This window comes from Streptomyces massasporeus, from assembly GCF_014648995.1.
Taxonomy (GTDB): domain Bacteria; phylum Actinomycetota; class Actinomycetes; order Streptomycetales; family Streptomycetaceae; genus Streptomyces; species Streptomyces massasporeus.
Map to the genome: position 1 here is coordinate 1 of NZ_BMSE01000032.1, position 57,291 is coordinate 57,291.

Genomic DNA, 57,291 nt, shown 5'->3' on the forward strand with positions numbered 1-57,291 from the left:
GCAGCTTCTGACCGACACCGGCGATGTCGAAGTCCGTCGCGGCGAGCATCAGGTTGCCGTTGGAGAGGTTCACCCGCGCCACCAGCGCGTCGTTCAGGCGCGTGTCGATGATGCGGTGCCAGGGCACCTCGCCCTGCCCCTCCGGGGTGAAGGGCGTGGCCTCGGCAGCGGCCGCCGAGCGGGCCACGGATCCCTTGGTTTTCCCGCCGGTGGCGCGAGCTTTCTGCGCCGCCCGCCAGGCCGCGACTTCGGCGGACGGCTCGGCCTCGGCCTGAGAATTTGGCGCTTTGACCGACCCGGCCGGCGTCGCGGGAGCCTCTACCTTGGTCGGTTTCGTCCACGGACTCTCCGGCTCCGGCAGCTCAGGCTTCGATGTAGCCGCCAGGCCGGGCGCTGCGGCGATCACCACGGCGGCCGTGGTGATCGCCGCGACGAGAGCGGTTCTGTGTGTTCTCCGAGCACGCCGAAACGACGTACTTCCAGCACGTAAATGCATCAGCTTCCCCCCACAGGAAGTCAGACAGACAGTCAGAACCGGTGACCCACACGGCCACCTCAGCCACACAAGCTGTCACAAGAAGCACACAAACCGTCCGGCTGCGCCCTGCAACACCCGCCTCATGCGGGCCGGAATCAGCCCGACCACTTCCACCGGGCGAACGTGGACATATCCGATTAACCCGCCAGCCCTAAAGGAGGGAATTGTCTGTTCCGTTATCGATTTCCGGGGTCACACTGACCGAAATCCTTCGACTAGGCCTCAATCGGCGCATCGCGCACGGCCAGCGATCGCTTTTCGGCCAGGTTCAGACCTGGCAGGGATAGACACAGTGAGCGCTTACCAGCCCTTGAACGCGAAACCACACCGTCACGACTTGTCTCAGAGGAAGCGACCGATACACAGGACCGGTGTGGCCACAGCTTCACTCCATGCACACTTACGCCGTCCGGCATATTCCGCCGCTGCCCACGCCCTGCGAAGGACTCCCCCGCGATGAGTGAACCGGGCAGAGTTCTGCCCTTTTGCCGCACCCGCCGCACCTCCGACCGACCTGCCGGTGGCGTCCAATACACCGGCCGGCTCCTGTGCTGGAGCCTCGCCACCGGGATGGCCACCGCTGCCGCCGAATTGGTTCTCGAACCGCAGGCCACCTGGTGGAACGCACTCTGGCCCGCACCCTGGTACCTCACCGGTCTCTCCATCCCGCTCTGGGCACTCCTGCGCGCCCGCGAGAAGGCCGCTCAACAAGCCGACGGTGACGACGACTTCCCCGAACAGCTGGAAAAGGCCGCCTGACCGGCAAGCTCGATGACGAGCGCGCCGACCGCGACACCGAGCCCTCATCGGCTCGGCCCCGTACGTTCCGCCGGGCCACCGACGACACAGTTCGCGGCCGCGTCTTCCCCGTGCGACCCCCGTTGCCGTACGGGGAAGACGCGGCCGAACCAGGTCGACGTCTGACACCTCACTGACGCTCATGACCGCGACCAGGCGATGCAGCCGAGGCGACTGGCCCCGCGGGCCCGACAGGCGGCTGCGCGGCGAAAGCGGTGCGGACGCGCCAGGCGCCCGCAGACCGTGAGGTGAACGCCGGTGACAAAACTGAGCCCAGTTCCCGCAAGAGCGGTGAAGAAACCAGGCAGATCGGCCGCGTGTTCTTCGAATCGCCGGGCACGAGGAGCAGCGGAGGTTGATAACTATGGTTCCCCTGCTTCTCGTCCTGCTTCTGGCTCTGATCCTCTTCGGCGCGGGCTTCGCGCTGAAGGCACTGTGGTGGATCGCCGTCATCGTGCTGGTCGTCTGGCTGCTGGGCTTCGTGCTGCGCAGTGCGGACACAGGCGGCCGCAAGGGCCGCTGGTATCGCTGGTGACCGCGATTTAGCAGCCGGCTTGTGGGCCCCGGGAACACCCGGGGCCCACAAGCCTGTTGGGTCTCAGGACAACTTCCCAGGCAAACCGCGTATCCACCACTATCCCGGGCACAAGGCCCCATAGCTGGGGCCCGGTGAAGCAGCGGAACCTGCACCTCCAACCACCGGACCCCAGCCACACCCCGACACCCCGCACCGCCGGCTTCACCCCTCACAGCCGGAGCGGGCAGCCACCGCGGTCCCCGCCCTGATTCCTCAGGCGGGCTTCTCCAGACCACAACCCCGAAGGCTCGGCAATCAGCCTGCTGTTACTCACTTTCGGGTGACGGCCCGATCCAGTGCGGGGTGGCGAACTATGGCGGACAGACGCCACGCCCCAACCCCCGCAAGGCCTGACAGGCTGTCACCGCGTCAACACCACGCATAGGTGACATACGTGGCGGTTGCATCCAAGATTCATGGAAAAGTGGACAACTAGTAACAGAGTGTCGCGTTTCCCCGCAACTTCTCCACGGCGTGGACAGAGTGTGTGCGCGGCCAGCCGGTCGCCGACGCACACCACACCGACTCCCTCGGGCAGCCCGCAAGCCGGCTCCTCGAGGAAAGGTGTCCGCACCCCGAGGGGGACTCTTGTCCGCTTCCGCTTCTGTCACCGCCCGCCGTCTCGCCGCCGCCGCACTCGCCGCCGGCGCCCTGGTCTCGGTGGTCACGCTGCCCGCGGCCGCCGCCGACCACGCCCGCCCCGAGCGGCCGAAGGTGCAGATCTCGGCCGTCCAGTACGACTCCCCCGGACGCGACGACCGCTCCAACCGCTCCCTGAACCGCGAATGGGTCGAGATCACCAACACCGGCCGCCGCGCCGTCAACCTCGACGGCTGGACCCTGCGCGACGAGGACGGCCACAAGTTCACCTTCCACCACTACCGCCTGGACGGCCGCTCCACCGTCCGCGTCCACACCGGTGAAGGCCGCGACACCCGCACCGACCTCTTCCAGGACCGCCGCAACTACGTCTGGGACAACCGCTCCGACACCGCCACCCTCCGCAACGACCACGGCCGCTTCATCGACGACGCCTCCTGGGGCAACCACCGCCACGGCGGCCGCCACCACCGCTTATCGCCACCCGCTATGAGAAGACCGCCACCGCCTACCTGGCCGGACTCCACATCGCGGGCATCTTCCTCTGGTCCGCCCGCTGATCCAAACGAAACTGCCTAGTGGTCTTGCTGGATGAGGGTGCAGCACAATGGGACGTAGGCGGTGATCCTCCTGGTGCGGGCGCTATGCCCGCGTCAGCGACGCGCGGGCGCCGGTTCCCGTCATCGCCGAAGGCCCTGGCCCAGCGTCCTACGCTGGGTAACCTCTGACGCTATGTGAGGTTGGCCCTCGGATGGACGCGGTTGACGTATAACCGACCACCGTTTACGGGTAGTTACGTCTAGGCTGAAAGGCGACGTGTCGAGGCGAGGGGGGGGACGCGGTGGCGCCATACGTGACGCAGCACTTCCTGGTACAGGGAGGGCAGGCCGATGGTCCTCCGTTTCTGCCGCCGGGGACCCGGAATAGCGCCTCGGTCCTCGCGAGGGCGCTGACTGATCCTCGGGTTGGGGGGGTGGACCCAAGGACGTGCCACACAGTCCTTCCCCGGACCACAGCGGAATTTCTCAGCCGGGTCGAGGACAGTGTGTCTGATGGCGATGGCCTGTTCGTGTTCTGGACGGGGCATTGCCGACTATCGGCGGAGGGGGCGCTGCAACTGGCCCTGGCGCCAAGCCCCGGGCGCACGTCGACCGACTGGCTGACTGCCCGTGATCTTGTGCAGGCTATGACGCGCTCTCGTAGCCGGGATCGCCTGCTGATCCTTGATGCCTGCCTGGCGCCCGACGCGACAGAAGGCAGTTCCGTGCACTCCAGTGCGCTGCGACGGGAGGTTGAGCGGTTAGGCAAAGCCGGCATCGCCGTCCTTTCGTCAATCGATTCCTCTCCCTTCTCTTTCGCTGTCAACAGCCAAGCTCCTTCGGTGTTCATCCAGCACCTGACGTCGCTCCTCGACACTCTGCCCCGTGCGACCGGCGAGACGCTGGCTCTGCCTGACCTGCACCGGCTGCTTGCCAGATCGTTGGGCAGCAACGGCTACCCGCGTCCGATGCTCCGGAACGCTCAAAGCTTCCAGCGCCCGGTGGTGACCCTGCGTACGAACAGGCGGTCAGATAGCCTGATGGCCCGGCGCGGTGCTCAGCAAAGTCGCGCGGCGTTTTCTCGGTATGCCCTTGCTGTGGCCGGCAGTGCCCTGCGCTCTGCCGCAGCTCCGAATTTCTGCGCGTACGAGCCTGCGGCTGACGCGGCCGAGATCTACCGGAGTCTGCTGGACAGCCGCTGCGGATTCACTCCTGGCAGTACGTCTCTGTTCACCGCGCCGCCTACGCGCGAGAGCCTCACCAACGCCGTGAGGGGCATGGCCGAGCACAGCCAGAACATGCTCCTGGTGTACCTCGCCTGCCACGGCACGGTGGAGAGTTCCGGACGTGATCTCGACCTTGCGCTGACTCTCGGCGACCATGAGACGGTTCTGGCCAGCACGCTGGTGAATGATCTCAGGAAGGCACATGCCGAGAGCGTGGTGCTCATGCTCGACGTGTACTCGCCGGGTGCAACGGCGCCGGCAACGCCTCTCACGCGGCACAACGCATACTCACAACGGCGTCCCGGGTTCAGCAGAGTCTTCATCGAATGGATGAACATCGCTGTCCAGTCCCGCCCGCGAAAGGGTCTGCCCTGGGAGTGTGACGACGAGGCAGGCAGCCTCGCGCGGTGGCATTGCGAGCAGGCTCCGCAATCGACCACGCGTGGCGGCTTCAACTGGCTCTTCGACTTCCCCGGCGCCGCCATCCACTACCTCGACGACTCCGGCCCTCTGGAGCACTTCACACGCCAACTGCGTGACAGCCCGGCACAAAGCCTGCTGACGTATCCCAGCGAGATGCTCTCCACCATGGGAGACGAACCTCTCCTGGACGACACGCCCCCATGGGCAGGAGAGGTGCACACCTACTTCTCCGCGAGCAGACCATCCACGCCGTCTCGCACTGTGCGTCCTCCATCGGCAGCCCAGGAAGAGACGTCTGTCCCGGCGGCGACTTCTGCCCGCGCCGACAACGCTCCACCTTTGCAGCGCCCGACACACCGGCGGCACCGCGCCCGATTACGGGTGACGGAGGGCTCGCTGCCGCTGCGAGTGGGACGGCGGCTCCGTGTGACCTTCAACTACCAGCCACAGGACGATGACTGGAACGCACCGGAGGACAGCACACTCCCCGTGGATATCACGTTACGTATCGGGGCCGGCACCGCGGCGGTTGATCGGTCCATCATCCATACGCGCCTGACCGACGACCAGGGAACACCGCCCGAGGAATTCGGTATCACCCCTCAATCCGCGACCCCGGTGACCCTACGCATCGACGTCGTACGCAAAGCAGACGGCGCGATGATCCAGCGGGTCGAACGTGTACTAAAGGTTGCCGCAGGGGACGGTGCGGACCGCTGAGCATGAGACCTGACGTTGACCTCGACTACACGCTGGCGCAGGACGCATACAGCGAACTGGCCACACTCCCGCGCTCACTGCCTGAGGTTCTCCAGGAGCGCTCCATATTCCTCAACTTCGACGACGCACATGACGGAACCTTCCGCGTGAGCGCCTACGGCTCGGCGATGCCCTATGACGGCAACTCACAGTTCACCGGGATCATGCGGTGCAGCCGCGACGAGATATCCCAGAGCGTGGCCCGTCTGCACGACAGCTGGCTCAAGAATGTCGTACAGCGCGAGCACGCACCACGCCAGTACACCTATGACGACCTTCCCGACCAGACTCTCGGAGCGAACGAGGCTCACGCGGTTCTGGCCACCGTCGTCAAAGAACTGGCCCAAGCCGGTGAGGCGCTCTACCGGCTGCTCTTCCGTGGTCGTGATGACGGCCTCATGCGCCTGGAACAGGCGCTCTCTCGCGCTCTGCGCAGTGGTCCGCAGACCATCACCGTCACGTCCGAAGATCTGTTCGTTCCCTGGGGTCTGCTCTACGTTCATCCCGACCCCGACGCTCGCGTGCTGCACAGCGACACGGCGGCCCAGTGGTCCGGCTTCCTCGGCTACACCCACCTCATCGAGCACTGCCTCGGCTACGTGAAGGACTACACGCCATTCATCAACAGTGGAGCAGACCGCCCCAAGGCCAGCCTCCATTTCGACATGAGGCTGGAAAAGCCTGAACACGAGGCCGATCAGTGCCCCCTGCGTCCCGTACGCGGCATCGTCGAAACTCACGCTGCAGTCAGTGAGTACCCGACGAAACCAAAGACCGCCGAGGCTCTGACCGAGCCGAACTGTGATCGGCACGTCGTCGTCTTCGGCGCACACGGCACCGGTCTGCGCCCCGGCCGCAGAGATACCCAGCAGGCCAAGGTCGTTCTCAGCGACGACCAGCCCATCTACGCAGACGACATCCAGTACTGGGCCAGCGACCGAGCCACTCGTCTTGCCGACCCCTTGTGCTTCATGATGGTTTGTGAAGGCGGCCGTGCCGGAATGTACCTCCAAGAGGGACTTGCCCGCCCGCTGTTCAACTTAGGAGTCGGCTGCCTCATCGGCCCTCAGATCGAAGTCAACACCCCCTTCGGCAGCAGGTTCACCTGCCGGTTCTTCGAGGAGTTCTTCAAAGGTGAACGCGCAGCGGCCGTGGTCCGCCAGCTCGCGCAGGACTTCATCGTCCAGCACGCCACGCCGCTGGGGCTGGTCTTCACCCTGATCCGCGGAATCGACAACTGCCTGGTAACCGAGATAGCGAGCCCATGACAGAGTCCACCACCCATGTCGATCTGATCGATCTGGACGCCGACGGACAGCTTCTCTACCCAGGGAGCCGCACCGTGGTGCCTCGTGAGGCGATCCCTGGGTTCCTCGAGACCCACCTTCGGCTGCGCGAGGACACCACGGACATTTTCCTCCACGTCCACGGCTGGCGGACCTCCCCTACAGATGCAGAGGACAAGGCCCACAGACTGTTCGGCCTGGTGGACCTCATGAGGGCGCAGCAAGCGCACGCCTACCCGCGTATCCGCGGCTTCCGGCCGCAGTACGTGGGCGTGCGGTGGCCGTCTGCCGACAAGAGGCTTCCGCTGGACTACTACGCCGTTCGCGACCGTACCGAAGCGATGTCGGAATCCGGTCAGGTGGCCCGCGTCCTGGGCGCGGTCCTGGGATATTTCAACACCCACCGTGAACTGCCCGAGTCAGGGCCCGATGTACTCGCCAGCGCCTACGGCCAGTACCTCCACTGCGTCGGTCACTCCTTCGGTAGCCGCTTCCTGCTCCACGGCATCCTGGAAGCCACTTCACGCCTTGCCCAGGGAGGTCCGAACACTCTCGCCTGGAACTGGCCCGACCCTTCGTATCCCTGGACCCTTGACAGCCTGACCCTTTTCCAGGCCGCTCTGCCCGCAGACTCCTTCGCGCACCCGCCGTATGCCGGCGTCCTCGCCCCGAGCGTCCTGAACGCGCCCGTTGTCATGACCTACTCGCCCTCCGACACAGCCCTGGGCTTCTACCACCGCCGCAGCGAAAAGCAGGACGGCATCGGTCACCGCGGTGCCACCGCCCCCGCCGAACACATCGCGCGCATGCCTTTGCAGGACATCGGAACGGCCTACAAGTTCACCCGCGACAAGCGTCTCATCAACGTCGACGCCAGCCACCTCTACGTGAAGGGGATGCACATCGCAGGAGGGGCGCACTCCGACTTCTACCACCCCGAATCCGCACACCTCCTGCTGTCCCTCGCCGACGCCGCTCGCTGACCACCTGTGCGCACACGCCGGACGAACGCACAAAAGCGGTGTGGCAACGCCGCCAGGGTGACGCCGGAGGGGATCTGGAGCGGTGGCGGATTGTGGGGCGGGACGCGGGTCTTCCCGGAGGTGGTGGCGGTCGCCGACGCGCTGCTGGATCCGGCCATGGCCCAGCTGGTGTGGATGGACAGTGGTACCGGGCGGCCGCGGGCGCTGCCCGCCGACGGGACGTTCTGCCGCCGGCTCGGTTTGCGGGTCGGGCGCACATGGCTGGGGCCGCTGGCCGCAACCGACTACGGCGGCCCAATGACCTCCTGGATGGGCAGCGTCATCCGCCTCCGCCGCGGCGCCGGCGGACCCCCCGGATACGACAACGACCCCTGGTGGTTGCGCCAGGAACACCAGGCCGCGACCATGGCCGGCCAGCTGCGGGTGCTGGGCAAGGAGAAGAAGGCGCCCGGCTCGGAGAGGATGTGGCGGGCTGCGGTGCCCACCGAGCAGCGCAGACTGATCACCAGCGCTATCTCCAGCGCCGAGGAGCAGCTGCTGCAGCTGCGCGGGGTGCAGACCGGCCCGACCGCCGAGGTCGCCCGGCGGCTGCTGCGCGGGCTCGGTCACAGTGCCGGTCTGATCGAGAACGCCTGGAAACGGACCGCGGTGGCGGCGGTGAACGGCGGGGTGCCGCTTGTAGAGGTGGCCCGGTGGGTGGACATGCCCGTTGAGGTGTTCAGCCAGATGCTGACGGCGGGCAGGCAGGACGGCAGCTGACAGCCGATGCGCCGCGGGACGGGTCGGCTGTTAGCTGATACGGCACTCGTTCGTGGCAGAAACACTGAAAACGGCCGTCCGGGCGGGCGGGAGCGGCTTGGCTGGCGCGGGTGACCAGCACAGGAGCGGCCCGGCACCGGACCCGGGCAGGGCGAGCGGCCGTGGACCACGGTGGCGGGTTCGAGGCGCTGTTCCTCGACCCGGTGGGACAGACGGTCCAGCAGCGGTGGGCGGACGCCGCCATGACCGTGGCGTTCGAGGAACTGCCGCCAGTGTCGGCGTTCCCGGTGGTCCCGGGGCGGCGCTGGGGTTCGGGCCTATGGTGGTCGGCGACCACCGGGCGGCACGTAGCCGCGGGGTCGAACGCGATGCGTGTCCAGCTGATGGTCCTGGACCGCGACCCTGACGTGACAGGCCTGGCGGGGCGGCCCGTGCGGCTGCTGTGGCGTAATCCCCGCGGGCAGGTGCGTTCCTGGGTCCCGCAGCTCTTCGCCCGCCGTGCCGACGGCACCGCGCTGCTCGCCGACTGCCCCAGCCACCCTGACGCGGGCGGCGAGCGGGCGGTGAAAGCCGCCCAAGCGGTGGCGCAGGCGTGCGCGCACATCGGCTGGACCTACCGGCGCCTCCCACGGCTCGACGACGTCCTGGCCGCCAACCTCAAATGGCTGGCCGGATACCGCCATCCTCGCAACGCCGGCCGCCCGGGGCTGATGGCGGCGGTCGTCGAGGTGTTCACGCGGCCGCTGATCGAGGGCACCGAAGCGGTCGGCGACCCGATCGAAGTCCTTCCCTGCGTCTTTCACGCTCTGTGGCACGGACAGCTGACGGCCGGCCTGAACACGCCACTGCACGGGCCGACGCCGAGGTGCTGCTGAACGCAGCCGGACGCCAGCTCCTGGCAGGCCTATGCGGTGTCGAGGAAGACGTGCTGGCACGGGCGTTGCCGTCCTGGGAAGAAGGGGACATCAAGCTGCGCGGCGAGGATGGCGATGCGGTGGGGCTGTGGCGGATCGGTGGCGCGGTGGCCGGTCCGGTGGCGTTCGGCTGTCGCCTGTGCACGGGCCTCTTCTGATCTCAGTGCTGTGTGCCGGTATACGGGGTGGGCTGGGTGGTGCCGTTGTGGAGGCGGAGCGGCATGACGATGCCGCGGAAGGTGTCGGCCTGGTCGGGGGCGTGCAGGAGGACGGGTTTGGTGGGGGCGGTGAGGTTCATCTGGACGACGGGCCCGTCGAGCTGCTGGAGGGTCTTGAGCAGCAGGTGTGCGTTGAAGGCGACGGTCAGCGGGGCGCCGTCGAGGGTGGCTTCGACCTGGTCGCGGCCGCAGCCGCTGTCGTCGGTGTCGGCGGCAATTATCTCGTGTCGTCAGGTGTTCTAGCAGGTCAAGCGGGTGCTGCATGTTCGCGTAGGTCAAGGCGGGTGGTGCGTCGGGCCGGCCCTTAGATCTCATGGGCCCGGCCCGACGTGCGTGTGGTCGGGGTGTGGGCTTTAGGCTAGGTGGCTGCGCAGCCACTCCAGGAACCAGGTGGTGATGGCGCGGAGGGTGCCGGAGACGGCTCCGACCAGGGCTGCTCCGGCCAGTGCGAGGCGTTCACGGCGGGTTAGACGCGTGCGGGACATGAAGTCCTCCACAGGAGCGAGTGGATGGGGCAGCCGGCCGGCTTGCTATCCACGATGGAGCCCTGGAAAAGCTCGGACCTGAGTTGCGACGCGCCTTCAACTAGCTCGTGCATTAGCGCTGTTCACGCGGTGACGGAGCGCGGGTTCGGGGACGATGGTGCGATGAGTGGCGACATCGGGGGCCGCCGGCCGGACCCGGAGGAGAATTCGAAGCGGGCGCGGTTGCTGAAGCGGGCGCGGGTGGGATGGCCGCCGGCGCTGCGCGAGCTCAAGGACCTGCTGTACGAGGTGTACCTGGCAGCGGGCGCGCCCAGCCTGGATGAGATCAACGGGAACCGCCGCATCATCACCGACGGTGAGCGGCCTGGGCAGCAGGCCGATGTGGTGGCCGTGGCCACGGTGCTGGCCCACCGGGCCGCTTGGAATGTGCCGGATGTGGCGGGGCGGGTGCGTGATCTGTGGGTGCAGGCTGGGATGGCGCGGGGGGTGGGGCGCCCGATCAGTGAGCTGCGCGGGGATATCCGGCTCGTTCTGGACAGAGGCCTGGGGATCCATCCGGCGTTGGACAGCGGCGGTGCGCGCGGCCGGTTCGGGATGCTGCCCGCCTATGTCGCGCGGGACCACGACGCGCGCTTGAGGGAAGTGGTCGACGCGGCGGGAGCCGGGTGCAGCGGGATCGCCGTCCTGGTCGGGGGATCGTCCACGGGCAAGACCCGCGCCCTGTGGGAGGCCGTCAGAGCGTTGCCGGACGGCTGGCGGTTGTGGCATCCCCTCAGCCCCACCGCCCCTGAGGCAGCCCTGGCCGCGCTGCCGGACATCGCCCCGAAGACGGTGGTATGGCTCAACGAAGCCCAGCACTACCTCGCCCCGGAGCCTCTCGGTGAGCAGGTCGCTGCGGGCCTGCGGGAGTTGCTGAACGACCCGTTGCGGACCCCCGTCCTGGTTCTGGGCACCTTGTGGCTCGACCACTGGGACACCCTGAGTACCCATTCCACCCCCGACCGGCATGCCGGTGCCCGCGCACTACTCGCCGGGCACAAGATCGATGTGCCGGATGCGTTCACAGAGAACGACCTGGCCGCACTCGACGCCACCAACGATGCCGATGCCGATCCCCGGCTGGCGGAGGCCGCTCAGCATGCTCAGGGCGGGCGGGTCACCCAGTATCTGGCCGGGGTGCCCCACCTGATGGACCGCTACAACGCGGCTCGAGGCGCCACCCTGGCCCTCATTCATGCCGCGATAGACGCCCGCCGCCTGGGCGCCGGCCTCTATATCCCACTCAACTGGCTCGCCGACGCCGCCCGCGGCTACCTCACCGACGCCGAGGACCTCGCCCTCGACGACGACTGGTTGAGCGAGGCCCTCGCCTACGTCACCACGCCCTGCAGCGGCATCCCTGGCATCCTCACCCTCGTCCCCACCAACGGCCCCCGCAACCAGCGTCCCCGCCGCGCGTCAGCCGCGAGCGGCGTTCCCGCCGACCCGCTGGGCCCCAGGCCGCAGGGGGCGCAGTACCTGCTGGCCGACTACCTCGACCAGCACGGCCGCCACCACCGCGTCTCAAAGATCCCGCCCATCGACTTCTGGAGAGCGGCCGCCCAGCATGCCCACCCCACCGACCTGACCGCACTCGGCGATGCCGCGTGGAACCGCGGCCTGTACCGCGACGCCGCCCAACTCCACAAGCACGCCACCACCCACGGCAACCCCCGCGCCGCGGTCACCCTCGTCCACCGCCTCCACACCCTCCACCCCACCGACCCTCGCCCGGCCCGATGGGCCGCCGAGCACGCCGCCCTCGACAACCCCCACGCTGTCGCCGGGCTGCTGGACGCGCTGAGGGAGGCGGGGGCGCACGAACAGATCACCGCACTGCTGGCCCGCAACCCCGCCGCGCACGCCGCCCTCGACCACCCGTACACCGTCGCCGAGCTGCTGGACGCGCTGCGGGAGGCGGGGGCGCACGAACAGATCACCGCGCTGGCCGACCGGCTCGCTGCGCACGCCGCCCTCGACCACCCGTACACCGTCGCCGAGCTGCTGGACGCGCTGCGGAAGGCGGGGGCGCACGAACAGCTCACCGCGCTGGCCGACCGAGCCGCAGAGCACGCCGCCCTCGACCTGTACACCGTCCCCAGGCTGCTGGACGCGCTGCGGAAGGCCGGGGCGCACGAACAGCTCACCGCGCTGGCCGACCGGGCCGCCGCGCACGCCGCCGTTGACGACCCGTACATCGCCGCCGGGCTGCTGGACGCGCTGCGGGAGGCCTGGGCGCACGAGCAGCTCACCGCACTGCTGGCCCGCAACGCCGCCGCGAACGCCGCCCTCGACAACCCGAACGCTGTCGCCGGGCTGCTGGACGCGCTGCGGAAGGCCGGGGGGCGCGAGCAGGTCACCGCACTGCTGGCCCGCAACCCCGCCGCGAACGCCGCCCTCAACGACCCCCACGCTGTCGCCGGGCTGCTGGACACGCTGCGGAAGGCCGGGGCGCATGAGCAGGTCACCGCACTGGCCGACCGGTGTGCTCCGGCAGGAAGGATCGATCTGTTCATCAACCACGGAAGACACCGGGAGCAGTGTCGGTTCGGCCGTGAGCCTGATGGGAGTGCCGCCTCTTCGTGGGCATGGGACGACTTGGACTGAACCAGCACGGGCTCCGAAAAATAGATCACCAGAGCCCAGAGATCGCCTACATGCCTGAAACCCCTCTGCCGACCTGCGGTTGCGAGCGGATCGACGGCGTCTTCTGCTGGTCGCTACGCAGTGTCCCGGTCCGGAGATCCTGTCGCAGTAGCGGCAGATGCGGTCGATGATCTGGTCTGCGGTCTTGGTCCATTCGAAGGGCCTGGCCTGCTCGTTCCAGGTCTTGATCCAGTCCTCGAGGGCGGTCTTGAGCTCGTCGAGTGAGCAGAACACGCCGCGTTCGAGGCATCGCCGCTGCAGTTCGGCGAACCATCGCTCGACCTGGTTGATCCAGGACGAGTAGGTCGGGGTGAAGTGCAGATGGAACCGGGGATGCGCGAGCAGCCACTTGTGGACCACCGGCGCCTTGTGGGCGTACGTAGGCGACTGCCAGGGCGGCGAATTCGTCCGGGGCCGCGGCGACGGGGGCGGCCGCGGCGAGACAGCCGCGCAGTTCCCGGCAGCCCTGTGTCGCCAGGGCCGACAGCAGCGCGTCCTTGTCCGCGTAGTGCCGGTAGGGAGCGGCCGGGGACACGGACGCGCGGCGGGCGACCGCGCGCAGTGACAGTTCGGCCGCGAATGGTCGGCGGCCGCGTTCAGGGGGCCTCTGCGTGGGCTCTGGCCGCCCAGTACGCAGCGCCTTCCCAGGTGGCGCGGGTGTCGGGGTGGTCCGGTCCCAGGGTGCGGAGGCAGTCTTCCAGCAGTTGAGTCAATGCGATCGCTGCCGCGTCAGCGTCGCTTGCCATGCCCTGGTAGTAGGCGAGGTGGCCTCGTGCGGCGAGAGTGCGGGGGTGGTCCGGGCCCGAGAGGCGCATAAGCCCGGCCGCCAGTTCTGCTGCGGCGGCCGCGGCGCCTTCTGGGTCGCCAGCCTTGGCCCGGGACGACGCCAGCTGGTCCCAAGCTATGAGTGAGTCGGGGTGGTCGGGCCCCAGTATCCGTACGCGAGCCGTCAGCAGCTTCTTCCACGCTGTTGAGGCGCCGGAGTGATCCCCGGCTTCGTCACGCCAGTGGGCGAGGACACCCATCGTCGTGAGGGTGTCGGGGTGGTCCGGGCCAAGCACACGCATGCAGGCCTCTAGGAGTTCCTTCTGTATGGCTGCCGCGCCGACTGGATCTCCGGCCGTACCCGTGAGCAGCCGCGATGCCCGTAGCCGCCACAGGTCGACCCAGACCCGCCCTCGCACCCCGGGGTACGGGGGGTTCGTGTTTCATGAGCGGCGGAGACGCCGGGCGTTACGCCAGGCATCCCACGCATGGATGATCAGTTCTATCAGGGCTGCCAACATGGCTCACACCGTCATGATTCGTTACCTGGTGACGGCGATCTCGAACATCGGAACGCCTTGGCGGTCGTCGAACTCAAGCGTCCCATCCTGGTCAGGAACGCTCGCTGCGTCGCTGCCAGTCACCGTCTGGCCGGGACGGGGTTCGGGCTGGTTGACGAACGAGTCGTCGGTGGAGACGTCATGGGGCTGCGTCACGTGGCCGCTACTGGTCCAGCGCTGCGCGTCTGTCAGCGGGTAGAGGTCGAACTCGTCCGGGCCGGTGTTTTTGACCTTTATCGTCCACACCACGATCTGCTCGCCTGGGTCTGCCTTGGTCACGCCGTAGAACTCGGTGCTCAGGCTCTTGGTCACGTCCAGATCCACCAAGGTGACGTCCGCGATGCCTGCGGGCACCGGATTGGCCATTTCGGCAGGGCTGGTGGAGATGTGGATGGTCTGCCCCACTGCCAGCCTGGGCGGGGCGTAGGCGGTGGGCGTCTGTGGCGACTGTGTGGAAGACACTCCCTCCCGCCCGGTCAGCTCCGGGGACACCTGCTTGTCGTCGCCGTCTCCGCAAGCTGCGGCACCACCGACGAGGAGAACGGCCACTACGGCGCCGATGCCGGCGGTTCTGTACTTCATGACGATCTTCTTTGCGAGTGACCCCCTGCGTCTGCCTCCCATCATGCGTCTGGCGCCGCAGAATCGCGCGATAACCGCCCGTACCCCCGCTGCCGATGTTCCCCCGCGGCGGTGGACCGCCCACCAGTGAGCCGGACGCTTCGGTGCGGACGTGGGGCACTTGCGTGTCGGTTGAGCATCCAAGCCCCGCAGGTGGAAGACATGAGCCGTGACATGGACGCTGCCGGAACCGATGCTCAGTTCACCGGTACCCGAACCTCGTCTGCGCCCCGGGTGGGCCGCAGAGCTGAAGTGGGATGGCTTCCGGGCGCTGGTCTCCGTCGAGGCGGGGAAGGTGGTGCTGCGCTCCCGGCGCGGCACCTTGATGGGGCCCGCGTTCCCGGAGATTGTGGCCGGTGCCACTCAGCTGCCGGATGCGACCGCGCTGGACGGCGAGCTCGTGGTGTGGGAGGAGGGCCGGCTGGCCTTCGAGCGGCTCCAGGACCGGCTTCAGCGCCGCGGCGCCGGGGCGGCCCGGGCCGCTGACCAGGCTCCGACCCACTTCGTCGCCTTCGACCTGCTCCGCATGTCCGGCACGGACACGACCGGCTGGCCGTACCGGCGGCGCAGGGCCGCGCTGGAGTCGCTATTCGCCGCGCGGCGGCTGACCGCGCCGTGGGCGCTGTGCCCGTCGACCACCGAGGAGGCCACCGTCCGCGAGTGGCTGACGTGGGCAGCGGTCGGCATGGAAGGGGTCGTCTTCAAACGGCTGGACAGCCCCTACCAGCCCGCGGTGCGCGGGTGGCAGAAGTACAAGGTGCGCGATACGACTGAGGCCATCGTCGGCGCGGTCACCGGCTCCGTAGGGTCGCCCAGCGGTCTGTTGCTCGGCCGCTACGACGACGAGGGGCGCCTGCAGTATGTCGGCCGCACCACCACCCTCGCCCGAGCCACAGGCAACGCGATCGGCAGTCACCTCACCCCGGGCGAGCCCGGGCACCCCTGGACCGGCTGGACGTTCTCCGCCGGGTGGGGCACCCGAGAGACGCTTACTGTCACGCTCGTGCAGCCCGAGCTGGTCGTCGAGATCGGCGTCGACGTCGCCCGCGACGCAGGCGGCCGCTGGCGCCACCCCGCACGACTACACCGTCCCCGCACCGACCTCGCCCCCACCGATGTCCCCCAAATGGCAACGCCACCGTGACGGCACTGCGCGGCGGTGCCGACGCGCAGTGCCGAAGAGCGCGCCCGATCCCCGGTCGGCCCACGCCGCTCGCGCCGGCTCTGCCCACCTCAGGTGGTGGGCACTCGCAGCAGGCGAGACACGACATCATGATCGAACAGTCGTGTCATTCTGGTCGTATCCTGCGGGCAGGGGCGCTCGGTGGTGGTCGCCCAGAACAGGAAATGACGATGACGACTCCCGCGCCGCCGGTCACGGAACCCGATCCCTCCGCGCTGGCCTGCTCCGGTGATCTGGTCGGCCCATGCTCCGGGTGCCAGCGCAAGACGCACAAGTACGGCCGCGGTGGCTCACCTCTGTGCCAGTGGTGCATGGCGCCGGTCATGGAGAAGTGGGGTCCGAGCGTGCGCTACGTCAAGACCAGCCCATAGCCCCCTCGCGCGCGCCCCGGCCGGAGGCACAGGCAGCCCCACTCGGTCGGGTGAAGACGGCGCAGGTACAGAACCTCAGCGGCCGGCCGCGCGTAGTTCCTGCATGAGGCCGATCACTGAAGCACACGTGGCACGACCAGGCCTGGCTGTGGTTGAGGTCGCAGCCGCCGACGACGAGACCGCACTCGCCATCCAGGAGCTGCTCGCGGGGCGGTGGGCGACCGCACCGGCAGACCGCACGACCCGGGAACCCGGCGAGCCCGGGGTACGACTGCGCTGCTACCTGGACGTGCGCCAGGACCTCACCTCATAGCCCTACGCCAGTGCCGCAAAAGTGGCTGACCGGCTTACTGCGCGACTGTTCTCCTGTAGGCAGGCTTGGGGCATGCCAAAGATCAGCCAGGTAGGCGCAGTCAACATCGAACACGGCTATTTTCCCGTTGGTGAACTGTGGGAGCCGGGCTTTGAGCGCAAGGATCACAGGCTGGATCTCAAGGCCCGGGAACCGGTCATAGTCGTTCCTGGACAGATCGTCGTGACCTCACGGGTTCAGGAGCATGCTGCTCCGGTGGTCTTGGCTGTCGTCGACCGCGAGGACGAGGCGCCTGGACCCAGCTGGACCCGTGTTGCCTCTGTGGAGTATCGGCCTGTTTACCGGGGCCGCATGGCAGCGTTGGACACGATGAACGGCCCTTCGGGGCCTGCGGCTGATGGCCTTGAGGTTTTTGGCCAGCGGGCTGATCCAGGTGACCCCTTTGTGAGTCTTGCTCCTGCTCAGGTCTATCGAGTTCAGGTGTGGTCACAGGGCCGGGCGGACTCTCGTGAGCGATTCGATGCTGCTACGCGGCGTGAAGAGCGGCCAGCACACGACGGGTTCGAGACGTATTTGATCGCCTTCGTCCCGTGCGGAGCACAGGCGCCCCCGCTACCTGCGGCGGGAGAGAGCCGGCGAGATCACCTTGTCCGCAAGCTCGGGAAACCCCCACTGAATATGCGCTGATCAACTTCCACAGCCCGGAGGGGGGACAGTCCAGTGGACCGCTCCCCCCCTCCGGCATGCCGGCTACTTCACGTAGATGCCGTACGCGTTGTTGTGCAGGATTCGGTCGCTGCCGTACCAGTCGGCAAGCTCGCTGCCCGCCTTACTGGGGACTGCTGCATGATCGGGTGACAGCGGGGTTTATGCAGCCAGAGCTGCGGGTGGGGTCATGATGGTCTCGTACTCAACGGGGGTCAATCGGTCCAGGCGTCGTTGCCGTCGGCGCCGGTGGTAGGTCCGCTCGATCCAGGTGACGATCGCGATCCGCAACTCCTGGCGGGTGACCCAGACGCGGCGATTGAGGACGTTCTTCTGCAGCAGTGCGAAGAAGCTCTCCATTGCGGCGTTGTCGCCGGCGGCCCCGACCCGGCCCATTGAGCCGACCAGGCCGTGCCGGGTGAGGACGGCGGCGACCTTGCGGGACCGGAATTGCGATCCGCGGTCGGAGTGCACGATGCATCCCGCAGCGGGGCTGCGGCGGGCGACGGCGGACTCCAGCGCGGCCACCGCGAGGCGGGACTTCATCCGGGCGTCGATGGAATAGCCCACGATGCGGCCGGAGTACACGTCCTTGACCGCGCACAGATACAGCTTGCCCTCGCCGGTCGCGTGCTCGGTGATGTCCGTGAGCCACAACTGGTTCGGCCCGTCCGCGGTGAAGTTCCGCCGCACCAGGTCATCGTGGACCGGTGGCCCGGCCTTGGCGTTCTTCTCGCGGCCCCTGCGTTTGCCGAAGGCACTCCACCAGCCGTTGTCCCGGCAGATCCGCCAGGCGGTCCGCTCGGCCATCGCCTCACCGGCGGCGCGGGCCTCGTCGAGCAGGAAGCGGTGGCCGAACTCTGGATCGTCGCGGTGCGCGTCGAACAGGGCGTTGGCCCGGTATGCCTCGGTCAGTTCGGCGTCGGTGGCAGGCCGGGCCAGCCACCGGTAGTAGGGCTGGCGGGTCAGCCCGAGCACCCGGCACGTCACCGCCACCGGCACCCGGTGAGGGGCAGCGGCGGCGGCCAGCTCGCGGACGAGCGGGTACATCATTTTGCCGGCAGGTTCGCCTGCGACAGATACGCCGCAGCCCTCCTGAGCACCTCGTTCTCCTGCTCCAGCAACCGGATCCGCTTGCGGGCCTCGCGCAGCTCGGCCGACTCACCCGAAGTCGTTGCGGGCCTGGCGCCCTCATCGGTGTCGGCGCGGCGCAGCCACTTCGCCAACGTGATCGGGTGGACCCCGAAGTCGACGGCAATCTGTTCCAGCGTGACGCCGGGCTCGCGGTTGCGCGCGACCCGCACGACGTCCTCGCGGAACTCCTTCGGATACGGCTTGGGCACTGCAACATCCTTCCAGGCCGCCTCTCAGCAAGCCAGGTCAGGTGTCACCCAACCGTGCAGCAGTCCCAGGAGTGCGCGGACGCCGGTATCCATGCGGGCAGCGGGGTGCCAGGTATCGCTGCAGGGAGAAGGCGATCAGCTCATCCGCTTGCCCCTGTCCTGGTGGAACGCCACAATCGCCTTCCGTACTTCGGGTGCCCGCTCCCACTCCGCTGCGTGTTCGCCCTCGGGCGTGCGCCAGTGCCGCACGAGCCCGTCGGCGATGCCGGCGACGTCGTCCGGAGCGGCAAAGGTGCGGCGCAGCGGCGTGACGGGTGCTTCGAGGAGAACGTCCTGGGCGTGGGGACCGAGCTTGGCGTAGGACCAGCCGGTCTCGTCGTCCCAGGACAGTCGGAGCCCGCCCCACGCGCCGGTGCGGCTGACATCCCAGACCAGGAGCACGTAGATCGTGTCTCGGCGGTCGGTCTCGTAGTACGGGCGCAGGGCGATGTCGGCCCGGACGATCCCGGCCGGGATGCCCCGGTCGGTGGGCGCCTGGTCGACGGCTCTCACATAGGGCCAGTGCGGCTTGAGCCCGGGCCACACGGGCGGATCGAGCAGCACCGCAGTCATCTCCTCGAAGCGGGGCGCCGGGTCATGAGGCACAGCGAAGGGCTGCGGCGGGTCCGATGATGCTGGGCCCGTACTTGTCGCGGACTTGGTCGTTGGCGGCTTCAGGCAGATGCACGGCCGCGCGGGCTTCGACCACCGCATCCTCCTGCCCTGACCGTCACCCTCGTTACCACCGATTACGGGACAGAGCCGCTCGTTTGACAGACCCAGCTGCGGCCAGCCGGTGGGCGGGCGCTGCAACCCAGAAAGGTCACCCCATGAGAAGTGCTCCATCCCATGTAGCTGGGATGGGTGGGGCCCCGCTACGGGCATCCGTGTAGGAAAGCAACGTTAGGGCGACGCCAGCTGCGCCTTGGAGCACGCCGGGCTCATCAACCGCAGGGCCATTCACGTTTTGCGACAGAAGGTAGCGATAGCCAAACGCCGTGGTTGGGTCAAAGCTCCGAGCGAGTTGGAGGGCCATCTGGTCGGCACCTTCCCACAGTGCTGGATGTCCAGTGTCAGATGCCATCCGCACCGCTGCAAGCAAGACTCCAGCTCGACCGTGACAGATCGTGGCATCCGGGATATCAGCGCTTCCGTAGGGCCGTTGGAAGATCGAGCGCATTGCGTCGACACTCACCTGGGTCAGCATAGGGTCCTTGAGCGCCCGTCCCGCTAGGTACAAGGCTCGTGCCACACCAGCCGTTCCGTAGCACCAGTCTGACCTAGGCGTGACGGAAGGCGCTGTGCTTCCAACCTTGCCGGTCTCGTCCTCGAACGCAACGCGGCCAGGCCAGAATGTGCCTTGTTCTCCGACGATGCGTTTCCGCATGACCCAGTTGGCCATGGTGCGTATGGCGTCGAGCATGCCAGGGGTTCTATGTCCGGCTCGGTGCGCAAGGGCCATCAGCGACATGGGCCCGCATATGCCGTGCGCGATGCCGAGGTTGAACTCACCGTGCGGGTAGGCCGCTCTGTCTGCTTCTGGCGCCGCATTTAACTGTGGGTCGGTCCACCAGCCCGGTACCTGCTCACCGTGAACCAGTATCGGGCGGGCCATCCTGACCATTAGGCCTAGCACATCCTGCAGGGTGCTTGAGGAGGCTGCATGGCCCAAGCTGGCGCCGATAATCAGGCCGCGTCCACCGCGAGCAAGCCCGCTGATGACATCGTACTCCGCGTACGCTAACCCCGGCCCGTCTGTGCGCAGTCGCTGGCTGATCCTGTTCAGCAAGTCGCGTACCGCGGATACATGCGCCGGAGCAGCATCGTTCAAAAATTTAGTGTACCCGCCGTGTATTTGGGAGTGAAGGTACGCAGCGTGAAGTAGATCGCCGACGGTGTCCACGGTTGCGGATCTGAGGGCTGTCGCGAGATGGGCGTGCGCTGCAATAGCCCAATCGATGTCGTCCAGGGCAAGGCGGGTGTAGAGCATAGCGATCCCGGTGTGCCCAAGCAGCAACTGAGCGGGATGCCAGTGAGGGAAGCGGATGTGTGCTGGAACTTGAGCACGGGATTGTTGGGTTAGCCGGTCGACGTCATCCGGCATGCGCAGCCGCTCTGCCACAGCTCTAACGACGCATATAACCTGGCTAGGTGCTTGCGGAGCTCCTTTCATCGGCCATGGCGCATTCTGTCGAGCCGTAGCACGAGGGACTCCCGGGCTGTAGCATATGTGAGGACTTCTTTGGCGGGATCGACCCCGAGTAACCGGTTGCAGTGCATGTGTGCCAGGCTCATAGCTATGGAACCGACCGATTCGGGTGCGGATCCTTCATGACTGGCCTCCCCCCGCAGAATTTCGCGTAATTCGACCAGAGCCGCACGCCGCGCCCCCCACGATTCTCCGATCACTGACTCCCGCGCTGAACCGCGCTCCGTCATCAACGTGCACAGCAGCTGTTTCTGTGGCCTTGGCACGCGGCTATGAGGAGACACATTCTGCGTGACATCGAGCAGATGCAGCATCTCGGTGGTCGTCGTGCAGAGATGTGACAGAATATCCAGTACGCCTAAGGCAGCAAGGGACACATCAGAGAGCCCCGCCAACTGTCCTTCCTGCGATATTAGATGTCGGAGTACAATCATGCTGTCGGCGTGGAATACTTGCTCGGCATGGGCGATGGCCTGTGAGCCGCCGTAACGGTGGATCTCGGGCTCGTAGGTATCGAGCACTAGCCGAGCCAAGAGGCCGGCGTCCATTAGGTCCGCTGCCCAGGAGCGCAACTCGGGCAACAATGCACTCCAGATCGACTTGGCACTGCCGTGGAACCTCAGGCGCAGATGGGCTTCAGGGTCTGCGTAGCGAATGAAGAACCAGGTGTCAGCGCCGATGGCTGAGGCGGCGTCAGTCAGTCGCGTGAGATGACGAGTGAGCACGGCGAACTCATGGCGTTCGGGGACATAGAGTTTCGCGTATAGCCATTCGCCGCCCGGCAAGTGGCGGAGTTCGTCGTACGACGCGCGGCTGCCCAGGCGCACCGCCTCGCTTCGCGCTTGCGGGGCAGGGTGGCGGACGCCGTTCTTGGCCCGCTGATCGCTTCTCAGGAGGGGAAAGAGGAACTCGCTTGCGTGTGATCCGTCCGGGCCGCAGAACCAATCGTTGCGCGCGGCGCCACCGAAGCGCTCAATCACGGCCAAGCCAAAGCCCCTGCGTAGTTCGTCCCGGAAGATATGCTGGTGGAGTGGATCGTCAAGGTCTACCGCAATGCGGTTGTCTCCTCTCCCCAGCAGGACGTGTCTGGGGACATCCCATTGGTGACGCCATCGGTCAATCTCAGCTGTCCACTGAGAGTCGTCGGAGGCAGATGATGCAGCGGACAGTTGCTCATCCGGCGTCCAGTGTGCGGGACACAGGATGGACCGACCGTATGTGACGCGGGGTAGCGCCGGCGCCGTTGCCCAGGTGCCCCAGCTCCAGCCTCCGAGCGCCTCCTCTCCCTGATTGCCCAGTTCGATAAGGAAGCGTGCCACGTTCGGTACATGACCGCTCCTCGGATTGATCATGGAGTAGGTCACAGGACGTACCCGCTGTCCAGTGACCGTCCATATGAGTTCCAGACGATCGAGGCTGGCCTGGACTTCTAGGTGCTCCAGGCTCAGGTCTTGCACCGTGGACGTCGCGGCAGGGCCCGTTCCGAGGGGAATCCTGTGTGGCAGCCACTGGGGCACGTTGGTCACATTGGCTGAGCGAGCCACTGAGGGACGGAAGGAGACCATCGCGGCCAGCTCCCCGAAGTGGTCCGTCGTCCCGGCGACGTTGACCAGGTGCTGTATCCGGGACTCCGCAGATGCCCCGAGCGGAGCCACGAAGCGCCCGTAGGCTGCCCCCGTCATGGGGGAGATGGGGCTTAGCCCCAGCACGATGCGGAAGTCACCCGCGGACAGCGCCTCCCAGCTCGCCGCTACTACCTCCGCACCGACGTCCGCGGAACGCGGGGGCCGATCGCGACCAGCAGGGGAGAGCCGTCGCACGATCGCGTCGTCAAGAACGATCTCTTGTGTGCCGCGGCGCTTGGCGTCGAAGAGCAACTCGCCGAGCAGCCGGTCCCGCTTGGTCGCAGATGGTCTGTGTTCATCTACGCGGCTTCCGTTGGCTGGTGGTAGGCAGCCGAGACCACGCACCTCGTCGAGGAGCTCCAGTACTGGAACTGCTTGGTCTAATCCATACCGTTCGATAAAGCGCCCGTGGTAGGTGCGCATGATCTCGTTACCTGGGTGCTCAGGTGCACTCCTCCACAGCGCATCTGCTGCCTTTGCCACCTCTTCCCCCACTGCTACAGGGAGGGTCACGCGGGCATCGAACAGCAGATCACATTGGAGAGGGTGATCGGCTGGTGTCAGCGCCTGCATCCGCTCCGTGGCATCGACCAGCACGGCATGACGGGTTGCTGGAGTCGAGGCATCGAACGCTCCCAGCGCCTTCTGAATACTGTGCAACGCCCCGACGACTGAGTGGTCGATTCCGTCGAGCCGGTCCAGGAGGTAACTGAGTGGGTCCATGCAGTCAGACGGAGGCATAAGGTCTGTGAGTAAGAAATGGCCTGCCACAAGCTGCTCAAGACAGCGCTCAACCGCTTCCTCAGGAGCCTGGGGAAACTGGTTGCGTACCACCTTCAGAAGGTGCTCAAAGGTCACTGGCGCCTGGGCTGCCCTCAAGACCGCGCGGACCACTGAGGTGTAGCGGACTGAGGGTGACAATGCGTGCCCGGCTCCGCTGTACGTGTCGACCAGTACCAGTCTGCCATCACGCACAGTGTGCAGATTGTTGACCACCAGGCGGGTTCGCCTTAACAGGGGCCGCACGGTCAGGAGAGATTTCAGAAGTTCGTGCAGCCATCCTGAGTCGGGTCGGCTCATGCCGCGGTGCTCACGGCCGATGGCCAGCTCCGGGCTGCGTCCGAGATCAGCGAGGCCGACACCGGCAAACAGGCCGAAGGGGGTGGGACGTTGCGTCATGCGCATGTGATATTTAGTGAGGGAAGTAGTGACGCGCCGCAGCACTTTTCGCCGAATCGGCTGGCCTCCAGCCACACGCAGCGCGTCAGCTGCCAGGCTAGGGCTTGCCAGTTGGACTGCCGTCATGAATTCAGGGATCGAGGTCAGCGCTGTCACGTGTCGACGCATTCCTGGTTCGCTATCCAGGCTGACCATCGTCCCCGACGCGATTCCTTCGACGCTGCCTGTCAGACGCTTTTCGCTGCTCTGCGACGAAGGCAGGGCTGCGGCACGCAGCAAGACTGGGCCAGAACACTCGTATGACTGGTCTGTGTGATCTTGCGCTGTCATTGCAGCCCTGATCCCCTCTCCAATGCCTTCTGGTGCCGGGCGGGGCTGATGCCCCGCCCGGCATGTCATTCACTCACCGGCGAAGCAGAACCCGCCGCATGAGACCCAGCAGAAGCTGGGACTGGTGGCCCTGGACGAGAGCTCGACCGGGTTCTGCAGCGCTTCGACGTTCAGGTCGAGATCAAATTCTTCTTCGATCACAACGGTGGGCACTTAAAACCTCCGGGTGAAATCTGCCGACTCAAAAGGACACTGATGAGATTCACGTCCATCAGCAGCAACAAATTCGAAGCAACGCCCCATCGGCCGGATGCAAAGGACCATATGAGGGAGAATCAGGTTCGTCAAGCATTGCCTGTTCAGTTACCACGACGACGATCTAGATTGTCTAGACAGCCTCAGCGCAACCGGCACACCTCCCGTACTGGACGCACTTAACGCGACACAGAAAACCAAGAATCAAGCCAATAGGCGAATCGTCGCGTTTGCTGCCAAAAGTCAATGCTGAGACGTCGAGCCCTTCATCCTAGAGATCAAACCTTCCTCATGCGAAGAACCCGCGAGACGACGCAGCAAGACATAAGTAAATCTCCCGCCGCGACTCTCGAACGCATCCAACGGAATTTCTGGCACTCCGCGTTGGCGGACACCAATGCAGTGGGCGTGATGCCAGCGTGATACAGCCCTCCACTGCACTACAACCATTACACCTATGGTGCAGCCGGCACGCGTTCCGGAAGAGCTGTGCAGGCACGGCCCCCTCCACTCATGCGAGAGCAGAGAAGGGCTACGCCCTCGACAGTTCCAAACACCGGGCACCAACAAGTGTGCAGTTGGGCCGCACAGGGCCCAGTCGAACGCGGTCGTCGTTACGGCATGTCCAAGCCGCTGGACCTCCCCAGCCCGGCTGCAGCGCGTCGATCTCCGACACTGACCGGGTGGAGAGAGTCCCGCGTGTTGAGGGCCGTGCTGGTTCATCTCGCGAGTGGGGCGAGCTGCCGGCAACCGTGAGCAGTCTTCTCAGGGCGCTGGGTGTACTCGAACCCTACGGTTGTCTGCCAACTCGCGATTGCCGTCAGCAGGAAGGGATTTCAGCAACTCGCCACCACAGAGGACCGCCATGCATCCGCAAGCCGATTGGCAGTACTCGATGTCGCCTTCGGATGTTCGATGCCGAGACAGCAGGACCCACTGCGTGCTGCCCTCAACCGGTGACCAGCAGACGGGGCAGCGATCGATACCGGTGTCATCCATGCAGCCACCTTGTTGCAATGACCTAAGACATTACAACCATTACATTCAATGGCGGCACGTGTCAGGTCGTCACCTATCTGTGCAGAGACAGCTGACTGAGCCGGCTCGACACATCACACAACGAGCGACGCCGCCTCGCCGGGTTGGCCCTTGGTGTGCCGATGTACAGCCATCCCAGCAGGTTCTCCTCGCCCTTCAACCCCAGCAGCTGACGTACGTGGGCCGAGCGTACGGCAGCACCGGTTCGCCAGATGCTGCCGAACCCCCGCGTGTGCAGTAACAGCATCAGCGAGTTGGTCATGGCGCTGGTCGCCGCAAGTTGCTCCCATTCCGGGACCTTGTGGCCTTGGGCCGGGGTGAAGACCAACGAAGCCAACAGCGGCGCACGTTGCACCTTGGCTGCAGCCTGCGATCGCCGTTCCGCGGGGGCCTCCTCGGCGAAGCAGGCTCCGAGCTCACTGCGGTCGTCGCCGCGTATGAGTACCCAACGCCACGGACGCAGCAGGCCATGGTCTGGAGCTGTCGCGGCCACCTTGAGCAGGTAGGCGAACTCCTCGTCGCTGGGAGCAGGGTCGACCAGATGGTGCTCACTGCGGCGCGTCAGCATCGCGGTGATGACGTCCATAAGACTCAGTCCCTCTCGGTTTAATGGATACCGGTCCATCACCGACCTGTCGTAGCCGTCACGCCTTGGGCGCTGCGGACCCCGACTCAGTGGCAGATTCCGTTGTCGCTCGGTCGGATTTGCCTCCGGACCTGCTGACGGACCATGCCGTAGCGGCAACCACGAGCGCGATGGCCGTGCATTGACGCACGGTGACGTGCTCGCCGAGCACAAGGAAGCCCACGGCAGCGCCAACGGCAGGGCTCATGGCCAGCAGAATGCCGAAGGCCCGCACGCCGATTCGCCGCAGCGCCGTCATGTCCAGGGAGTACGGGATCAATGAGGAGAGAAGGGCCACTAGGAGGCCGGTCAGAAGTAGATGCGGTTGCCGTGCGATCGTGGCTCCGTGGGTTACTGCTGCTGCCGGGGTCAGCAGACAGGCGCCAACGGCCAGGGCAACGGCCAGTCCGCTCCAATCGTCGAAGAGGAGCCCTACTCGACGGTTGAGAACGACGTAGGCCGCACGGCACGCGGCAGCCAGAGCCCCGAACACCAGGCCGGCAGCGGGAAGCTCGCCGCCAGGGGAGGCCAGCAACAAGACGCCCGCCAGAGCCAAAAGGGCACCAGCCATGTCCCGCCAGTGCCGGGACATGGCGATGGCCACGACCATAGGACCCAGGAGCTCTATGGTCGAGGCAATGCCGATGGGCAGATACTTGATCGCCTGAAAGTAGGCAACGTTCATGACCGCGAAGACCGCGCCCAGTGCGATGGCGGCCCGCCACTGGCGGCCCGCCATCGCACTGAGGCGGGGGCGGACAAGCAGCCAGACGATGACGGCGGAGAAGAGCAAGCGCATGCCGGCCAGAGCCGTAGCTCCCACCTCGTCGTAGGCACCCTTAGCGACCGCCGATCCGATCTGCAAACTACTGATCTGCGCAAGCACCAGCAGCGGAGGAACCATGCGGTCGTGATGGGCCTGTCCCACTTTCAACGCAGCTCCGTGCTCCCCGTCAACCGTTCGCTCAGGCTGCCGAAGCCCGCTGAGTCATCTCCGTGGCGACACCGCGCCAGTAGTCGGCCGTAAGGTTCACGAACCCCGTGAAGCCCTCGGTCACCACCGCCAGGTCGTCCTTGTCTCGGCAGACCGCGCCGGCAGAGATCACGGCCTGCGCCTTGTGGTCCTTCTCGGCTTCCCCGATGTGCACGTAGAAGTACTCGCAGGCCTCGTGGAAGTCGTCGTCCGTCTCGTAGACGCTCTTGTAGTTTCGCACCCCTTCGTACAGGCGCGTGAGCATCGAGTAGGCGAGGTGCTCCTGCGCCAGCAGGGCACCCTGCACGATGCGCTGATCGTCGGACTCGAACAGCGCGCGCTGACCGGAGCTGAACGCCTGGGTGGTAGGCAGAGCCGGCGCGTTGCGCACGTCCTCAGCGGACACCGGCGCTCCCTTGAGCCGGGTCAGCAGGTCGCTGAGGAAGGCCTCCAGCAGGACGAGGTGAGCCTTCGACGGATCACCGTTGCCGTACTCGGAGTAGAGGTTCTTCACGCACTCGACGCGTGCGTCCAGGTCTCGGGTGTTCAGCACCGACAGGGCCACCATGACGCTCGTGTTGACCGTGCGCGCCAGGTACTGCTCGGCGAATACGCTGACTTCGGGGTAGGTCAATGGCCCACCCATCCAGCGCGAGTAGAACTCGTTGTTCAGGGCCTCACTCGTGTGAACCGAGGCGGCCAGTTCCTCCACTGACTGCTGTATGAACTGACGGGTGTCTTCCTGCGTGAGAACGGACATGTGCTGCGCTGACACCTACTTCGGTCGGTTGTCTTCTGCACGTGCCGCACCGGTGGCCATCGCTTACCCATTAATAGCCGCCGACGCGCAAACGAGCATGCTTTACTACCGCTATGCAATTCAACCCTTACGGTGGTGAGGCGGCGCGACTCGCCGCAGATCTCGTCAACAGCCCTGCCCCTTGGACGCCGCACGAGCTCGAGCAGATCCTGTCCGCGCACGGCATCGCGAACCGAGCACTGACTCCGCCGCAAACGGTCGAGATATGGGAGTGGAGCCGGCGGCTCGCCCGCTGCTTCGGTGACCAACCCCTGGACGAACGCTGCAAGAAGATCAACTCGCTGTTGGCGGAAGCCGCCAGCACACCGCAGATCTCGCTCCACGACGGCACCCCCCACATGCACTACAGCGCTCCGGGTTCGGACCCTTCCTCGCACATCAAGGCGGTCACCGCGACCGGTCTGTCCTACGTCGTCTGTTCGGCTTCCCCGACCAGGCTCGGCCGATGCGCACGAAGCGTCTGCAAACTGGCATTCGTGGACACCTCTCGCAATGGGCGCCGCGCCTACTGCTCAGTAAGATGTGCCAACAACGACGCGGTCGCCCGCCACCGGGCCAACGGATCCACTGAAGCGAGCGATACTCAGCCACGCCCACGAAGCTTGTGCGGGCGCCGATTAGACACGTAGGTGGCTTGAACTTTCTGCCTTTATCGCGGTTTCCGCGCCAACGTCACCGAGGCGCCATAAATCAGGCACGATGACGCTGAACGCGGGACCCGACATGGCCGAAAACCTTCGGAATAGCGTAGCGCATATGTGATGCCCACAGGGGAACTTCACATCGAGCACAGAAGCGGCAAAGCAGGCAGGAGCGGATTCTCCGCTTTAGCGCATCGGCATTTCTTGATGGTCTACTGCGGCCCGCACGCATCTGGTTCATACCATCTGGTTCATACCATGCCTCCGGGTCGCGGCACCTGCCATTCGACTGAGGCGGACCTCGAGAAGAATAGATCGCGCCGATGAGTCAATGGGCCCGATCATTAGCTCATGGCATCCATTGCCAATAGCGATTGGGAACCACGCTAGCTACTGAACTTGATTGGGTGATGTCGGTGGGGTTCGCCTGACAGTTGGGTGTCGGCACCGGTAGCCCTGGGGTGTGAGGTACGCGCAGGGCGGCGGACTGACCGACGCCGAAAGAACTACGCGGGAGCGATTGCGGCTCCAGGCCGTGGAGCGTTTCGAGAGCGGGCAGAAGAACGCAGAGGTTGCCGCTGCCCTGCGGATCAGTGTGCGGTCGGTTGAGCGGTGGCGTCGGGCCTGGCGCGAGGGCGGTGAGGCCGGGGTTCTGTCGAAGGGGTCGCCGGGAAGGCCTCGGCTCAACGAAGTTCAGGTCGCCAGGCTGGAGCGGGAGTTGGAGTGTGGTCCGCTGGCTCACGGCTGGACGGACCAGCGGTGGACGCTGGCACGGATCAAGACGCTCATCGGCCGACTGTTCCACGTCTCCTACACGGTCGAGGGCACCTGGCGGCTGCTGAAGCGGCACGGCTGGAGCTGGCAGCAGCCCACTCGGCGTGCGATAGAGCGCGATGACGACGCGGTCGAGGTATGGAAGAAGGAGACCTGGCCGCGGGTAAGAGCATCGCGGCGGAGCGCGGGGCCTGGATCGTCTTCGAAGACGAGGCCGGGCAGTCGATAACTCCGCCGCGCGCCAGAACCTGGGGGCGGATCGGTCAGACCCCGGTCGTGAGGGTGAGGGGCCGCGGCTCCGGGCGGGTGTCGATGGCGGGCATGACCTGCTATAAGCCGGGCGAGCGGTCCCGGCTGATCTACTCGATCCGCGAGTATCGCGGCCGCCAGGGCGAACCGAAGGGCTTCGGCTGGCGCGACTTCCGCAACCTGATCGTCCGCGCCCGCATCCAGCTCGGCGGCCCGATCGTCCTGGTCTGGGACAACCTCCGCCTGCACCTGACCGCCGGCATGCGTGCGTTCATCGAGACGAACGCCGAGTGGCTCACCGTGTTCCACCTGCCCACCTACGCCCCGGACCTCAACCCACAGGAGGGCATCTGGTCACTGGTCAAACGGGAGATCGGCAACCTCGCCGCCGGGGACCTCACTCAGATCACCCGAGCGTGAAACGTCGGCTCAAGAGGATCCAGTACCGTCCAGAACTCGTCGACGGCTGCCTCGCAACCACCGGCCTGACCCTTGAGGACTGACGTGACTCATTCCTCCTCCCAGTTCGCGTAGTCGCCTATCGCCACGTCATCACACAAGGTCTCCCACAACCCGTTGTCTGCGAGTGCGGTGGCATCGAGAGCAGCGAGGAGCCGACGAAGCTCGTCCGCCACCTCCTGGAACCTGTCCTCCTCGTCTTCCTCGTAGAACGGGAAGCGGGCGATGATGCCCGCGACGCACCGGTGGAAGGCCCCGAGGTCCCTGTTCACATGCCGGGCGGTCGCGGACCCGATCTTGGGGATCTGCACGACGCGACGCGAAGCCACATCGAGGCCGAGCCGACCGAACAGGCCGCTGGACCCGAAGACGACCAACCCGCTCTCACCGATCCCGTCCAGGAGCGTCGCCTCAGTCAGCGGTTGGTACTCATAACCGATCAGCCCTGCTGGGACGCCGACTTCCCGCAGATCGGCGGCGATCTCGGCAGGCACCCGTGGTGAGCAGCCGATACGGACCACGGCGTACTGGGGCAACGGCAACGGCGGGAAGTCTCGGATCACGCAACCATCATCCTCGTGCTCCGGCCACACCGGGAAGGCGCGAGCTGGCCCCTGCCACCCTGCGGAGGGCCCCGACTGAGCTTGTTCCGCTTTGACGGACACCATCGGTGTGGTGGTCAGGCTGCGAGTGCGGCCTCGTAGTCGGCGGGGCTGCGGTAGTCGAGACTGCTGTGCAGTCGGTGCAAGTTGTACCAGCTTTCGATCCACTCAAAGATCGCGGTGTGGGCGGCGGACCTGCTCGGCCAGGGCTGGGTGCCGATCAGCTCGTTCTTAAGGGTGGCGAAGAATGACTCGGCCAGCGCGTTGTCCCAGCACTGGCCGGTGCGGCCAACGGATAGCCGAACACGCAACTGGTTGGCCAGCTGGGCGAGTTCACGGCTGGTGTATTGGCAGCCGCGGTCGGAGTGGAAGATCACGGAACCTGTGGGGCGGCGCTGGTGGCAGGCGGCTCGCAGTGCGTCGGCGACCAGCTCAGTACGCAGGTGGTCGGCGGTGGCCCAGCCGACCACCCGTCGGGATGCGATGTCGATGACGGTGGCCAGGTAGAGCCAGCCCTCGTCGGTGGGGATGTAGGTGATGTCGCCGCACCAGCGGGTGTCGACCGCGGTCGGGTCGGGTCGGGTCGGAAGTCGCGCAAGACCAGGTCCGGGCGGGTGACCGCGTGCGGGTCGGGGATCGTGGTGCGGTGTCGGCGTTTGCGGTGCCGGCCGGCGAGCCCGGCGGCCCGCATCAGCCGGGCGATGCGTCTGCGGCCGCAGGCCGCGCCCTCACGCTTGAGGACGGCGTGGATGCGCGGGGCCCCGTAAGTGCCTCGGGACTGGGCGTGGACCGTGGTGATCTGCTCGGTCAGCTCCGCGTCCTGCACAGCGCGGGGGCCAGGGGTGCCGGCGCGGCGGGCGTAGAAGGCGGCACGGGAGACCTTGAGCAGTTCACATGCGCGTTTGACGCTGTGACCTGCCTGCTTCTCCGCCTCGATGAACGGGTGCACGTTCACCGGGTCTCCTTCGCGAAGAAAGCCGTGGCCCGCTTGAGGACCTCCACGTCCTCCCGCAGCCGGCGGTTCTCCCGCCGCAACCGGGCCAGTTCCTCGCGCTCGCTGCTGGTAAGGCCGTCGCGCTCGCCAGCGTCGACCCCGGCCTGCCGGACCCAGTCACGCACCGCGGTCTCGGTCAGGTCGAAGTCCTTGGCGACCTGACCGACCGAGCGGTCACCACGTCGGCACAGCTCGACGATCTCAGCCTTGAACTCCGGCGTGAACGAGCGGCGAGGACGCGGCTTCTTCTTCCCCATGCTCTCCATGATGGACATCATCCTTCTGGGACCGAAGCCCCTGATCTTCGATGTCCGTCAAAGCGGATCAAGCCCACGACATCACTCAATCAAGTTCAGTAGTAGGACTCCATTACTGAGGCTGAACTCGTGATGTCGCGTTCGGCTGACCGGGGGCCGCTCCGTGCGATATCACCGTGGGATGCGGTATCCACAAGGGGCGGGCTGACCGCCGAGCGTCGGGAGCTCCGGGAACGGTTTCGGCTGGAGGCGGCCGAGCGGTTCGCGCGCGGTGAGACGAACGCGGCGGTCGCCAAAGAGTTGCGGGTCAGCGTCCGCTCCGTTCAGCGCTGGCGCCGGGCCTGGGCCGAGGGCGGCTCGCAGGCCCTGGACTCCAGCGGCCCGGCATCGCTGCCCCGGCTGAGCGACGAGCAGTTCACCAAGCTGGAACGGGAGCTCGCCAAGGGGCCGGCCGCCCATGGCTGGGAGGACCAGCGCTGGACGCTGGGCCGGATCAAGACGGTGATCGGCCGGCGCTTCCACATGACCTACACGGTCCAGGGCGTGCGCAAGCTCCTGGTCGGCAACGGCTGGTCGTGCCAGGTCCCCGCCCGCCGGGCCCTGGAGCGGGACGACGAGGCCGTCGCCGGCTGGGTCAAGGAGGTCTGGCCCTGCGCGGAAGACTCGCGGCGGCCCGTGGAGCCTGGCTCGTCTTCGAGGACGAAGCCGGCTTCTCCATGACGCCGCCGCACGCGAAACGTGGTCCGCTGCCGTGCCGGCTGGGGATCCCACGGCGGCTGGTGCACGAGCTGCTGCAGATTCTGCTCATCGCCGTCCGGCAATCGGCCTGCCACAGCGGCGATCGACTTGCGCCGGCCGTCCAGCATCAGCCCCCGCAGGTAACAGTCACCCTTGGCGCGCTGGTCCCGGCGAGGCACGGACGCGAACACATCCGCCACGAACCGGGCTAACGGAGTCTCCTCGGTCCGCGCTGCCTACGGCGTCCCCCCAGGGCCAAAGAACCTGACGCAAGCAACAACTCCTACAGACGTCAGTGACTATCTACGGTCCCGCATGGGGTTCGATACACCTGTGCTGCTGCATCAACGCGGCGAGTGATCCTCCGGTTGGTCCGCCTCAGAAGCGCCTCGGCGGCTAGCCCAGGAAACAGCCCACAGGGCAACGCCGGCCAGCAACAGCACACCGGCGATGCTGTACTGGTCTGCCGGGCGCCCCGAGGACCAAGGCAAGACCAGATAGAGGCAGGTGACCGCCCCCACAACGGGTAGCACGCGGCCAGCCCGGAAGTGTGGCCTGTCGACCTTGTCCTTGCGCAGGACAAGTACCGCCAGGTGAACACTCACGAACACAGTGAGCAGCAGAAGCGACGTCGTTCCTCCCAACAGCGCCACGACGGAGCTATCGGGGTTCAGCGAGACGTAGGCGACTAGGCCGAAGGCGACGGCGGTAGTGAAGAGGATCGCAGCGTGCGGAGTGCGCCGTATGGGATGGGTCTTGGCGAGGAAGGGCGGCAGCACCCCCTGCCTACTCATCCCGTACAGCAGGCGGCTGGCCATCATCATGTTGATCAGTGCGGAGTTGGCCACTGCGAACATGGATATGAACGGCAGCAGGTCAGCGATCGGGAAGTCGGGTGCGGCCGTCTGCACCACTGTCGCCAAGGGCGTCTCACTGGAGGCGAGGTCTCCGACGGGCACCACCGCGACGGCGCAGATGGATACCAAGACGTAGATCAGTCCGGTGATGCCTAAGCCGGTGAACATCATGCGGGGAAAGATCCGCGCCGGATCCTTGGTCTCCTCCGCCATGTTGACCGAGTCCTCAAAGCCGACCATGGCGAAGAAGGCCAGCGACGTCGCGGTGCTCACCGCCAGGACCACGCCCTTGTCGGAGCCGGTTTCGAAGACGACAGTGCGGGAGAAGTCTGCATCGCCGCCGGCGATGAACCAGCCGCTGATCAGGATGACGAGGAGCAGACCGGAGAGTTCCACGGCCGTCAGCAGCACGTTGACCTTGAGACTCTCGGCCACGCCTCGCAGATTCACCAGCATGACTAAGCCCATGAAGCCGAGGGCAATGAGCAGGATGAGCTCATCACCCGCCTCGAGCCCAAAGCCAGTGGCAAGGTTGGCGGCGAAGGCACGCGAGGCTGCCGACGCCGAGGTGATGCCGGAACACATGACTGCAAAGCACACTAAGAAGGTCAGGAAGTGCTTGCCGAACGCCTTGTGTACGTACAGGGCAGCACCCGCGGCCTGCGGATACTTGGTTACCAGCTCCAGATACGAGCAGGCAGTGATCGACGCGACAACGAACGCGACGACGAACGGCAGCCAGGCGGCACCTCCAACCTCCCCCGCCACCTGTCCTGTCAGAGCGTAGATCCCGGTCCCAAGGATGTCGCCAACAATGAAGAGCAGTAGCAGGCCCGGACCCATCACCCGCTTCAGTTCTGGTTGGGCGGCAAGGCTCGGAGGCGAACTTGGCGAGGTGCGGGACATGGCGTCTCCCAATCGTTGGCAGTGGCCGAGGGCCAGCGTTGCTTACGGTTCTGCCCTGAACGACCTGCCCCGATGTGAAAGGTGGGGATGGTGACTTGAATAGGAGGCCACGTCACACTCGTCATGCACCTAATGTGCTGAATCTGGTCCGCCGGAGACGGTGAGCGCTCCCAATTTGCAGGCCCGAAACCGCCAGTTGCGCTTCGGGCCTGCCTCGGAGCACCCGCTACCTACAGGTACATGCGTACCGCTCTGCTGCGCGGCCTGCCCGCCGCGCTCCTCACCGTCCTGTCCCTCACCGCCGCACCGCCCGCTCAGGCCGCCGAGACCGTTCCGCTCGCCGGGGCCGTCGCGAGCCTGCCGCTGGCCACCGAGTCCCGCGACGGCTACACCCGTGAGGCGTTCAAGCACTGGAATTCCGGCGACGACCCGGCCGACGGCTGCACCACTCGCAACGAGGTCCTCATCGCAGAAGCTGTCGAAATGCCAGTCGTGGACCCAAGGTGCCGTCTCACCGGCGGCAGCTGGTGGTCGTACTACGACCAGACCACTGTGACGTCCGCCTCCGGCCTGGACATCGACCACATGGTGCCTTTGGCAGAGGCCTGGGACAGTGGAGCCTCCGCCTGGACCGCGCAGCGCCGCGAGGCCTACGCCAACGACCAAGGCCAGGAAGCGTCGCTCGTTGCGGTCACCGCCCGCTCCAACCGCAGCAAAGCCGACCAGGACCCCGCCCAGTGGCTGCCCCCGGCCGCCGACGTCCACTGCCGATACGCGGCCGAATGGACCGCCACCAAACTCCGCTGGAACCTCACCACCGACGACACCGAACACGCCGCCCTGGACGACCTTGCCGCCGCTTGTCCCGACCAGACCGTCACCTACACCCCGGTCACCTGACGGCAGGCCCGGACACCGGCCGTGCCGCCGCGGGCGGCGGGCGCGGACGCCGGTATCCATGCGGGAAGCGGGGCGTCGCGTACCGCTGAAGGGAGAGGCGATCAGCTCGTCTTCTTGCCCCTGTGCTGGTGGAACGCCTCGATCGACTTCCGCACCTCCGATGCCCGGTCCCACTCCGCTGTGTGCTCGCCGACGTCGTCCGGGGCGGCAAGACGCGGCGCAGCGATGTGACGGGTGCTTCAAGGAGAACGTCCTGGGCGTGGGGACCGAGCTTGGCGTAGGACCAGCCGGTTTCGTCGTCCCAGGACGTCCGGACCCCGCCCCGCGTGCCGGTGCTGCTGACGGCCCAGACCAGGAGCCCGGAGATCGCTGCGCGGCGGTCGGTCTCGTAGTAGGGGCGCAGGGCGATGCCGGCCCGGACAATCCCGGGCGGGATGCCGCGGTCGGTGAGCGCCTGGTCGACGGCACTCACGTAGGGCCAGTGCACCTGTGCCAGGACGCCCCGGCCCATGTCAGTGACCTCGCCGAGTTGGGCTGATCCAGGCCAGGGCCCCCCGGAACTGGCCTTCGAGGTGCGCGCAGATAGACGATGACGGGCTCGTACTGGCGGGCGTTACGGGCTTCGATCAGCCATGCCCGATGCTTCGCGTCCCGCCTCTCGCCGCGGCCCACAAGCCCCAGTGGAGGCAGCGGGCGTCGGTGGCCGGGCTTCTCCCACAGCCCACGTGCCTCTGCATCCTTCGAACGGGTGAAGGTCCTCCTTCCCCGCAACCACCGAACACGGGGCGCGTGTCCCGCACAGGTGACACCACCCGCTCAACAATGGGGAGCCCGCTCTTGCGCAAGAACCTCGTCACGGCTGCCGCTGTTACGGCCGGCGCACTGACCACCCTGACCCTGGTGCCGGCACACGCGGCCGAGTACAGCTCGGCGTTGAAGATCCGCGGAGTCCAGTACGACGCGCCGGGCCGGGACTCCAACAGCTGCTCCTCGGGCAACACCGACCAGGAGTACCTGACGGTGAAGAACTACTCGTCCCGCTCGACGATCAACCTCAAGGGCTACGTCGTCAAGGACGCCACCGGCAACCGCTTCACCTTCACCAGCAGCCACTACCTGCAGCCCGGCGACTATGTAAAGCTGCGCGGCGGCCACGGCACCGACTCCGACACGAACAACGTCGTCTACCGCGACAACTGCAACTTCCTGTGGAACAACGACAAGGACACCATCTACCTGTACAAGCCCACAGGCAGCCGAGCCGACGTCCACGCCTACACCAGCCGCAGCAACGATTCTGACGGCAACGGCTACATCAACTTCCACAGCTGAGACCACCCCAGCCAACTCTGGGCCAACTGCCACTGAGCCCACCCCGGCTCACCTGGGGCGACGCTGCTGCAAGGTGCCAGGACCGCGCCCCAGGCCACCGCTACCCGGCGATCGGAGCGACACCGAGCCCGCACGACCCAGCTGCCTTCGCTCGCGCGCCGTGTCTCGGGTGACGCTGGCCGTCAAGAGGAGGACTGCTGTGGTCCTCGGGGCACCCGAAGGGACCAGGAGATCCATGGGTGAGAAAAAGGGACATCGGTATGACGATGGCGGCCATGCAGCTCGGCCAGGCAACGCACATGCCCGCCGATTCAAGCGCGGCTCCGGCAAGCTTGTGCGCCTGTACCGCCGCTACCACGCCTGGCGTGCCCCGTTCCCGCTGTGGGCGCGGATCGGGTGCGACGTCTTGTTCTGGGCCCTCACCGCCGCGGCGGCCTACGTCGCGATCGGCAGCCTGTGCGGCGCAATCCTCATCGCAGCTCCCCTACTCGGGTTCCTCGGACTCGCATCGAGCAAAGAGCACGACGACGGCATCGACTGGAGCGACCACCGCATGGGAGGACAGCCCAAAAACCCCGGGCCCAAGATCTAATGCTGCCTCTCCTCACCCCTGGGCACTCGATTGCGACGAGCTGGCGCGTACCCCGCTCTGCGGGCTGCGCGCACCGGTCGCGCTCGGAGCTTGCCCGAAGGTCAAGGGGAACGGTCCTGCAGACCGCTCCTCATGTACTTCACGTCAATGAGGAGCGGTCTGTGGGACGTCAGGTTGCACGGCGGAGGGGGACGACGACGTTCTCGCCCATCCGCTTGGGGTCAAGCCGGTAGTACCTGATGTGGCCGAGCCTCTCGGTCTCCTCGAGCCAGCCGGCTTCGATGACCTGCTTGCGGGTGCGGGAGAAGACGGGTGCGGCCATTCCGACGAGTTTGGCCAGGTTGGCGGCGGTCTCGAGTACGGCTCCGGACCGGTCGGTCGGGTGCAGGGCGTACAGCATGACGACGAGGCGCTGGTTGGCGGTCATGCCGGCCGTCTTCTCAAGCAGCTCGAGGTTCTTCTGCTTGTCGTCGCTGCTGATCACTGGGCCTCCCACCGTGCAGGCACGTTCTCGTTGAATCCGGGGATGTCGGGCGGGTTGCACGTCTTCACCGCTTCACGCTGCTCGAGCCCGGTTCCGTGGAAGGCGATGTAGGGGCTGATCCGGTAGAAGTTGTAGTTGCCGATGCGTCCGCGGACGATCAGGATGCGGTGCTTGGCCAGCTTCCGGTTGATCTTCCCGACAGCGTCGGTGGACATCCCCACCCGCTTGGCGATGTCGGCCCCGGTGGCCCTCAACGGTTCCATGCCCTCGGGCGATACACCGATCCACCACAGGACGAGGAATTTCTGGCTGGGCGTGAACGCCTTCGATTCGGTGATCGCCTCGACGCGCGCCTTGTCAACCTGCGTGTGCCTGCCGGAGAAGGCGTACGGCGCGTAGGGGACCGCCTCGCCCGTCTCGGCATCAACCAGCCTGCGTACTGCTCCCAACGGTCCCTCCGTGCACGGGGGTTGTTCAACGGTTCATGAGAGGCGGCTGCAAGGCCGACTAGATGAACTTAACGTACATGAGCAGGAAGTCAATCAACCGTGCCTGTCGGCCGTGTCGCCTGCTGACATGCCCAGGATTCGCACCATCCAGCCGCACCGCATCGCCGAACTCTCATGTACGTCACGTCAATCTACTCCGGCTGCAGGATCGTGGTACTCAGATCCTTCTGCCGGGGTGCCAGTTCTCAGGACCGCTATCCGGGTCTGTCAGATCGTGGTGCACGTTTCATGGCACTGTGTGACACGACTGAAGGATCTGTTCACTCAGGTCTCCTGATCGCCCTCTGCTGCCGGAGGAACTGCCTGCCAGTTCCTCCGATCTTGCTTGTTCGAGGTATTTACGCAGGTCAGAGGCCAACGAGTGGCCGCGCTCTCTTACCTCAGTAGGAGCCCCGCCGTGCGCACCACGGCACAGGCAACGCCGAACACTTCAGTACGGCAGGAGTCAGGCTCACCTAGTCGAACCTGTGGCATTAGGACGAACGGACCGGAAGTCCACCACCCGAGCGCCCTTCCGGTCTGCAGTCGAACAATCGACTTGGACCCCCGACCACACAAGTGGTGCCAGTCTCCCGGACCTCCGCCACCCGTACCCCGCCGCTTTCCGGCGCGTATGGTCTCGGCCACCACGAAACGGATTCGCGCCGGGAAGTGGCGGGGGCAGCGGGGTCCAGGGGCCGGCGAAGGCCCCTGGTACCACGCTGCTCAGCCACCCTTCGAAGTGGTCGTCAACCAGCAGTCTGACGACGGCAATAGCACCCACCGCCCGAGGTCGTGACCCGCACTCAAGTACCTACCTGCACCAGCAAGAGAGTTCTGCAGGGATCACCAAGCACTGTCTGGAGCCGGACCCTGCCAGGACCTCACGGTCGCAGTTCACCGGTGACGAGGCCCAGGTACTGATTCTCCGAACGCGGGTTGCGCACGAAGTCGCTGACCCACATGGTCAACCACCTCAAGGCCCCCGACACGTTCGTGTGGCCGCTGAACTTGCCTACCGACGGCATCCGGCCCCTGCGGGCCCGAGACGCCCGCACCAGCACCGACTTCGACCCCACCCAGACGCGGCCAAGACGCCCCGGCCCCTGAGGCCCAGCCGGCCCTCCGGCTAGTCAGCTGAACCACCGCCCACCCTGGGCACCACACAGCGGCCCCCGACTCGGAGGGCGCCGTCGTCGTTCTCAGCGAGAACGGAGCAGCATGCCGGTAGCGCCAGCTACACCGGATCGTTTTCCAGAAGCAGAAGAAGCCGGCGCCACCTGCTGCACCAACCAGTGTCGTCCTCCGGCCAATGCAGCGTGCTACGCGGGCTCATGCAAATGCTGCGCTGCACCCACGCCGTGAGTCCGAGATTGAGGAGCGCCAATCTCCTCGCGCACCAGCGTCCGGTGTCGGCCTCGTGGTGTCGGACACATCACCGCCGCCTGTGCGGCCCCGCCGGATCCAGCGGGGCGGTGCGGACGATCTGGCGGACCACCGCGCGCACCGTGGGCTCATGAGGGTCTGGAGTCCGTTGTGGCCAGGTGCGGTGAGTGGCGGCTGATCATGTGGCGCTGGAGGAACGGCGAGTGGAACCTGCTCGCTCCGCTGTCACGGGTCTGGGCCGACGGCGGCTACACCGGCCACCTCACTGCCCGGACCACCCAGCACCTCGGAGTCGTCCTCGACATCGTCCGCCGCAGCGTTGATACGGCCTGTCTCGGCACGCCAGCCACGCCCGGTGCTTGCCCACCGAGGACCTGCTCGGGCGTCCGTCAGGGAAGCAGGCCCGTGTGTGCGAGGGCGGCCGCGCTCAGAATGGCGATGGCCTCCTGGTCACGCCGACGCCAGGCGTCGGCGAAGCCGCCGGGCGGGGTCGGCAACTTGACGAGGGCGGCCGGTGGACCGGTGAGAGCACGTAGGGCGAGCAGGTCGGCACCGCCCGGCGCGTCGGTGAGGCGACGGACGATCATGCTGCGACGAATCCAGAGCAGACGCGGAGGCAGCCACAGCACCAGGATCAGGAGCACCAGGACGACAACGAGAGCCGTGGTGGCCACATCGGCGATTTGAGTGACGGTCTCCTGGAACGATGCGCCCGCATCCGCGAAATCGGTGCTGGCGTCGGCCGCGGATTGGAGCGGCTTCTTCAGCACATCGCCGACGAACGGTACGTTCGACGCCGCGTCCCCGGCGTTACCGAGGTCCTCGGCGAGGCCGTGTCCGGAGCTCTCAACCTTTTGCCCCGGCTCGGCCAACAGCATGATCGTGTCCCGGACAAAGAAGGCCACCCACACCGTGGTAGCGATCAGAGCCACGGCGATCAGGTCCACGAGCACCTGGCGGTTCCGGCGTGCGGGAGTCTGGGCGTAGAGGCGCAACGGCGAGGTCCTGTCCGGTTCAGAGAGTCGAGGAGAATCGGCCGCCCCGCCGGCGACTCGGCTGGCCGGTCGTCGGAACCCAGTCTTCCATCGCGCTCACCGGGGAGACGTGCAAGACGCGCACCATGGGCGGTCCGGCGACCACCTGTCGCCACGCAAGTTGGCCCTGTCCGCCAGGCAGCACCGGTTTTGGGTCAGCCTCATTGGGCCCATCTGAAGTCGTGTCCCGGCATCTACGGCCAGCGGCCTGAGCTGCGGACGCGCGAGTCCGACGTGGCGACCAGGATCGCCAAGCCCTGTTACGAGGGGCACGAGGGCGAGTTTCCGGCTGGACGGGCGGCTGTCCGCGGCGCGCTGAAGTACGTCTTGGATGAGAAGGCCGACCCAAGTCACCCGCGCTCCGATCGACTACGAGGCGAGATGGGCGGGCGGCTCGTGGGGCAGGATGGTCACGTCGATCACGAAGGGGCGGGGCGTGCGGCTGACTATCGACACCGAGGCCGACAGCTACGAGCAGGCGATCGCGGCCGTGCAGGCGGCTTACGGGCTCCGTCCCGATGTCCCGGCCGGCTGGCCCGACGCACCGGTATCCGAGCCCCGACCTGGGCCGGACGACCTGGACGAGGACGATCTTGGGGGCGGTTGGACGGACCGCCATCTGTTCCAGATGATCGCAGCCCTCATGCCCAGGGCCCGAGCGGTACTGCGTCGCATCGTGGAGATGGGCGGCACGGCCTCGTACGACGAGGTCCAGCAATACTTCGCCGTTCACCCAACAAACCCAATACCGCGGACCAAGATCGGTGGGACCCTAACGAGCGTCAAGGCGGTGCAGCGCCACGTCGGCCCAGAGGGTGCGGCCCATTTGCTCCAGCGAGATGAGCGAGCGCGGCTCTACAAGATCGAGCGGGCCCTGGTGGACGGGCTCATGCGGGCTTTCGCCCTTGCTGACCTCCGCCCAGACCTGATGCGCCGTGATCCACACGCACAGGAGCCTAGCCTCATCTGAACAAAGCCCTACCGGGTCCGGCTACGTCACCAGTGCCGCCAGTTGGCCGGCGGCGCGTGCACCGCGCCTCTGGAAGCCAGGCGTCTGCTCTCCCCTACACACCGCCAGTTCGCCGTCATGCGGGCTGCGACGTCTGTCTCATCGACGGCCCCTCCATAAGGCGCTCTGCAAGGTGGAGTAGATCTGCTAGGTGCAGCACCCGTCCGTCGAAGCCTGGGAGGGGGACATGGAGCGGTTGGGTCCAGTGGGCGGGGATTGCGTCCAGCCCGTAGTACGCCCCAGCGAGGCCTCCGGTCACCGCGGCGACGGTGTCCGTGTCACCGCCGAGGTCGATCGCCGCGCGTATTGCGTCTTCGAAGTCGTTGGTGGTGCGTAGGGCCCAGACGGCTGAGCCCAGGCAGGGCCAGACGGCGCCGTTGAACTCGGTTGCCTGATCGGGGTGCCAGTCGGGGGCGAGGACGGTGGCGTAGCGGCCGCGGTGGTCGGGGTGGACAAGGGCCAGGATCTCCGGGAGCGCGGCGAGGGGGTCGGTGTCCTCGAGCGTAAGGCGGATGAGTTCGTGGAAGATCGCGGTGCCCTCCCAGGCCGCGCGGTCGCCGTGAGTGAGGGCGGCGATACGGTGAGCCGCGTCCATGGTGGCTTTCTGGCCGGCGGGGGCGAAGTGGACCGCAGAGGTAGAGGCCCGCATCAAGGAGCCGTTTCCCGCTGCTCGTTGGTTGACCTGGAAATGAATCGCGGCGGCGAGGTCCCAGGGCATGCCGTTGGTCAGGACGTCTTCCGTCTGCAGACCGATGTCCTTCGGTTCTGATGCCGCCCACCGCTGGAAGCGGGCGAAGATGTCCGGCAGATCCAGCCCGCCCCGCCCCAGCAGGGACTCCGCGACCAGGACGGCCATCTGCGTGTCGTCAGTGGCCTCGCCGGGGTCCCAGCCACCACCTCCGCACATCTCGCCACCGGCACCGGGCGCGGGAAACTGCGCGGAGAACGCTCCCGGGGAGCCAAACTCGAAGGGGGCGCCCAGGGCATCGCCCACGGCTGAGCCGACGACCGCGCCGGCCGCACGCTGAATCCGCATCATTCGCGCAGGCTATCCGCGCCGCGCCGACGGCCGCACGGCCCAATTTCCTTCCACTGCTACCCGATCCACAGGCGGCGAACGGGTCTCGTCCACGGATGTGCACCGCCTGAGTCAGGTCGTAGCCAGCCATGCCAAGTACCAGTCTCGGAAGTCCGGCCCCGGCGTCAGGCCGCCCCAGTCAGGATCGTCGAACCAGACGCGACCAGCGTCTTTCCCCGTGACGACCAGGCGGTGGAACGTGCCGCAACCGCACTCCCCGATGACCAGGCTCCCTTCGACCGAGTAGTTGGCGTCGCCGCCCTTCCCCGGCCCCCGCCACTCGTTGGTGTGCGGAAACGGAGTGGACAGGAAGCCCGCATGTCGGCCCTCTTCTCGAAGGTCGTGCAGAGCCTCTTCGCCATCTACTTCCTCTGTAAGGCCAAGGAGCCCATAGTCCGGTCCCGCTCCCCCGTCGGCGACATCCTTGAGGAAGCTCCGGTAGGAAGCGGGGAGCCCGACACCATGCTGCTGCTCGAACAGCCCGATCGTGTCCTCCGCCAGAGGAGGCCGAAGTCGATAACTAATTGTGAGGACCCGAAACGCTGACGCCGAGGGTCTTCTTGGGCCACGGCGGCAACACGGGCACGGACCGCAGCGCCGTCCCAGAACGCCCCGCGGTCAGCATCTTCACTGGTCACAGCAGCACAGTACTGGCGTTCGTTCGCGTCACCGCAGCTCGATGTGAGGTTTGGGACCAGACCGGCATCGGGGCTGCCGCCGGGCTTCGTCCCGTCCAGGCCGACCTTCACCGTCGCTTCGCCGAGTGGAGCCGACAAGGGAGCCGGCGGCCGAGCGTCGCGCCTGCCACGTCGTGCCCGGGGCGAGCACGAACCGTACGAGCGCCTGGCCGCTGCCGGTAGCTGTCCGGCCTGCCCTCTCTTACAACCTGGGAGACTCGCGGCGGCCGCGACCACGAGCCTGGCAATTGCCGCAGCACAAGAACGACCCGGCCTCTAAGTGCTGCCGAGGCCCGCACCGAACTCGGTGTTCGGTGCGGGCCCTGAGGCGTAGCGGCCGTCAGTCCAAGGGCGGTCCGAGACGGATCTTGGAGTTGCAGGCAACGTCCTGTCGGTACTCGGTGCCGTCCTGGCGGTAGTAGTAGCGGCATCCGGTCAGATCGCCGGTGACCTTGCCGGTGACGCGGACTCGGGCTGCCCAGAAGACGTCGCCGGGTTCGTGCGCTGGTACGAGGGACGGCCGGCTGGAGTGATCCGGCAGTTTCGTCAGGTTGGGTACGCCGGGTGAGCCCTTGACGGGGGAGGCGCTCAGCGGGTGTCCGTCGGTGTCTTCGTGGCTGAGGGCTTTGTAGCCGACGATCTTGAGTCCTTGGGGAACCTGCGTGATCTCACCGCGCAGCAGTGTCAGCGGCTGGTCGGAGACGTTGTCGGCGGTGGGCAGTGGGACCCAGTACTCGTTGCCGACCTGCGTGTGAGGGCTCGTCACCTCGAGCCCGGCCTGGATGTCACCGTCGAGTGCGTTGCCGACTCGGTAGCCGTCTTCATAGCTGTCCTTGGAAAGGAACCAGATGGTCGCAGCGCTGACGGCCACGGCGCTCACCAGGACGACCAGGAGGCCGCGCCTGCTGCGGGCTGGCCTACTTGGAGTAGAAGACTCCGGCCTTTCCACCGCTGATGGAGCCATTTTTCCCCCAGACCCAGTGCTTGCCCGACTTGTTGCCAACGGTGATCTTCTGCTTGTGGTTGGAGTCGTAACCCGTCTTCGCCCCCATGGAGACACCGTAGAAGCTGACGGCGCTGCCGAACTTGATGCTCTTGCCCCGCGAGAGCTGGGCGTTGCCGCCCCGTTCGATGTAATTGCGGTAGGCCTTTTTGGAGCGGTTGAAGTTGGCCGATCCGTCTCTGCCGGAGACGTCCTTGCCTACCTTGCCGAGCGCTCCTCCGGCGGGCGCCTTGTAGCGCTTGGCCTCGATCTTGTACCAGGTGGAGCGGACGCTGCCGGAGCAGATGTACTGGTTCTTGATCTTCACGTACTCGATCGGCACCTTGTACTGCTTGGCGTAGTGGGGGCCCTTGTTGGTGTAGCCAACGGAGATGCTGACGCTGTGGGAGACCTCCTTGGAACCGCCCAGGGTCCAGTCGCCGTTGCTCTTGATGGCCGTCTCGACGCTGGTGTTCATCGAGGACTCGTATTCGAAGGTGGCCTTCGCGTCCCAGCCCGCGTGCGCCTCGCCCACCACTGTGTATTTGATCTTCGAGGCGACGGGCATGCGGATCGTGTCGCAGGTGCCCGATCCCATGGGCACAACATGTGGCCGTACGGCCTCGGCAGCGACGTTCTTGCCGCCGACGAGGTAGGGGTCATAGTCGGCAGGCAGGGTGGCGGAGTCGCTTTGCCATTGTGGATCGTCACCGTCGACAACGGCCGGGCTGTTCTCGACCTTGGCCGCGTAGGTCTGGCCTTCGGTGCTGGCGGCGAAAGTGTCTTTCAGGTTGCCTTCGGTGTCCACGGTGTTGGGGATCAGCTTGACGCTGTGGCCGTTGTCGGGGCCCGCGATGCTGGTGTCGACGGCTGCCTGGTCGGTGATGGCGGACAGCGTGTCCACGGCGAGCATCTTCACGCCGCTGGTGGTGGTGCCCATGGCGACGGCCTCGAGGTTGAGCACCCCGCCGTTGTCGTCCTTGGCCTGCTGCACCGAGGCCGGGAGGGCCTCGGGCAGGGTGAGGGACCAGGAGCCGTCCGGGCCGGTGGTCGTGGTGCCGACTACGGTCTGCTTCGTCTCACCCGAGGCATCCATGTCGACGTCGGGTGCGGTGACGGTGACCGGCAGGCCGGGGGCGGCCTGACCGTTGCCGAGGGTGAAGGTACCGGTCACGGTGCGGGAGGGCGGCGCGATGGTGTCGCCGGCTGGGTCCCCTGCGACGGCGTCGCCCGTGTCGTCCGGCGGGGTGCCGAAGTAGGGGGCGATGGACGGGTCTGGGTCGGTCAGGCAGGGGCCGGCGTCGGCCATGATGTCGCCGACGATGCCGGCGCGCACGTCGTCGTCTACCTGGGTCCAGGGGCCGGTGGTGTAGGTGCGGACCTGCCCGGTGGTGTCGGGGTCGGCGGTGACGGTCTGGGTGCTGACGGTCCCCGGGCCGGGCGCCCACGCCTGGGTGGCGTCGATACCGGTGGTGACTTCGGTGGTGCCCGACAGTCTGACCGTGGGGCCGGTGATGAGGCTTACCGGCAGCAGGGTGCTCTGCTGAACGGTGCCGTCCTTCAGCCACTGCACGGTGGAGTTGATTATCCAGGCATCGTCCGCGGCGCTGATGGCCGTGGTGATGGAAGATTTGGTGCCGTTGACGACGCGGGTCAGGGTGCCGTCGCCGGTCGTCGGGCTGGACTGCTTGTAGACGTCCATGGTGCCGTCTGAGGCGAAGACGAGGAACCACTGGCCGTTGGTCAGGATCCGCTTCGCGGACGACCAGTTGAGGCTGTAGGTCTTCACCGGGGTCAGCAGGTCGCCGCCGGTGGCGGTGTTGTCCTTATACGCCTTGACCTGACCGCCGATGGTGGCCTCGTACAAGATGCCGTCACCACCGCCCGTGAACACCTTGCTGGTCATCGGCACACTGGCCGTGTTCAGGGTGTCCAGGAGCGCGGCGTCCGGGCTCTTCGGGCCCCACTCCATGTACTTGCGAAGGACTCGCTTGGCGGCAATGTTGTTGGTGGTGGCCGGCTCCCAGACGTAGGTGGGAACCGAGTAGGTGGTGCAGTCGCCGGCGGCGGCGGCCGGCTGGGCGGTTGTGATGGTTTGCGACGCGATGGACGCGCTGACCACGAGGACGGCGCATGCCGTCCAAGTCGCGCGGGACGCTGAACGTCTGTTCTGGCCGACGGCCATGGAATCCCCCCTGTAGTTCACTGCGCGCCTTTGCAGCTGACGCGCAGATGGTGCGAACGAGCTGGTCAAGCTCGCGGTAGGCGGATTCAAGCACAGCGTCTCGATAGCAAAATGGAGCTGAATGCTCTGGTTGTGGCTTCAGATCGCCCCATGTGTGTAAGTCGTGCCGCTTATGTGATGGAGGAGTGTTGAGCTTCCTCTGAGCTGCAACCTCAATCCTTTGCCGATCCTTGCCATCTCCGTCTCCTTCTTGATCAACTGCTGAGACAAGAACGAGACAACCGGTTCGCGGTCGGGCGCTGCACCGGCACCCTTACAGCACGGCGCTGTTACTCAGAGCGAACAGAGGGACGAACACGACGCAGGGCCTTGGCCAGGCCGCACACTCCGGGGCCGGCCATGCCACAGGGCTCCCGGAACCATGCCTGCAGCCGCACATCCGACTTGCCGACGAGGAACCAGCGCTCCACTTACGCCAGCCCAACCCCCGGACCGGGCGCATCTCCTGAGGCCAGCGTCACCCCGTCACCGATACCGGTAGAGCTGGTGCAGCAGGAGAACATCGGTCTGCCACTGTGAACGGGCGTACCGCTGCCGGAACGCATCCACCTGGATCGCCTCCAGCGGCAACATCAGCGGATCCTCAGAAACCGCGCTCCCCAGCACCGCAGTCTGTATGCGCCGCGTGTCCCGCGCGACGAGCCCCCAACTCGCTTACCCTGTACATCGGTTCGTCCATCGTGCCACCGGCAGGCTCGGACACGCAGGCAAGCAAGCCAAGTCCGGGCACCGCTGACACCGTGCAGGCGACCTCCGGCAGCAGTAATCCCGCTCAAGGCAGATCTCATACGATCTGAGAACCGGCTGTGACCGAACGGGAGGGACCGCGGTGGACCCATGACTCTTGACGAAGAGAGCCACCACCGCGCACCGGATAGGGAGAGCGAGCGGCGACTCACCCCCACCACGTCGAAGCAGGTTGCATACGACGTAGTGCTGGACTGTTTCTCCCGGGCACCGGATGAGGTGCCACACACCCGTGCCCTGATCGCCGCCGGAGAGAAAAACCCCTGGTGGCACGGCTTCTTCGCACTAGTCCTTGCCATGCTCTGCACCTATGGCGCATATGCCATTGGTTGGGGCGTGTACGTCGTGTTACACGAAGCTCCACGAGCGGTCGCCATCGCCTGTGGTGTCTGCACGGGACTGGTCTGGTGCGTGTCACTTTTCGAGGCGGGTACTTTGCTGGGCGACAGACTTGACAGGACCGGACGGCGGGACGGACTGGTGCACAGGGGCACGGACACGGTGCTCGCCTGCTTTCGCGCCATGGAGGCACCGGACACTGAGCGCCCCCGACTCCTCCAGGAGGTCGATGCCCTGTACCGGCGGACCGAGCCCCTCGTGCTCCGCGCGCACCGGACCCGCGGCACGATGCGGAGCTCCTCGCCACGGCGGACCGTCGCGCGGCAGCACGCCGAACTGGTGGCCGGCGCGCTCCGACGCGACCTGTGCCGGGTGGATGCCGAACCGGAGAAGGCGCTACGGGATCTGGCGGGGAAGCTTGTCACGGTCTGCGAGCGCTATGCCGAGGGACGGGTGAGCAGACTGCTGGCCGAGACGGACCTGGCGGACGTGGAACCGGTGACACTCACCCGCCAGAGGCTCCGAGAAACGGCGCACATGGTCGGGGTGATCGTCGCCATGTTCTGCGGAGCCCTTGCCGCATGGCTGGGCTGGAGGGCGGCCGGTCTGCCGGAGGGCCTCCCGTCGGAACTCGCGCCGGTAGTGGGGATGGTGCTCGGCGGGCTGCTGGCCGGCGGCTGGCAGCGCATGGTGCGAGTGGCGGAACTACTGCCGGGACGGTAGCGCTGCACACCATGGCCACCGGTGGGAGAAGAGCTCAACGTGCCGTTCGCACCATGGCCATCCCTGCCCTCGCCGGACCTGGCCACGGTCGCAGAGCGGCGGAGCCGTAGTGAACCAGGCTGCTCCCCGTGCTTGCGGGGATGACCTCACCGACCCGATAACCATCGACGACTACATCGCTTGCTCCGCGGACACGAGGAGTGGTTACCGAGCATCGACATCGACGACAAACTCGGCGGGCCGACTTAAACCAGCCGGTTCGCGTTGCCCCTTCGCGCTAAGCAGGTGTGCCGCGAGAAAGTCGGTGGCGTCGCATTCCAAAGGCGATCGCCGCCCGGCACCGGATCAGGGTTTCCACGTGCGCAGGAAGGAGGCGATCCGGGAGGTGTTGCAGCGGGGGTTGTTCAACTCATGGGCAAGTGCGGTGAGCTGTTCGCGGGTGGGGTTGACGGGGATGTTGCTGGCCTCGAGATACATGACTGCGGCGGCGCAGGCGACGGTGAGGTTGGAGCGCTCCAGCCATCGGCAGCGGCCCAGGGTGTGCACCAAGGCGGCGGCGCGGGCGTAGGGGCCGTCGTATACGGGGATGTCGAGGAGTTCGCCGCGGTGGCGGGCGACGGCGGCGATGGGGACGCCGTAGTCGTCGGCGGCCGGGTCACGGCGTCCGGCCCGCTCGGCTACCTCGAGGATCCACGACTCATCGATGTGCAAGATCACGCGGCGGCGCCGGGCTGCGGATCGGTGTACGGGGCGTCGAGCTGCTGCTCGAGGTCGTCGAGGAAGGCGCCGTGCTCATCGATGAGCCGCTGGGCGGCCGCCATGCCGGCGGCGCGGGCGCCGGTGGTGTCCTCGACGATGAGCCGTTCCACGTACCTGTTGAAGTCCAGGCGGCGGGCGGCCGCGGCGGCCTTGCCGGCTGCGAGCACGTTCTCTTCGAGTCGGACCTGTGTCTGTTTCTTAGTGGAAGCCATACCTCATGGTAGCAGGGTGGTAGCATCGTGGCGCTTGCCTAGGCCGGAACCCAGGGAGTCGATGTCGTTTTTGGAGCCCGCGATCGGCACGGGTGGGACTTGAACTGGAGGCGGCCCGCCGAAATCAATCCCTAGCATTGCGTTCACCGCAATCTTTTGCGACTATCGTAACCATGCATCCGATCGAAGAACTGGCCACCCTGCGCAATCCGATGCCCGAACCGGGCACCGTCACCCCCAAGGACTGCCACGACGACGCCTGCGACCACGTCGCCGAACAGCGCAAGAAGGACGTCCTCCGCTTGGAGGCCGCGAGCGACGGCCTCCAAGCGGATCCGCTGCTGCTGGCACTTGATGACCTGAAGACACAGAAGGAGGCCATCGACACTCAGATCCGCCAACTTCTTGCCTACGGGCGGGAGTTCCACGGCAGCCGCCCCTACGGGCTCGAGGAACTTGCCCGCCACGCCGGGTACAGCATCTCCGGTGTGCGCACCGCCTACGGCGAGACGGAAATCAGGCAGGTCGCCGCACAAATCGACAGGGAGCCGAACCGGCCCCGCCGTGACACCGTCAAGGACGGCCGGTAGGCACGGCAGGCGGCACGCTCTGCCGGAGAGCGCACGAAGGACACGTTCGGATCAACCGGCGTCAAACGCTGAGTCTGGCCGACACCGCGGCCGCACACGCAGCGCGGCCTGAGGTCCCCCGGGGGTGAGGAAGCGGAGCACCCGATGGACTCGCATGGGGCTGGAGTGTGGGCGCATGGGAGGCTGTGCGAGGGGCCGTGCCGGACGCAGCCGGCACGGCCCCTCCTGCGCCTCACGGACTTGGTGGGCTTTTCCGCATTGTGAGGGGTCAGCTGCTTTCGCTCCGCCCCTCTGCACCGCAGCCCTACATACCGCGGAGTACCTGACAGATTCGGAAATCGCCTGCTCCGTCCCCACCCCCAACAGAGATGAGGTTAAACGACAAGCTCACTCAAATATCGGTTCCCAGCGCACGCCGTGCGGCGACCTGGAACGCGACCTCCAAGGGCTTCTTAGCCTCGAACCCAGCCATAAACTGCCGGTCGTGCTCCGCGAGATTCCCAGTACCCTGCTGGATTGCGGCTTGAATCCAGGTGCCAGTCACCAGCTCCCAGCGCCTCAGAGCTTCTCGCAGCTCCTCAGCGGTTGCAGCCACAGTGCGCGGGCCAGCCATCGTGACCGCCGCCGACGCGGCACTGAACTGAGTCCAGGCGTCGTGCACGCTGAGGCGGGCACTCTCCCAGTCTTCAACACCGCTGTCGCCGTGAAGGAGATCGGACGCCTTCCAGACGGCATTGGAAAGTTGCTTCGCGCAGGTGACAAAGCCTGTATAGGTCTCGCGGCGCAAATCCGCGAGCCAACGCCTCTCCTCTGCGCGATGCTGAGCATCGAGACTCCGGAGCTGCGCGCTGAGGGTGAGCAGTCCTCCGCCTATACCGCCGACAGCACCGATCACTGCACCAAGTATCGCTGCAACGCTAGCGTCCACTTGGCTCGCCCCTCTCGCTGGTCTCAATCGTTGTTCCCCGTCGTCTCCCCATCCAGGCGGATGGTCACTGCGCACCCTGACCTGGGATCAACACACCTCGCTCCAGTCGCAAAGACGCCGCCTCACGCCGGGAGCCTGGCGACGGTGCGGGCTTCTGCGGATTGAGTGGTGCTTGCTCATGCCCTGCTCGCTAATCACCCAGGTTTTCCGGCGGCACGGTCGCCGTCACCGCGGCGGGCAGCTGGCCATTCAGGACTTCCTGACGCGGCAATGACAGCCCGAAGTGCTGCTGCAAGGCGGTCAGGGTCGCACGCAACGAGTCGAACTCCTCACTCACGTCATCATCGAGGAGTCCGGCTTCTTCGAACGCCGGGAGCAGGAAAGCCATGCCCTCGTCTGGGGTGTCACCGATGTCGAAGCGACCGACGGTTTCGCCGTCGCGGTAGTACCAGCACTCCCTGGGCGGGTCGTCCGGCTTCGGGGTCAGGTGCAAGACCTCGACCCCGCCTGCGGAGACGTCGGGGTGAGCCCACCAAGCCTTGGAGGGCCAGCCCTGTTCCACCGCATATGACCAGCCCGCGCATTCTCCGAAGCGGGCCACGCGGGCTGATTCGCGGTCGTTGAACGTCAGTCGCTCGGCCTCGGCGAAAGTGATCGGTTCGAGCACTTCACCGGGCCGGGCGCCGAGCCGGACAACGAGGTCGGCTGGGCTGATGCCGCGTGCGAAGGTGACGAACAAGATGGGGGCGTCTCCGCGCCAGGCGTCGGTCAGCCACGCGATGCCGTCGCTCAATGTCTGCTCCTGTTTCTTGGGGGCGCGACTGGGGCGGGAGGGGCCGGCCCCTCCCGCCCCAGTCTGCGTCGTGTCCTACCAGCCGGTCACGGCTTGGGAACGGTGCACGACACCGTCACCTTGGATGCGTCGCAGTGCGCGAACTCAGGGAAGGCCACCCAGTACTCGTCCTTGTCCAGCAGACGGTACTTCGATGCCGAGGAGAACGTTCCGGAGAACGGCTGCATCGACTGGGTGTTCTGGTAATTCGACATCGACGAGCGTCCGCAGACTTCCTTCCACGTCGGAGCAGCGGTACGGATGTCGTCGTACAGCCTCCAGTTACCCGTCGCGATGCGGGAGACGTAGGTCTGCACGCACTCGTTGCCGGTGTCGACCTCGTTCATGCCGCCCAAGGAGGCGGGCATACCGCCCGAGTTGTAGGAGGCGGCGTAGGCGAACTCATCGCAGCTGGCTGTGTCACTCGTGTCGATCGGGGTGGTGTCGGGGTTGCCGTAGGTTTTGGCCCAGCCATCCGGGCAGATGACCTTCCGGTTCAGGTTCGAATCCCGCACGGACGCAGGCAGGTACTTGATCGGTTTGCCTGCTGCCTTGGAGCCGGGGTGGTTGGGCAGCTTCGACTGGATCAGCCAGGCGTGGGCGACGGCGGCCGGCGTCTTGGCGAAGTTCATCACCCAGGTCGGCTTATAGGCCGAGAACACGCAGCCGGGGCTGGTGCTGGAGGCGACGGCGTCGCAGCGGATATCGAAGTCCGGGGTGGAGTTGCCCAGCCACTGTGGGTCGTTCTCGATCTCCCCGCCGCCGCCACTGACGGTCCCAGCTATGGTCCAGTCCAGCTGGAGGCTGGTGATCTTGGTGGCGGTGCCTCCGGTCCACTCGTGGTTGAAGGTGGCGTACGCGGCGTGGATGTCACCCTTCGGTTGCCACGTAGGGGAGCCATCCCACACGGGGGCGGCGGTGGTGCACTCCGGGGAGCACTTGAACGTTGGGGTCATGGTGACCGGCCCCGGCATGCCGATGGTGCCGTGCTCCACGATGAACGGATCCATCGGCACCAGCGCGAACCGCTGGGTGAACTTCCGGGACACCGGGTCGAGCTTGATCTCGATGGCCGAGGCGAAGTGCGCGTCCGCCGGGTTGTAGATGTTTCCGTCCGGTGCCTTGACCTTGTACTTGAACACGATCGGCGTGGCCCACTTCAGGCAGGCGCTGTCCCTCTTGAGGTAGTCCTTGCCCCCCGAGACGCCCGTGTCGTCGCACCACGGAACCAGATCACCACTGCCCGCACGAAGCTTGTCCGCGACGTCCTGCTTCTCCTTGGCGCTCAAGTCGGACTGTTTCCCGACTTCGATGCAGGTGATCTTCTGGCCATGGTCGGTGCAGGTCTCGCTGCCCTCGCCGGCATCCTTCGCGGCGCGGGTGACCTCGGGTCGGTTACGGGTACCGACCTGCGGCTCCTGGTACTTGTCCAGGTCCACCGCCGGTGCGCTCTTGTTCGGCTCCGGAAGCTTGATGTCCACGGCACGGCCGCGGGTCTTGAACTTCGCCCACGCTGACCAGTCCGTCTCGTACAGGCCACCGTCGTAGGCGGAGGTGCGGAAGGCATAGGTGGTGTTCGTCTTCAGGTCGCCGTAGTGCAGGGTGACCTTCGCGGTGCCGCCGGAGGTGACGTAGTTGGACACCACCACGCCGTAGGCGGCGGGCTTACCCGTGTCGGGGTCGGTGAGCTTGACCTGGTCCTTGGGGTTGCCGTTGGCGTCGGTGGTGTAGACCTGGAACGTCAGGTTCGCGGTGTCGCCGTCACCGTCGGTGACGGTGTTGGACAGGGTCGTCGTGGTGCGATTGACCTGCCACACCCCGTTCGCGTCCTTGGTGCCCGGTGCAGCCTTGAAGTTGTTCCCGGACTCGGGCCGGTGGTCGTTGGCTGCAGTCCGAGTCTCTGGGCCTGCCGCAGGGCGGGAAGCCGGAGAGTACTCCCACGCGCGGGATTCGTCGCTGCTGTCGGCGGCGGCGATGCTGCCGCTTCCGAGGAGCATGACGGCCGCCGTGGCGACAGCGATTCTGGACAGGATGCAGCTTCTTCTCGGTAAGCCAGCCAAGGTGTGTCCCCTTCTGGCCACCCTGGCCCATGCGTGTTCCCCTGGGCCCGGGCGGCGGTGGTCGGTTGTCGCGCCGACCAATGTCTATGAGCGATGCGATGCTCTGTTCAAGGCCGTGAATGGGGTAATCCGGCTGTACGTCAGGTACCGGACGTGACCCTTGGCACGTTTAGCCATGGTTGCGGCGCGCATTCGCCAAAAGAAGGCGACAGCGAGTCTATGCAATGCGACAACTGCCGCTAGAGCCACAACCTTCACTCACTGCCCGAGGCGCAGCAAAGACGGTCCCCGCGGTCTTCGCCATCGTCCCGTCAGCGCCAGCAGTGGCTCGACCCCTCCATCAGCACTGGACCGTCGACCCAGACGGCGCACTACGTTGCGGTGCGTCGGCGAGGTGTCGGCCTGCGTGCAGTACAACGCTGGACAACTGACGGTCATCGAACAGGGAAGTGCGGCCTCTCCGAGGTCGAGACGCTGCAGAAGCAGGTAGCGGTCCCTTTCGGGGACGACCGAGGCATGGGGTCTGGACGGGCCTGCTGCACCTTCCTGGCCTAAGCCCCTGGACCGTCCGCGTGGCCAGGCTCCTGAGCTCCTCAATCAGTAGTCGAGATCGAGGTAATCGATGTCGCTAATGGCTACGTCTGACAACTCCATCGCGCGGGTGCCGCCATCCTGGAAATACACATCTTTGAATCCCTCGGCGATGATTCCGCGCATCTGCTGGTCGCTGGCTCCACTGTCGCGGGCGTCGAACAGGCGGCGGGCGTAGGCCGGGGGAAGATGCACGGTCAGGCGCCGGAACCGTCCATCGTCGGTCGTGCCGATCGGCGCGGTGTAGCCGAACCGGGCCCGGGTCTCCACGGTGATCCCTCTAGTGTCGGCGGCCTGACGCTGCCGGCGCTTGCGTACCTGCGGTTGCCATCGCTGCCGTACGGCGTTGTCAATCTTCGCGGCGACGTCAGGGCGGGCGTGCTTGCGGGCGCCGCGCCGGTAGCGGTTGACGGAGTCGGCGGTGACCCCGATTTCCTGGGCGACGGCCTTCGCGCTGCCGAACTGCCGGATCAGGTAGCCGATCTGGCCCTTGAGAGTCTTCGGCGGCTGTCGGGTGAACGACTCCTGGTCGGCCCGCTCGATAGCATCGTCGACCTCTCCGGCCACGGCCTACTTTCTTTCGTCAAGGACGGCGTCGTCGATCTTGACGTGGCGCACTCCATTGGATCGACTGCCTAGCATCAACCAGATTGCCTCGAACCTCGCGAGACGTGGAGGCGGGCGGAGAAGGGGCGGGGCGGTCGGATTCGAACCGACGTCCTCCGAGATGATGTCGCGGCGCACTACCTCCGTGCTACGGCCCCGCCTTGTGATGATTATAGTCCTCAACTGTCAATTACGAGCAGGCAATCGCCGCCGCACAGGCAGCCTACGGGCTCCTTCCCGATGTTCTGGTCCACTGGCTGGACGCACTGGCGACCGAGCCACGTCCGGCCCGGAAGATTTGAGCGATGGTGGACCATCGGAGACGCGGGGAGCAAGCGAGCACGTCCGGATCCCCCAAGCCGGCGTGGGGACCATCCCCGCAGGCGCGGGGAGCAGTGCGTTCCGCCCAGGACCGGGCCGACGAAGGCGGGACCATCCCCGCAAGCGCGGCCCAGAAGCCACTGCGCCGACCGCGCGGGACCATCCCCGCAGGCGCGGGGAGCAGTTCTCGGTTCACCGTTCGGGCTGCGAAGCAGAGGGACCATCCCCGCAGGCGCGGGGAGCAGGTCTGTTCCGGATGGTGCTGGACGGAGGCCCCGGGACCATCCCCGCAGGCGCGGGGAGCAGCATGCACCTCATGTGTACTCGCATGATCGGTCAGGACCATCCCCGCAGGCGCGGGGAGCAGCGGCTGCGCTCATGTAGGACGGCTTGAGCAGGGGGACCATCCCCGCAGGCGCGGGGAGCAGCCCTTGGGGTCGCTGTAGAGGATGGCGTGGCCGGGACCATCCCCGCAGGCGCGGGGAGCAGTCAGGCTGGAGCTGGGCGAGCACGGTGGAGGCGGGACCATCCCCGCAGGCGCGGGGAGCAGCAGTCGGGGGCCCGCTGCACCATGACGAGGGTGGGACCATCCCCGCAGGCGCGGGGAGCAGCTGGTCGACGTCGATCCGTACGACGACGGGTCGGGACCATCCCCGCAGGCGCGGGGAGCAGAACGCCTCCGCGTCACCCAGGACGAAGCCGTAGGGACCATCCCCGCAGGCGCGGGGAGCAGCCGGGAGTGGGCAGGCGGTCGATGGTGCAGTCGGGACCATCCCCGCAGGCGCGGGGAGCAGGAGGCACCCCACATGCCCACCGGTAGCCGGACGGGACCATCCCCGCAGGCGCGGGGAGCAGACCGCCCGGTAGTGACCCATACCGGGACCATCCCCGCAGGCGCGGGGAGCAGCAGGTGCGGCCGGCGGCGCCGTTGACGCCGAGGGGACCATCCCCGCAGGCGCGGGGAGCAGGGCTTGCCGCCCGTGCCGAGGATGCCGGACCAGGGACCATCCCCGCAGGCGCGGGGAGCAGGTTCCAACAACGAGGGGCCGTTGCCGCCCTCCGGGACCATCCCCGCAGGCGCGGGGAGCAGACGAGGAGCGTGACTGCTCCAGCGTCGCCCGGGGGACCATCCCCGCAGGCGCGGGGAGCAGCCGAGGCCGTGTGGAAGCGCGCACACCGCGACGGGACCATCCCCGCAGGCGCGGGGAGCAGTGGAACGGCCCACAGCTACTGGGACGGCAGCGGGGACCATCCCCGCAGGCGCGGGGAGCAGTGCCGCTCGTACCGGTAGTTGATCAACCGGAAGGGACCATCCCCGCAGGCGCGGGGAGCAGGGTGTGCCCGTGGCCGAAGACGAGCGGGGCGCGGGACCATCCCCGCAGGCGCGGGGAGCAGTCCCGCATGAACCAGTGCGCCGGATTGTCCGGGGGACCATCCCCGCAGGCGCGGGGAGCAGACTGTCTGACGTGGGGCTTTGCCGGCTCTGAGGTCGATTCTCGTGCACTTCCTTTGATTCGGGCAAATCGGTTCATCGGGACTCGTGGCCCATCAGCCTCTGCCGAAACGTCGGCGCTTGGAGGCCTTGCTCCAACCGGACGGCCGTGCGCTCTCGGGATTCGGGCGTGAAGTGGCGGCGTCCGGGTTGGGGCGGTGGATCAGGATAATGCCCTCATGGTCGGTCGGGTGCCAGGTGTGCTCGTGGGTGCGGAAGGTGTACCCCTGCTCGTTGTTCGTGGTGTGGGCCAGTAGAGCCCGACCCTGGCCTGCGTACGTACGGACCTCTTCCCAGAGGACATCGCGGATCCGGGCCGAAGGGTTGCCCACGAAGACTCCTGCGGAGACCTCAAGCAACCAGCGTGTGAGGAAACCTCGCAGTCCCGCTGGGCAGTTGGCGAGCACGATGACGGTCACCAGAGCTCATCCCCGTAGTCGTCGGGCCCGTCGTAGTTCATGCCGGAAGGGACCTGGTGGCCGCTATCGCTCTGGAGCGTCACCACGTCTCGGTCTTCAGCATCGGCTGCTTCCGGAAGCAGGAGGCGTTTGATGTCGTCAACACAGCGGCCCAACAAGGATGCTGTGTTGATGCGGTCCCGTAGCGCGCGGCGGGTGCGAGGCCCGACGTCATCCTCGTCCTGCGCGGCCACGTCGAAGGCGA

52 protein-coding genes, 7 pseudogenes and 1 CRISPR repeat array (1 of these 60 only partly in view) are annotated in these 57,291 nt (G+C 66.6%); of the genes and pseudogenes, 23 read left to right on the top strand and 36 right to left on the bottom strand.

What is annotated here, in order from left to right:
• A pseudogene (locus IE153_RS39110) lies at positions 1 to 409 on the bottom strand (RHS repeat-associated core domain-containing protein); the annotation flags it as partial.
• A 585-nt stretch (positions 410 to 994) separates the two neighbouring features.
• Here IE153_RS39110 and IE153_RS39115 point away from each other — a divergent pair.
• From IE153_RS39115 to IE153_RS39155, 9 genes are all read left to right on the top strand, one after another.
• Positions 995 to 1,297 (top strand): hypothetical protein, encoded by a 303-nt coding sequence (locus IE153_RS39115; RefSeq protein WP_189594437.1) that lies wholly within the window; start codon positions 995 to 997, stop codon positions 1,295 to 1,297.
• 403 nt (positions 1,298 to 1,700) lie between these two features.
• The gene (locus IE153_RS39120) at positions 1,701 to 1,871 is read left to right on the top strand and encodes a hypothetical protein (RefSeq protein ID WP_031106884.1); all 171 of its coding nucleotides are present in this window, start codon (positions 1,701 to 1,703) and stop codon (positions 1,869 to 1,871) included.
• Positions 1,872 to 2,501: 630 nt separating this feature from the next.
• Entirely contained in the window at positions 2,502 to 3,092 is a 591-nt protein-coding gene (locus IE153_RS39125) for a lamin tail domain-containing protein (protein ID WP_189594438.1), read from the top strand.
• 466 nt (positions 3,093 to 3,558) lie between these two features.
• A complete protein-coding gene (locus IE153_RS39130; RefSeq protein ID WP_189594439.1) occupies positions 3,559 to 5,421 on the top strand; it encodes a hypothetical protein in 1,863 nt (620 codons plus the stop codon).
• A gap of 2 nt (positions 5,422 to 5,423) precedes the next feature.
• Positions 5,424 to 6,728 (top strand): CHAT domain-containing protein, encoded by a 1,305-nt coding sequence (locus IE153_RS39135; RefSeq protein WP_189594440.1) that lies wholly within the window; start codon positions 5,424 to 5,426, stop codon positions 6,726 to 6,728.
• Positions 6,725 to 7,729: a hypothetical protein gene (locus tag IE153_RS39140; protein ID WP_189594441.1), complete on the top strand. Its 1,005-nt coding sequence runs from the start codon at positions 6,725 to 6,727 to the stop codon at positions 7,727 to 7,729. Before IE153_RS39135 ends, IE153_RS39140 begins: the two co-directional genes overlap by 4 nt.
• A gap of 57 nt (positions 7,730 to 7,786) precedes the next feature.
• Positions 7,787 to 8,488, top strand: coding sequence for a hypothetical protein (locus IE153_RS39145; RefSeq protein ID WP_229829386.1), 702 nt, complete (start codon positions 7,787 to 7,789; stop codon positions 8,486 to 8,488).
• Between the two features lie 110 nt (positions 8,489 to 8,598).
• Positions 8,599 to 9,363 carry a TnsA-like heteromeric transposase endonuclease subunit gene (locus tag IE153_RS39150; protein ID WP_308432241.1) on the top strand — a complete coding sequence of 255 codons (765 nt, stop codon included), beginning with the start codon at positions 8,599 to 8,601 and terminating at the stop codon, positions 9,361 to 9,363.
• Positions 9,354 to 9,560 carry a hypothetical protein gene (locus IE153_RS39155; protein ID WP_229829387.1) on the top strand — a complete coding sequence of 69 codons (207 nt, stop codon included), beginning with the start codon at positions 9,354 to 9,356 and terminating at the stop codon, positions 9,558 to 9,560. Before IE153_RS39150 ends, IE153_RS39155 begins: the two co-directional genes overlap by 10 nt.
• A gap of 2 nt (positions 9,561 to 9,562) precedes the next feature.
• Here the strand turns inward: IE153_RS39155 and IE153_RS39160 are convergent, their stop codons facing one another.
• Together IE153_RS39160 and IE153_RS42520 are read right to left on the bottom strand one after the other, a co-directional pair.
• Positions 9,563 to 9,841 (bottom strand): hypothetical protein, encoded by a 279-nt coding sequence (locus IE153_RS39160; RefSeq protein ID WP_189594488.1) that lies wholly within the window; start codon positions 9,839 to 9,841, stop codon positions 9,563 to 9,565.
• A gap of 132 nt (positions 9,842 to 9,973) precedes the next feature.
• A complete protein-coding gene (locus IE153_RS42520; protein ID WP_268251967.1) occupies positions 9,974 to 10,105 on the bottom strand; it encodes a hypothetical protein in 132 nt (43 codons plus the stop codon).
• Positions 10,106 to 10,267: 162 nt separating this feature from the next.
• Between IE153_RS42520 and IE153_RS39165 the strand changes: the two genes are divergently transcribed.
• Positions 10,268 to 12,751, top strand: a complete 2,484-nt coding sequence (locus IE153_RS39165) for a hypothetical protein (protein WP_189594442.1) — start codon at positions 10,268 to 10,270, stop codon at positions 12,749 to 12,751.
• A gap of 306 nt (positions 12,752 to 13,057) precedes the next feature.
• Here the strand turns inward: IE153_RS39165 and IE153_RS42170 are convergent.
• The 4 genes and pseudogenes from IE153_RS42170 to IE153_RS39185 all read right to left on the bottom strand — a co-directional run.
• Positions 13,058 to 13,150, bottom strand: a pseudogene (locus IE153_RS42170) (hypothetical protein); the annotation flags it as partial.
• A gap of 13 nt (positions 13,151 to 13,163) precedes the next feature.
• Positions 13,164 to 13,367, bottom strand: a pseudogene (locus tag IE153_RS39175) (TetR family transcriptional regulator); the annotation flags it as partial.
• Positions 13,368 to 13,386: 19 nt separating this feature from the next.
• Positions 13,387 to 13,974 (bottom strand): tetratricopeptide repeat protein, encoded by a 588-nt coding sequence (locus IE153_RS39180; RefSeq protein WP_189594443.1) that lies wholly within the window; start codon positions 13,972 to 13,974, stop codon positions 13,387 to 13,389.
• A gap of 123 nt (positions 13,975 to 14,097) precedes the next feature.
• Entirely contained in the window at positions 14,098 to 14,697 is a 600-nt protein-coding gene (locus IE153_RS39185; RefSeq protein ID WP_189594444.1) for a hypothetical protein, read from the bottom strand.
• 232 nt (positions 14,698 to 14,929) lie between these two features.
• On the opposite strand from IE153_RS39185, the gene IE153_RS39190 reads away from it, so the two are divergent.
• The 4 genes from IE153_RS39190 to IE153_RS39205 all read left to right on the top strand — a co-directional run bounded on the left by IE153_RS39190 (position 14,930) and on the right by IE153_RS39205 (position 17,290).
• Entirely contained in the window at positions 14,930 to 15,880 is a 951-nt protein-coding gene (locus IE153_RS39190) for an ATP-dependent DNA ligase (RefSeq protein ID WP_229829389.1), read from the top strand.
• A 209-nt stretch (positions 15,881 to 16,089) separates the two neighbouring features.
• On the top strand, positions 16,090 to 16,290 hold the full coding sequence (locus IE153_RS39195) for a hypothetical protein (protein WP_189594446.1): 201 nt from the start codon (positions 16,090 to 16,092) through the stop codon (positions 16,288 to 16,290).
• Positions 16,291 to 16,393: 103 nt separating this feature from the next.
• Positions 16,394 to 16,603 carry a DUF6207 family protein gene (locus tag IE153_RS39200; RefSeq protein WP_189594447.1) on the top strand — a complete coding sequence of 70 codons (210 nt, stop codon included), beginning with the start codon at positions 16,394 to 16,396 and terminating at the stop codon, positions 16,601 to 16,603.
• A 72-nt stretch (positions 16,604 to 16,675) separates the two neighbouring features.
• A complete protein-coding gene (locus tag IE153_RS39205) occupies positions 16,676 to 17,290 on the top strand; it encodes a hypothetical protein (RefSeq protein WP_189594448.1) in 615 nt (204 codons plus the stop codon).
• A gap of 180 nt (positions 17,291 to 17,470) precedes the next feature.
• Here the strand turns inward: IE153_RS39205 and IE153_RS39210 are convergent.
• From IE153_RS39210 to IE153_RS39245, 8 genes are all read right to left on the bottom strand, one after another.
• A protein-coding gene (locus IE153_RS39210) for an IS3 family transposase (protein WP_189594449.1) occupies positions 17,471 to 18,651 on the bottom strand; the annotation gives its coding sequence in 2 pieces (ribosomal slippage) (positions 17,471 to 18,364 and positions 18,367 to 18,651; 1,179 coding nt in all).
• Between the two features lie 135 nt (positions 18,652 to 18,786).
• Complete coding sequence (locus IE153_RS39215; RefSeq protein WP_229829391.1) at positions 18,787 to 19,263, bottom strand: DUF6292 family protein; 477 nt, start codon at positions 19,261 to 19,263, stop codon at positions 18,787 to 18,789.
• Positions 19,264 to 19,513: 250 nt separating this feature from the next.
• Positions 19,514 to 20,863 carry a lanthionine synthetase C family protein gene (locus tag IE153_RS42820; protein WP_368858389.1) on the bottom strand — a complete coding sequence of 450 codons (1,350 nt, stop codon included), beginning with the start codon at positions 20,861 to 20,863 and terminating at the stop codon, positions 19,514 to 19,516.
• Complete coding sequence (locus IE153_RS39225; protein ID WP_189594452.1) at positions 20,860 to 23,859, bottom strand: lantibiotic dehydratase; 3,000 nt, start codon at positions 23,857 to 23,859, stop codon at positions 20,860 to 20,862. The genes IE153_RS42820 and IE153_RS39225 overlap by 4 nt, the downstream gene beginning before the upstream one ends.
• Before the next feature lie 243 nt (positions 23,860 to 24,102).
• Positions 24,103 to 24,246, bottom strand: coding sequence for a hypothetical protein (locus IE153_RS39230; RefSeq protein WP_189594453.1), 144 nt, complete (start codon positions 24,244 to 24,246; stop codon positions 24,103 to 24,105).
• 1,114 nt (positions 24,247 to 25,360) lie between these two features.
• Positions 25,361 to 25,912 (bottom strand): nitroreductase family protein, encoded by a 552-nt coding sequence (locus tag IE153_RS39235; RefSeq protein ID WP_189594454.1) that lies wholly within the window; start codon positions 25,910 to 25,912, stop codon positions 25,361 to 25,363.
• A gap of 58 nt (positions 25,913 to 25,970) precedes the next feature.
• Positions 25,971 to 26,879, bottom strand: a complete 909-nt coding sequence (locus IE153_RS39240; protein WP_229829392.1) for an EamA family transporter — start codon at positions 26,877 to 26,879, stop codon at positions 25,971 to 25,973.
• A 37-nt stretch (positions 26,880 to 26,916) separates the two neighbouring features.
• Entirely contained in the window at positions 26,917 to 27,684 is a 768-nt protein-coding gene (locus IE153_RS39245; protein ID WP_189594455.1) for an iron-containing redox enzyme family protein, read from the bottom strand.
• 113 nt (positions 27,685 to 27,797) lie between these two features.
• Here IE153_RS39245 and IE153_RS39250 point away from each other — a divergent pair, with 113 nt between their 5' ends.
• Together IE153_RS39250 and IE153_RS42970 are read left to right on the top strand one after the other, a co-directional pair.
• Positions 27,798 to 28,373 (top strand): CGNR zinc finger domain-containing protein, encoded by a 576-nt coding sequence (locus tag IE153_RS39250; RefSeq protein WP_189594456.1) that lies wholly within the window; start codon positions 27,798 to 27,800, stop codon positions 28,371 to 28,373.
• 475 nt (positions 28,374 to 28,848) lie between these two features.
• Positions 28,849 to 29,911, top strand: a pseudogene (locus IE153_RS42970) (IS630 family transposase).
• A 6-nt stretch (positions 29,912 to 29,917) separates the two neighbouring features.
• On the opposite strand, the gene IE153_RS39265 reads toward IE153_RS42970, so the two are convergent.
• From IE153_RS39265 to IE153_RS39280, 4 genes and pseudogenes are all read right to left on the bottom strand, one after another.
• Positions 29,918 to 30,430 carry an SUKH-4 family immunity protein gene (locus tag IE153_RS39265; protein ID WP_229829393.1) on the bottom strand — a complete coding sequence of 171 codons (513 nt, stop codon included), beginning with the start codon at positions 30,428 to 30,430 and terminating at the stop codon, positions 29,918 to 29,920.
• Between the two features lie 116 nt (positions 30,431 to 30,546).
• Positions 30,547 to 31,188 (bottom strand): IS3 family transposase, encoded by a 642-nt coding sequence (locus tag IE153_RS39270; protein ID WP_268251972.1) that lies wholly within the window; start codon positions 31,186 to 31,188, stop codon positions 30,547 to 30,549.
• A pseudogene (locus IE153_RS42825) lies at positions 31,131 to 31,424 on the bottom strand (IS3 family transposase); the annotation flags it as partial. The pseudogene IE153_RS42825 and the gene IE153_RS39270, both read right to left, overlap by 58 nt.
• A complete protein-coding gene (locus tag IE153_RS39280) occupies positions 31,421 to 31,729 on the bottom strand; it encodes a transposase (RefSeq protein ID WP_189594460.1) in 309 nt (102 codons plus the stop codon). The pseudogene IE153_RS42825 and the gene IE153_RS39280, both read right to left, overlap by 4 nt.
• Positions 31,730 to 31,901: 172 nt before the next feature.
• On the opposite strand from IE153_RS39280, the pseudogene IE153_RS39285 reads away from it, so the two are divergent.
• Positions 31,902 to 32,457 (top strand): annotated as a pseudogene (locus IE153_RS39285) (winged helix-turn-helix domain-containing protein); the annotation flags it as partial.
• On the opposite strand, the pseudogene IE153_RS39290 reads toward IE153_RS39285, so the two are convergent.
• Positions 32,410 to 32,658 (bottom strand): annotated as a pseudogene (locus tag IE153_RS39290) (transposase); the annotation flags it as partial. The pseudogenes IE153_RS39285 and IE153_RS39290 overlap by 48 nt on opposite strands.
• 144 nt (positions 32,659 to 32,802) lie before the next feature.
• On the bottom strand, positions 32,803 to 34,221 hold the full coding sequence (locus IE153_RS39295) for an APC family permease (protein WP_229829394.1): 1,419 nt from the start codon (positions 34,219 to 34,221) through the stop codon (positions 32,803 to 32,805).
• A 240-nt stretch (positions 34,222 to 34,461) separates the two neighbouring features.
• Here IE153_RS39295 and IE153_RS39300 point away from each other — a divergent pair, with 240 nt between their 5' ends.
• The 3 genes from IE153_RS39300 (at position 34,462) to IE153_RS39310 (ending at position 37,045) form a co-directional block, all read left to right on the top strand.
• Positions 34,462 to 35,121, top strand: coding sequence for an HNH endonuclease family protein (locus IE153_RS39300; RefSeq protein ID WP_189594461.1), 660 nt, complete (start codon positions 34,462 to 34,464; stop codon positions 35,119 to 35,121).
• 822 nt (positions 35,122 to 35,943) lie between these two features.
• Positions 35,944 to 36,453, top strand: a complete 510-nt coding sequence (locus tag IE153_RS39305; protein WP_189594462.1) for a lamin tail domain-containing protein — start codon at positions 35,944 to 35,946, stop codon at positions 36,451 to 36,453.
• A 235-nt stretch (positions 36,454 to 36,688) separates the two neighbouring features.
• Positions 36,689 to 37,045: a hypothetical protein gene (locus IE153_RS39310; protein ID WP_189594463.1), complete on the top strand. Its 357-nt coding sequence runs from the start codon at positions 36,689 to 36,691 to the stop codon at positions 37,043 to 37,045.
• A 169-nt stretch (positions 37,046 to 37,214) separates the two neighbouring features.
• Here the strand turns inward: IE153_RS39310 and IE153_RS39315 are convergent, their stop codons facing one another.
• The 3 genes from IE153_RS39315 to IE153_RS39325 all read right to left on the bottom strand — a co-directional run bounded on the left by IE153_RS39315 (position 37,215) and on the right by IE153_RS39325 (position 40,350).
• The gene (locus IE153_RS39315) at positions 37,215 to 37,526 is read right to left on the bottom strand and encodes a hypothetical protein (protein WP_059423490.1); all 312 of its coding nucleotides are present in this window, start codon (positions 37,524 to 37,526) and stop codon (positions 37,215 to 37,217) included.
• Positions 37,526 to 37,978: a MarR family transcriptional regulator gene (locus IE153_RS39320; protein WP_102907254.1), complete on the bottom strand. Its 453-nt coding sequence runs from the start codon at positions 37,976 to 37,978 to the stop codon at positions 37,526 to 37,528. The genes IE153_RS39315 and IE153_RS39320 overlap by 1 nt, the downstream gene beginning before the upstream one ends.
• Before the next feature lie 1,814 nt (positions 37,979 to 39,792).
• The gene (locus IE153_RS39325; RefSeq protein WP_229829396.1) at positions 39,793 to 40,350 is read right to left on the bottom strand and encodes a hypothetical protein; all 558 of its coding nucleotides are present in this window, start codon (positions 40,348 to 40,350) and stop codon (positions 39,793 to 39,795) included.
• 523 nt (positions 40,351 to 40,873) lie between these two features.
• Between IE153_RS39325 and IE153_RS39330 the strand changes: the two genes are divergently transcribed.
• Entirely contained in the window at positions 40,874 to 41,407 is a 534-nt protein-coding gene (locus tag IE153_RS39330) for a hypothetical protein (RefSeq protein ID WP_189594465.1), read from the top strand.
• 115 nt (positions 41,408 to 41,522) lie between these two features.
• On the opposite strand, the gene IE153_RS39335 is transcribed toward IE153_RS39330, so the two are convergent.
• The 4 genes from IE153_RS39335 to IE153_RS39350 all read right to left on the bottom strand — a co-directional run bounded on the left by IE153_RS39335 (position 41,523) and on the right by IE153_RS39350 (position 46,305).
• Positions 41,523 to 42,485 (bottom strand): ADP-ribosylglycohydrolase family protein, encoded by a 963-nt coding sequence (locus tag IE153_RS39335; protein WP_189594466.1) that lies wholly within the window; start codon positions 42,483 to 42,485, stop codon positions 41,523 to 41,525.
• A gap of 111 nt (positions 42,486 to 42,596) precedes the next feature.
• Entirely contained in the window at positions 42,597 to 43,130 is a 534-nt protein-coding gene (locus IE153_RS42830; protein WP_368858390.1) for an SMI1/KNR4 family protein, read from the bottom strand.
• A gap of 411 nt (positions 43,131 to 43,541) precedes the next feature.
• Positions 43,542 to 44,072 (bottom strand): hypothetical protein, encoded by a 531-nt coding sequence (locus IE153_RS39345; protein WP_189594468.1) that lies wholly within the window; start codon positions 44,070 to 44,072, stop codon positions 43,542 to 43,544.
• 46 nt (positions 44,073 to 44,118) lie between these two features.
• A complete protein-coding gene (locus tag IE153_RS39350; RefSeq protein WP_229829397.1) occupies positions 44,119 to 46,305 on the bottom strand; it encodes a hypothetical protein in 2,187 nt (728 codons plus the stop codon).
• 960 nt (positions 46,306 to 47,265) lie between these two features.
• Here IE153_RS39350 and IE153_RS39355 point away from each other — a divergent pair.
• A complete protein-coding gene (locus IE153_RS39355; RefSeq protein ID WP_189594470.1) occupies positions 47,266 to 48,237 on the top strand; it encodes a hypothetical protein in 972 nt (323 codons plus the stop codon).
• 345 nt (positions 48,238 to 48,582) lie between these two features.
• Here IE153_RS39355 and IE153_RS39360 read toward each other — a convergent pair whose 3' ends face one another.
• Positions 48,583 to 48,954: a fic family toxin-antitoxin system, toxin component gene (locus IE153_RS39360; protein ID WP_189594471.1), complete on the bottom strand. Its 372-nt coding sequence runs from the start codon at positions 48,952 to 48,954 to the stop codon at positions 48,583 to 48,585.
• A complete protein-coding gene (locus IE153_RS39365; protein ID WP_189594472.1) occupies positions 48,951 to 49,208 on the bottom strand; it encodes a hypothetical protein in 258 nt (85 codons plus the stop codon). The genes IE153_RS39360 and IE153_RS39365 overlap by 4 nt, the downstream gene beginning before the upstream one ends.
• 173 nt (positions 49,209 to 49,381) lie before the next feature.
• Between IE153_RS39365 and IE153_RS39370 the strand changes: the two genes are divergently transcribed.
• On the top strand, positions 49,382 to 49,798 hold the full coding sequence (locus tag IE153_RS39370) for a hypothetical protein (RefSeq protein WP_189594473.1): 417 nt from the start codon (positions 49,382 to 49,384) through the stop codon (positions 49,796 to 49,798).
• Positions 49,799 to 50,189: 391 nt separating this feature from the next.
• On the opposite strand, the gene IE153_RS39375 is transcribed toward IE153_RS39370, so the two are convergent.
• The 6 genes from IE153_RS39375 to cas1e all read right to left on the bottom strand — a co-directional run.
• Complete coding sequence (locus IE153_RS39375; RefSeq protein WP_189594474.1) at positions 50,190 to 50,693, bottom strand: hypothetical protein; 504 nt, start codon at positions 50,691 to 50,693, stop codon at positions 50,190 to 50,192.
• Positions 50,694 to 50,916: 223 nt separating this feature from the next.
• A complete protein-coding gene (locus IE153_RS39380; protein ID WP_189594475.1) occupies positions 50,917 to 51,519 on the bottom strand; it encodes a hypothetical protein in 603 nt (200 codons plus the stop codon).
• 86 nt (positions 51,520 to 51,605) lie between these two features.
• Positions 51,606 to 53,375: a hypothetical protein gene (locus IE153_RS39385; protein WP_189594476.1), complete on the bottom strand. Its 1,770-nt coding sequence runs from the start codon at positions 53,373 to 53,375 to the stop codon at positions 51,606 to 51,608.
• An 840-nt stretch (positions 53,376 to 54,215) separates the two neighbouring features.
• Positions 54,216 to 54,776, bottom strand: coding sequence for a telomere-protecting terminal protein Tpg (tpg, locus tag IE153_RS39390; RefSeq protein WP_189594477.1), 561 nt, complete (start codon positions 54,774 to 54,776; stop codon positions 54,216 to 54,218).
• Positions 54,777 to 55,291: 515 nt separating this feature from the next.
• Positions 55,292 to 56,592: a CRISPR direct-repeat array (repeat unit 29 nt; unit sequence GGGACCATCCCCGCAGGCGCGGGGAGCAG).
• 92 nt (positions 56,593 to 56,684) lie between these two features.
• Entirely contained in the window at positions 56,685 to 57,047 is a 363-nt protein-coding gene (gene cas2e / locus IE153_RS39395; protein WP_189594478.1) for a type I-E CRISPR-associated endoribonuclease Cas2e, read from the bottom strand.
• Positions 57,044 to 57,291, bottom strand: partial view of a type I-E CRISPR-associated endonuclease Cas1e gene (cas1e, locus tag IE153_RS39400; RefSeq protein WP_189594479.1) — the 3' portion only. 709 nt of this gene lie beyond the right edge of the window; 248 of the gene's 957 nt are visible here — the last part of the coding sequence; its start codon lies beyond the right edge, outside the window; the stop codon is at positions 57,044 to 57,046. Before cas1e ends, cas2e begins: the two co-directional genes overlap by 4 nt.

Coding starts and splice junctions, on each gene's coding strand:
- IE153_RS39300 (WP_189594461.1), top strand. CDS start 34,462: ATGCGTACCGCTCTGCTGCGCGGCCTGCCCGCCGCGCTCCTCACCGTC.
- IE153_RS39135 (WP_189594440.1), top strand. CDS start 5,424: ATGAGACCTGACGTTGACCTCGACTACACGCTGGCGCAGGACGCATAC.
- IE153_RS39305 (WP_189594462.1), top strand. CDS start 35,944: ATGGGGAGCCCGCTCTTGCGCAAGAACCTCGTCACGGCTGCCGCTGTT.
- IE153_RS39365 (WP_189594472.1), bottom strand. CDS start 49,208: ATGGCTTCCACTAAGAAACAGACACAGGTCCGACTCGAAGAGAACGTG.
- IE153_RS42520 (WP_268251967.1), bottom strand. CDS start 10,105: ATGTCCCGCACGCGTCTAACCCGCCGTGAACGCCTCGCACTGGCCGGA.
- IE153_RS39190 (WP_229829389.1), top strand. CDS start 14,930: ATGCTCAGTTCACCGGTACCCGAACCTCGTCTGCGCCCCGGGTGGGCC.
- IE153_RS39245 (WP_189594455.1), bottom strand. CDS start 27,684: ATGTCCGTTCTCACGCAGGAAGACACCCGTCAGTTCATACAGCAGTCA.
- IE153_RS39120 (WP_031106884.1), top strand. CDS start 1,701: ATGGTTCCCCTGCTTCTCGTCCTGCTTCTGGCTCTGATCCTCTTCGGC.
- IE153_RS39295 (WP_229829394.1), bottom strand. CDS start 34,221: ATGTCCCGCACCTCGCCAAGTTCGCCTCCGAGCCTTGCCGCCCAACCA.
- IE153_RS39195 (WP_189594446.1), top strand. CDS start 16,090: ATGACGACTCCCGCGCCGCCGGTCACGGAACCCGATCCCTCCGCGCTG.
- IE153_RS39370 (WP_189594473.1), top strand. CDS start 49,382: ATGCATCCGATCGAAGAACTGGCCACCCTGCGCAATCCGATGCCCGAA.
- IE153_RS39200 (WP_189594447.1), top strand. CDS start 16,394: ATGAGGCCGATCACTGAAGCACACGTGGCACGACCAGGCCTGGCTGTG.
- IE153_RS39335 (WP_189594466.1), bottom strand. CDS start 42,485: ATGATGCGGATTCAGCGTGCGGCCGGCGCGGTCGTCGGCTCAGCCGTG.
- IE153_RS39205 (WP_189594448.1), top strand. CDS start 16,676: ATGCCAAAGATCAGCCAGGTAGGCGCAGTCAACATCGAACACGGCTAT.
- IE153_RS39185 (WP_189594444.1), bottom strand. CDS start 14,697: ATGAAGTACAGAACCGCCGGCATCGGCGCCGTAGTGGCCGTTCTCCTC.
- IE153_RS39280 (WP_189594460.1), bottom strand. CDS start 31,729: ATGGAGAGCATGGGGAAGAAGAAGCCGCGTCCTCGCCGCTCGTTCACG.
- IE153_RS39115 (WP_189594437.1), top strand. CDS start 995: ATGAGTGAACCGGGCAGAGTTCTGCCCTTTTGCCGCACCCGCCGCACC.
- IE153_RS42820 (WP_368858389.1), bottom strand. CDS start 20,863: ATGAAAGGAGCTCCGCAAGCACCTAGCCAGGTTATATGCGTCGTTAGA.
- IE153_RS39140 (WP_189594441.1), top strand. CDS start 6,725: ATGACAGAGTCCACCACCCATGTCGATCTGATCGATCTGGACGCCGAC.
- IE153_RS39235 (WP_189594454.1), bottom strand. CDS start 25,912: ATGGACGTCATCACCGCGATGCTGACGCGCCGCAGTGAGCACCATCTG.
- IE153_RS39215 (WP_229829391.1), bottom strand. CDS start 19,263: ATGACTGCGGTGCTGCTCGATCCGCCCGTGTGGCCCGGGCTCAAGCCG.
- IE153_RS39165 (WP_189594442.1), top strand. CDS start 10,268: ATGAGTGGCGACATCGGGGGCCGCCGGCCGGACCCGGAGGAGAATTCG.
- IE153_RS39355 (WP_189594470.1), top strand. CDS start 47,266: ATGACTCTTGACGAAGAGAGCCACCACCGCGCACCGGATAGGGAGAGC.
- IE153_RS39310 (WP_189594463.1), top strand. CDS start 36,689: ATGGGTGAGAAAAAGGGACATCGGTATGACGATGGCGGCCATGCAGCT.
- IE153_RS39250 (WP_189594456.1), top strand. CDS start 27,798: ATGCAATTCAACCCTTACGGTGGTGAGGCGGCGCGACTCGCCGCAGAT.